This is a genomic window from Curtobacterium sp. PhB128, from assembly GCF_004340725.1.
Classification (GTDB): domain Bacteria; phylum Actinomycetota; class Actinomycetes; order Actinomycetales; family Microbacteriaceae; genus Curtobacterium.
The window spans coordinates 57,672-115,342 of sequence record NZ_SLUR01000001.1 but is presented as its reverse complement, the minus strand read 5'-3'; the positions used below and the strand labels follow the sequence as shown (position 1 = coordinate 115,342).

Below are 57,671 nucleotides of genomic sequence, written 5' to 3'. Positions count from 1 at the left end.
TGAGCCCGGCGCGCGCGGGCGGGCCGGGCGTCGACTCGGCGCGCGCGGGCCGGGCGTCGACTCGGATCGACGTTCCCGATGTCGTACGACGTCGAGGGTGTCGTTCCACATCGTCCTCGCCGCCGGGTCTCGGGCAGTTCGCGGGACACGGCTGCGATGCTGGTCCCTTGACCACCGCAGCCCCGCCCCTCGTGTTCGTCGCGCTCGTCGTCGGCGCGCTCCTGCCGTTCCTGCCGCTCGTCGGACGCGTCGCCCGGATCGCCGCGACCATCGCGCACGAGGTCGGGCACTGCATCGTCGTCGTCCCGTTCGGTGGCCGCATCCAGCGCATCGACCTGCACCCGGACGGCTCCGGCGAGGCCTGGGTCCAGCTCGGCCGGGTCCCCGGCGGCATCCGCTGGCTCGTCCGGATCCTCAACCTCTACGCCGGGTACAGCGCGCCGCTCTGGGCCGGGGTGCTCCTGGTGACCGGGGTGCTGCACGGCTCGCGGTGGCTGCCCGTCGCCGTGCTCGGGGTCATCGGGCTCGTGGCCCTGGTGTTCGTGCGGAACTGGTTCGGGCTGCTCGTCGTGCTCGGGTTCGACGTCCTGGCGCTGTGGGTGGCACTGCGTCCGTCCGAGACCACGGTGCTCGTGGTCGCCGCGGTCGGGGCGTTCTTCGTCGTCGACGGACTGCGGTCCGTCGTGCAGGTCGCCCGGTGGCTGCTCACCGGCGCCCGCGTGCAGACGGACTTCCACATCGCCGCAGCCGAGATGCGCGTGCCGGCGGGGGTCTGGTTCGTGCTGTTCGTGCTGGTGAACGGCCTGGCGGTGTGGCTCGCGCGGGTCCCGTTGCTCGAGGTCTGGGACACCGTGGTTGCGGGCGTGCGCGCGCTCTTCTGACGGTGCCAGATCCTGCTCGCACCACGTCCGCGACGATCCACGCGGTGATCGACTGGTGCAATGACGCAGAACGGGTGCGCAGCCCCGCGCTTACTCCCAGGGGCGCTGCGCGAGCTCGGCGGGGTCGAACACCCGGCCGCCGGCGACCACGAGCGACCGCGGCACCCGTCGCACCAGGGCGTCCATCGGGTTCTCGGCGTCGAGCAGCACCACGTCGGCACGCGCCCCCGCCACGAGGTCGTGCGCCTCGTCGGTGACGAACCGGGCACCGTCCCGCGTGGCGAGCTCCACCACGCGGGTGAGGTCCTCGTCCCGCACCACACCGCCGGCCCGCGCGTACTGCCACGCGATGCCGAGCAGGTCGCCGTCGCCGTAGGGGCTCCACAGGTCACGGATGCCGTCGGTGCCGAAGCCGAACCGCACGCCGGCCTCGTCGAACTCGTGCAGGGGAAGCTGCCGCATCCGCACCGGGGCGACGGTGGTCATCGTGACGCCGAGCGACGTCATCCGGGCGAGCAGGTCGCGGCGACGCACGGGATCGACGTCGACGATCGCGAACCCGTGGGCGATGTTGACCCTGCCCGGTGCGATGCCGAGCCGCTCCACCCGGTCGAGCACCAGGTCGAACGCGAACGCACCGAGCTCGGCGGGCTCGTGCAGGTGGATGTCGATGCCGCACCCGGTGTCGGCGGCGATGGCGAACAGGCCGTCGAGCTGCCCGACCGGGTCGCGGTCGATGAGCGACGGGTCGAGCCCACCGATGTGGTCGGCTCCGGCCGTCGCCGCCTGCCGCAGCAGGTCGAGCACACCGGGCCGCCGGAGCACGCCGTCCTGCGGGAAGGCGACGATCGACACCTCGACCGCACCGTCGAGCGCGTCGGCCGCAGCACGCACGGCCTCGATCCCCCGCAGCCCGACGCCGAGGTCGACGTCGACGTGCGTGCGGACCCGGGTGGTGCCGGTGCGCAGCCCCTCGCGCAGCACCCGCGTGGCGACGGGTTCGCTCGGGATCCCGAGGGCGTCACGCCGAGCCCGTTCGTGCGCGATGCGCCCCTGCGTGCCGGGCTCGCCGCCGTACGACTCCCACTCGTGCCCCCACCAGCTCTTGTCGACGTGGGCGTGCGTGTTGACGAGCCCCGGCAGCGCGAGCTGGCCGCGCCCGTCGACGACCCGAGCACCAGCACCGGCACCGCCACTGGCACTGGCACCGCCCGCGACGCCGTCGCCCGCTCCGGTCGCGGTGACCGAGACGATGCGGCCGTCCGCCACCCGGATGTCCGACCGCGCACCACCCCACGGACGGACATCGCGGATGATCAGGGTCGCTTCGTCGGTCGCCATGCCCCCATCGTGGCAGCCGCCAGGGCCCCGCCGCGACCCCACCGCACCCCGGTTCCGCGTAACGGAACGCCGCAATCGCCTGTCCACGCAGCGAAGGCTGCGAGGCTACCGCCAGACGACTCCCGGAGGTGTCCCATGGCGAACGACGATCACGGTTTCTCGACCGAACAGGTGCACGGCGGCTTCGTGCCCGACGCAGGGCACGGCGCACGGATCCCGGCCATCCACATGTCCTCCGGCTTCCTCTTCGACGACTTCGACCAGGCGCGCGACCGCTTCGCCGGCACCGAGGACGGCTACACCTACACCCGCCTCGGCAACCCGACGAACGCCGACGTCGAGCGCCGCGTCGCCCTACTCGAGCGAGGCGTCGAGGCGATCCTCGTCGGCAGTGGCCAGGCGGCCGCCACCATCGCGTTCCTCGGGCTCCTGCAGGCCGGCGACCACGTCGTCGCCGCCCGCAGCATCTACGAGGGCACCAAGGGGCTGCTCGTGCAGAACCTCGGCCGCCTCGGCATCGAGGTCGACTTCGTCGCCGACCAGCGCGACCTCGACGAGTGGGCACGGCTCGTCCGCCCGAACACGAAGGCGTTCTTCGCCGAGACGATCCCGAACCCGAAGAACGACGTCCTCGACATCACCGGCGTCGCCGACACCGCGCACCGTGCCGGGGTCCCCTTGATCGTGGACAACACCCTGGCGACGCCGTACCTGGTCCGCCCGGTCGAGCACGGTGCCGACATCGTCATCCACTCGGCATCGAAGTTCCTGTCCGGCCACGGCGCGGGCCTCGGCGGCGTCGTCGTCGACGGCGGCACCTTCGACTGGTCCGCCTCCCCCGAGCGCTGGCAGCACCTCACCAGCCCGGAGCGGTCACTCGGCGGCGACAGCTACGTCGAGCGTTACGGCAACCGGGCGTTCGTCGTCTTCGCGCGTGACGTCGTCGCCTCGCGCATCGGCCCCACCCCGTCGCCGTTCAACGCGTTCCTGATCCGCCAGGGCATCGAGACGCTGAGCCTGCGCGTGGAACGCCACAGCGCGAACGCGCTGGCGGTGGCGCAGTGGTTGGAAGCACAGCCGGAGGTGACGAGCGTCGACCACGCGGGTCTGGCCTCCAGTCCGTTCCACGACCTCGCCCAGCGCTACCTGCCGCGCGGTGCCGGCTCCGTCTTCGCGTTCACGCTGGCGGGCGGCGAAGCCGCCGCGCACACCTTCATCGACAGCGTCCAGCTGTTCAGCCGCATGACCCACCTGGGCGACGTCCGCTCGCTGATCCTGCACCCCGCGACGACGACGCACGCCGGCAAGACCGCCGCGGAGCGCGCCGACCAGGGCATCGACGACGGCCTGATCCGACTGTCGGTCGGCATCGAGGACGTCGCGGACCTGCTCCGCGACCTGGAACGCGGGTTCGCCGCGTTGCGTTCTGCAGACGGCAGTGCTGACCGGGAGGCCCGTGGCGCGTCCGACGCGGAGCGCGCGTCCCTGGAACACTCGGTCCCGGGCACGCACGTGATCTCGGAGGAGCTCTAGACGATGGCACGACCGCAACACTTCGGGTACTTCTTCTCGCGCGGGTTCGGCCCGCAGGCGTGGGGGCGCTCGGACTGGGACTGGGGCCACGACTGGACCAAGCCCGACCTGTACCAGCAGTCCGTCCGCACGCTCGAGCAGGCCGGCATGGACCTGGTCATCGCCGAGGACGCCATCTCGCTCGGCAACCCGTCGACGCTCGACCTGCGCATCCGCCAGGCGTACGGCGGCCCGAAGCACGACCCGCTGCTGCTCGCGCCGTACCTGTTCGCGGCGACCTCGCACATCGGCATCGCGCCGACCGTGAACGCCGGCTTCACGCCGCCGTACCTGGCTGCACGACAGTTCGCCACGCTGGCGCACCTGTCCTCCGAGCGGGTCGGCATCAACGTCGTGACCGACGTCGGCAGTGCCCGGCACGCCGGTCTGCCGCCGCTGCCGCACGACCAGGCGTACGACCGGGCCGAGGAGTGGATCACGCTGCTCCGCCGGCTCTGGGGGTCGTGGGGGTCCGGGTTCATCGGGAACCGATCGGACTGGAGTTTCGCCGACGGGGACGCGCTCGACGCCTTCCACCACGAGGGCGCGTACTTCACCGCCGACGGCCCGCTCAACGCGCTGCCCCTCGACTCGGACCCGGTGGTCGTCTCCCCCGGTGGCTCCGGTCGGGGCCTCGCGTTCGCCGGCACCCACTCGGACGTGCAACTCGCGCTCGCGCCGCTGTCGGCCGCCGCGGTGGCGGACTACCGCGGTCGCGTGATCGCCGCAGCGCAGGCCGCCGGACGCACGGCCGCCGACCTGCGCATCCTGTTCGTCCTCAAGCCCGAGATCGTCTCGTCGTCCGACGAGGCCGACCGGATCGTCGAGGCGTCCCGGCACCCGTCCGACGACGACCTGCGGACCGCGGCGATCGCGTGGTCGAGCGACTCCGAGACGGACCTGCTCGCGCTCGACCTCGACGCGCCCGTGCCGGACGGGACCTTCGGCGACCACGTCTCCGCCGGCACGATCCGTGGGCTGCTCGGCGACACCCCGGACGCCCCGCTGCGCGCGCTCCTGGAACGCAAGGCCCGCAAGGGGCGGGTGTCCTCGCGCGAGGGCTTCGTCGGCACCGCCGACGAGTTCGCCGACTTCATCGAGGAGCTCGGGTCGGACGCCGACAACGACGGCATCATCTTCTCGGGCGACCTGCACCCGGCGCAGGTCCACCGGATGTTCGGCGACCTGGTGCCGGTGCTCCGGCGCCGTGGGCTCCTGCGGCGGGAGTACGGCGCCGGGGGCATCCGGGCGAACCTGTTCGACTTCTAGTGGTGGACCGGCTCGACTAGTGGTGGACCGGCTCGACCACGCCTGATTCCTCGACGTCACGGACGTCGTCGGCCGTGCGGAGGATCTCCTCGCGGTCCGACGCGGAGTTGATCGCCCAGTAGTAGATCACCAGTGAGAACACCGCGACCACGACGATGTCGATCCACAGCGGGAACACCGGGTGCGTCAGCGGACCGAAGTCGCTGAGGAACACGATGAGGCCCATGCCGATCAGGTACGGCAGCAGCCACTGCGCCGCCTTCCAGTCCCAGCGCGGCCGAACGCTCGAGGCACCGCGGAACACGTTGTTCAGGATGATCACCACGGCACCGATGAGGATCGCGACGCCGAGCTTCCAGTCGGTGTCCCACCCGGTCCACAGGATGATGAGGTTCGCGACGATGAACGCGATCGGCGACAGCACCGCGGCGGCGGGCATCCGGTAGGGACGCTCGATCTCCGGGATCCGCTTCCGGAACGCACCGAGCGCCAACGGGGCACCGGCGTACATCAGGACCGACGCGCTCGTGATGAGGCTCACCAGCCCCTGCCACGAGGGGAACGGTGCGAAGCACGCGCAACCGACGACGAACGCCGTGACGAGCCCGACCCACGGCACGCCCTGCTTCGTCGTCCACTCGAACGCCTTCGGGAAGTACCCGTTGCGACTGAGTCCGTAGGAGATGCGGCTCGTCGCCGTCACGTAGATCAGCCCGGTCCCCGCGGGCGAGATGATCGCGTCGATGAAGATGACCACCGCCAGCCAGGTGATGCCCGCGGCCATCGCGATGTCGGCGAACGGCCCCGTGTACTTCGTGAAGTCGGCGGTGGCCCAGGACCCCTGGATCGCATCCGACCGGAGCACCCCGAGGAACACGACCTGCAGCAGCAGGTAGATCACCAGCCCGATGAGCACCGAGCCGATGACGGCACGTGGGATGTCCCGCCGCGGGTTCTTCGCTTCACCCGCGAGCTGGTCGGCCTGCTCGAAGCCCAGGAAGGCGAAGATGATGCCGGACGTGGACACCGCCGCCAGGACCCCCTTGGCGCCCTCGGGCATGAAGCCGTCGGCCGCCGTGAAGTTCGAGCCGTGGAACCCGCTGAACGCCAGCACGATGATGACCAGCAGCGGGATGGCGACCTTCCACCACGTCGCCGCCGAGTTCGTGTTCGCGAGGATCCGGACGCTGAGCAGGTTGATCACGGTGACCACCGCCATGAGGACGACCGCGATCGCGATGCCCGCGCCGGTGAGCAGCTGCTGCGTCTCCCCGTCCACCGTCGTGGTGTGCAGCCACGGGTGCGCGAACTGCCAGTGCTGCGCGTACTTGATCATCGCCTCGACCTCGATCGGAGCGACGGTCACGGACTGCAACCAGGAGAACCAGCCGAACGACGCGCCGGCGATGCCGCCGAACGCGATGTGCGGGAACCTGGCCGTCCCGCCCGCGATCGGGAACATGCCGCCGAGTTCGGCGTGCACGAGGGCGAGGACGAGGATCGCCACACCGCCGATGAGCCACGAGATGATCGCGGCCGGGCCGGCGGTCTTCAGGGCCTCCTGCGACCCGAAGAGCCAACCGGAGCCGATGATCGACCCCGTCGAGGCCCAGATGAGCCCGATGAAGCCCACGTTCCGCTTGAGGCCGGAGTCCGGCAACGCCGGCGTCGTCGTTGTAGCCACTGCTGCTCCCGTCGAGTGAGCGGGCCCCACGAACGGGGGTCGCGCTCATCGACTCTGGCACCGGGACAGCGGCTTGGTCGGATTCTTTAACATGCCGGAAACAATTGTGCTGTATAAGCACTCAGGCTGCTACTTCTTGGACTTCTTCTTCTTGCCGTCGGGCTTCTTGTCCGACTTCTTCTTTTCGGACTTCTTCTTGCCGTCGTCCTGCTTCTTGGACGGCTTCTCGTCGTCCTTCTTCTGCTTCTTGCCGTCGTCCTGCTTCTTGGACGGCTTCTTGTCCGACTTCTTCGGCTTCGCTTCCCCCGAGGGCAACGGCAGGACCGAGGCCAGCTCCGGCGACTCGACCCCGTCGATCGGCTCGACGCCCACGGCGGAACCCGTGTCCAGCGCGACGTCGACCGCGTGTTCCTCGAGCACGGGCGCGAGCGCGTCCGTCACCCGCTCCACGGTGAGCACCGCGTCGTCCTCGGCGAGCCGCAACAGCGCCTGCGCGGTCCGCACCCGGGTCGTGGTCTTGCGTGCCAGGACGTCGGCGCGCGCACCCTCGAGGAAGGTGCGGAGCGTCCGCTCGACGACCGACCGTCCACGCGGTGCAGCGCGGTCCAGGCGGTCCAGCTCACCGGCGACCCCGGCCACGTCATCGGCGACGTGCTCGTGCCGCACCGACTCGATCAGCGCCGCGATCGCTGCTGCACCCCGTTCGACAGCAGCCGAACGCTGGTCGAGCACGACGAGCATCTCGACGACCGAGCCGTAGGTGACGGTCTCGAGGCGGACGGGCTCGGCACCCCGGCCGCGGACGACGAGGCGGGCGTCGGGCGTGGGCAGCCAGGCGGCGAGGGCAGCGACCGTCGCGACGGACCCCACGATCCGCTCGTAGTCGGCGAGCACCACTCGCTCCTGCTCGCGCAGACGGACTCGGATCGCGATCTCCTGCACCACGTGGGGGCCTTCCGTTCGGGGTCGGCGCGGGCGTTTCCCTGCGCCTCCTCCGGAGCGTAGTCCCCTGACGTGGCGAGACAGCGAACGCCCCGGCATCGTCCAGGGACGGTGACGGGGCGTTCGTGCAACACGTGGTGACAGCGGCTCGACGACCGGCGATTGGTGGAGATGGGGGGAATCGAACCCCCGTCCATCGCTGCAATTCGACGTCTTCTACGGGCGTATCCGGATAGTTCGTTCTGCTCGGCCCCGTCCTTTGCTACCGGCTTCTAGGACGACGGGCCCAGTCTCAGTGCAAGTCCCGCACGGCCCTGAGGCGCAACCGTGCAGCAAGTCCTCTGGATGACGCCGGGATCAGGTTAGGGGACGGTCACCTGGCCGACGGACTTCATGTGCTGGGCTGCTTACGCAGCGAGAGCGAAGTCAGTGCGCTTGGAATTGGCACTTGTTGTTTTCCACGGATCGTTCACGAGATAACCGTGGGTCCTCGGCCCGCTTCCCGTCGGCACACAGGCAATGTCGAAACCGATCATCCCCATGCGGGCCGGACGTGCGAGCCGCTGTCACGCTGTTGAGTTGTGTTGCGACTGCTCCGATCGGAGCAGTCCCTCAGTCTAGCTGACCGAGGTACGAGGCCGCTACTCGCCGACGCGGTTCTTCGTGCGCATGGCCCGCTCGGCCTCACGCTTGTCGGTCTTCTCCCGCATGGCCTGACGCTTGTCGAACTCGCGCTTGCCCTTGGCGACCGCGATCTCGATCTTGGCCCGACCGTCGTGGAAGTAGATCTGCAGCGGCACGAGGGTGTAGCCGCCCTGGGCCGTCTTGTGCGAGATCTTCACGATCTGCTGCTTGTGGAGGAGCAGCTTGCGCTTGCGCCGAGGTGCGTGGTTGTTCCAGGTGCCCTCGGTGTACTCGGGGATGTGCACGGCATCGATCCAGGCCTCGCCCCGGTCGATGTAGGCGTACCCGTCGACCAACGAGGCGCGTCCCATGCGCAGGGACTTCACCTCGGTGCCGGACAGGACCATGCCGGCCTCGTACGTGTCCTCGATGAGGTAGTCGTGTCGGGCGCGACGGTTCGTCGCGACGATCTTCTCACCGCGTTCCTTCGCCATGACGACTCCTCTCGTTCCGGGCACTGCGCTGCGCAGCCCTACAGACTACCCAACAGCAGGAGCCTCACGCACCTTCCCGGCGCGGCGGATCAGACCTTGAGGTAGCGGCGGATGGCGATGGACGCCGACACCGCGGCGAGCAACACCCCGATGACGATCACCGACGGCACCACGATGGCCGCGTCACCCATGCCGATGAACGCCGTGCCGGTGAAGCGCTCGGCCAGGAAGTTCCGGACGAAGAACCACACCACCGCGGTGATGGCACCACCCGCCAGGACGGCTCCGATGGCGGCGGCGATCACCCCCTCGAGCACGAACGGCGTCTGGATGAACCGGTTCGACGCACCGACCAGCCGCATGATGCCGAGCTCTCGCCTGCGACTGAAGGCGGACAACCGGATCGTGGTCGCGATGAGGAGCACGGCGGCGACGAGCATGAGCGCCGCGATGCCGATCGCCGTGTACGACGACGCGTTGAGCAGGTTGAAGATCGGTTGCAGGTAGCCGCGTTGGTCGACGACGCTCTGCACACCGGCGACCTTCGACAGGCTCTCGACGAGGACGTCGGCCTGCGACGGGTTCTTGAGGTTCACCCAGAAGGTCTCGTTGAGGTACTCGGGCTTGACGAACTCGGTCGCCGCGGAGTCCTTGAACTGCTCCTTGAAGCGGGTGAACGCCTGGTCCTGGTCCTCGTAGTACGTCTTCTCGATGTACGGCTTGAGGGTGGACGACTCGAGCTGGGCCTGGACCTGCTTCCGCTGGTCCTCGGTGGCCTTGGCACCCGTGCAGTTGCCGGTGGTGTCGGTGTCGGTGCACAGGTAGACGGCGACCTGCGCCCGGTCGTACCAGTACCCCTTCATCTGGTTGATCTGCATCTGGAGCAGGATCGCGGTCCCGACGAAGGTGAGCGAGATGAAGGTCACGAGGACGACGGAGACGACCATCGACGCGTTGCGCCGCAGGCCCGAGCCGACCTCGGACATGACGAGCCCGAGCCTCATCGGATGAGCCCCGGGATGGTCTGGATGCCGGTCGTGTTCGACACGGTGCCGCGCTGGATCGGGACCGCCTGGGTCTGGTAGCCGCCGGACTGCTCGTCCCGGAGGACCGTGCCGTTCGACAGCTCGATGACCCGACGCTGCATCTGGTTCACGATGCTGGCGTCGTGGGTCGCCATGAGCACGGTGGTGCCTCCCTGGTTGATGCGTTCGAGGAGCGCCATGATGCCGGCGGACGTGGTGGGGTCCAGGTTGCCGGTGGGCTCGTCGGCCAGCAGGATCGCCGGCTTGTTGACGACGGCGCGGGCGATCGCCACGCGCTGCTGCTCACCACCGGAGAGCTCGTGCGGCATGCGGGTCGCCTTGCCCGCGAGTCCGACGAGCTTCAGCACGTCGGTGACGGCCTCGCTGATGAAGCCCTTGCTCTTGCCGATCACCTGCAGCGAGAACGCGACGTTGTCGAAGACGTTCTTGTTGGGCAGGAGTCGGAAGTCCTGGAACACGACGCCGAGGTTGCGCCGGAAGTACGGGACCTTCCGCGACGCCAGGGACCCGAGGCGCTGCCCGAGCACGTGGATCTGGCCGCGGGAGGGCTTCTCCTCCTTGAGCACGAGGCGCAGGAAGCTGGACTTGCCGGAACCCGAGGCGCCCACGAGGAACACGAACTCGCCCTTGAGGATCTCGAGGGTGAGGTTGTCGAGCGCCGGACTCGGGTTGCCCGAGTAGACCTTGGTGACCTGGTCGAATTTGATCATGACCGGATCAGGGTAGGTCGCCCCGCTTGGAAAGCAAGCGAGGCGCGCGGCTCACGAACCCCTACGCGTCGACGGATTGCTTGCGCCAGCGGATGCCGGCGTTGATGAAGCCGTCCAGGTCGCCGTCGAACACGGCTGAGGGGTTGTTCACCTCGTGCTCGCTCCGCAGGTCCTTGACCATCTGGTACGGCGCCAGCACGTAGGACCTGATCTGGTCGCCCCAGCTCGCCGTGATGTTGCCGGCGAGCTCCTTCTTCTTCGCGTTCTCCTCTTCCTTCTTCAGGAGGAGCAGGCGCGACTGCAGCACGCGCATGGCGGCCGCACGGTTCTGGATCTGCGACTTCTCGTTCTGCATCGAGACGACGGTGCCGGTCGGGATGTGCGTCAGGCGCACCGCGGAGTCGGTCGTGTTGACGGACTGCCCGCCGGGGCCCGACGAGCGGAAGACGTCGACGCGGATGTCGTTCTCGGGGATGTCGATGACCATCGTCTCCGGCATGAGCGGGATGACCTCGACCGCGGCGAACGAGGTCTGCCGCTTGCCCGCTGCGCCGAACGGCGACATGCGGACGAGTCGGTGGGTGCCGGCCTCGATCGACAGGGTGCCGAATGCGTGGGGGGCGTCGACCTCGAACGTGGCGGACTTGATGCCCGCTTCTTCGGCGTAGGACGTCTCCATCACGGTGGTCTTGAAGCCGTGCTGTTCGGCGTACCGCAGGTACATGCGCATGAGCATCTCGGCGAAGTCCGCGGCGTCGACGCCACCGGCCCCGGCGCGGATGGTGATCACGGCAGGGCGGTCGTCGTACTCGCCGTCGAGGAGCGTCTGCACCTCGAGGTCGCCCATGGTCTTCTGGATCGCCTTGAGCTCGGCGATGGCTTCGTCGGCCGAGTCCTGGTCGTCGCCCTCGTTCGCCATCTCGACCAGCACCTCGAGGTCGTCGATGCGTCGCTCGGTGTCGGTGATCTTCTTGAGCTCGGACTGCCGGTGCGAGAGCGCGCTCGTCACCTGCTGCGCGTGCTCGACGTCGTCCCAGAGGTCCTGGGCGCCCGCCTGCTCGCTGAGGTCGGCGATCTCACGCTGCAGGCGGTCGACGTCGACCACCGAGCGGATGTTGCCGAAGGTCTCTCGGAGGGCGGAGAGCTGCTCGGTGAAGTCCAGTTCGACCATGGTCACCGATCCTACCGGCGCGAGCCTGCCGCGGCAGACCGGGAGGCCCGGTGTGGGGTCCGTCGCGTCGGCTCGGCGATTCGACTTGCGCCCGGACCCTGATCCACCGATAGATTGCAGGACATGTTGCGCATCCAGAACATCAGTACATCAGTCCGCTACCTGCCGGCTCTCTTCGTGGGCGCGGCGGTGGTCGCCGCGGTCATGATGCCCTCGTCGGCTTCAGCGTCCGCGCTGGAATCGAGCGGCGGCACCGCAGGGGGATCCGCCGAGATCTCCGGCCCCGGGGACACGCAGGTCGTCATCGACGACACCGACCCCGCGCAGATCCTCACCACGAAGAAGGTGGGCGGCGGCACCTGGATCTACGGGACCGGCGGTGGCAACTCGTACTCCTACTACGACCACAAGACGAAGAAGCACTCGTCGACGGCCTGCTCCGGGTACGGCACGAGCTGCCGGGGATCGGGCTGGGTCGCGAAGGAGAAGCGCTCCGTTGCGAAGGTCCTCAAGACTGCGTGGGGCAACACGGCCTTCTGGAACACGAAGTAGCCGTACCGGGGCGTCCTCGACCATGCTCCGGGTACTCGGTGCCTTCGCGGCGGCCGCGATCGCGCTGCTCCTCGGCTTCGCCGTGCAAGGCGCCCACGACACGCAGTCGATGGCGACCGTCCGGTCGGCGCTGACCATCTCCCACGCGGGTGAGGACGCCCCGACCACGAAGCTCCTCCGCGCAGAGGCGACGAGCCTCGGAGCGAACTTCTACCAGGTCCGCATCGACCCGACGGGACGGACTCCGACGCGGACGCTCGCTCCCGTCATCGGGGACCGGAGCACCCACGAGCGTGTCTTCCCATCCGGGTCCTACGCTGCGTTCGACACGAGCCTGACGACGGAACTCACCCAGGCGCCGAGCAGCCCACTCGGGACGTACTTCTCGACGCTGCCGCCCCGAGCGCTCGAAGCGGTGTCCGACCGTCTCGCGATCGCGGGAGTCGACACGCACGTCGAGGCGATGAGCTGGGGCGGGCTGGCTCTGTACTTGCTGGCGTACACCCCGCTCGTGATGGCGGCTGCGGTCGTCGGAGGCGCCTCGTGGCTGGCGGGCCGTGTCCGCGGGTTGGCCCAGGTGCGAGCACAGGCCGTCCTCCGGGTGCACGGCGTGCTCGGACCGTTCGTCCGGGACATCACCGCTTCCGTGCTCGTCGCTTCGGCGGCGTTCGTCATCTCGGCCGGTCCAGCGATCCTGCTGGTTCATGCGTACAACGGCGGACACCAGCTCTGGTCGTACCTCGCGATCAGCGCGGTCCTGCTCGGAGGGTTCCTCACGGCGTTCATCGTCGGGGCATCCGGTCCCGGACTCCTTCCGCGCGGGGTGCGATTCCGCCCGGCGTTCTCGAGCTGGCGTCCGTGGCTGCGTGGACGTGTCACGATGGCGGCGGCACAGGTCGCCACGCTGACCCTGGTGGTCTTCCTCATCGCCCAGGGCTCGGCTGCGTGGACCTCTCTCGCCGTCGTGCGTGCGAGCGGCCCTGACTGGCGGGGCTGCTCCGCGTGCACGGTCACCATCTTCAACGGGTTCGACGGCCAATCGGCTCTCGATGACGCCGTCAGGCCGTTCAGTTCATCGGTGCGAGCGTCGGAGCGGAAGGGGGAGGTGGTCCTGAGTTGGGTGCGGGGTGCCGTCCGGGGGGATCGGTTCAGTCCGGGCGACTCAGAATCGAACGTGATCCTCGCGAATCCGACCTTCGTCGCGCGCTCCGGAGGCGGTCTGCCGGATCCATTGCACGGGAAGGACGGGCCTGGAGAATGGGGGCTCCTGGTGCCGAGTGACCACGCGGACCGTGCCGAGTCGATCGCGGACGAGTGGCTCGAAGCGTTCCGGGAGCCGCTCGGCACCGTCCCGAACCAGTCCGCGCCGAAGCGACCACACATCGCCACGTACCCCGCCGGGCGAGTGTTCAACTACGGGCAGACCGGCTTCCGGAACGAGGTCTACTCGGAGTCGCCGGTCATCGTCGTCGCCTCGGGGTCGGCTGGCCTTCTCGATGACGAGTCGTACTTCGCGGCTGGTTCGTCGGGCGACCTGCTCTTCACAGGCGGCCCACGAGAGACGCAGCAAGCGCTCGACACGGCGGGCGTCGAACGATCGGTGTACTCGCTGGACAGCCTCGGGACGCAGATCGCGAGAGGAACAGCGGCCGCGCAGTCGAAGCTCGTGGTGTCGCTCGTCGCGGCCGCTGCAGGTCTCGTCGCGCTGCTCGGCATGCTGACGATCGGAGCGCGCATCGATGTGGCCCGGAGACGCGACCAGCTGCTCGTCCTCCGAGCGCACGGCGAAGCTCCTGCCCGTGTCCACCTGGTGACGGCACCCCGGTCACTCGCCTTCCTCGCGAGCACGGGTGTCGCTGCCCTCGCCGCGGGGACCAGTGGGCTTCTCGGAGCCGACATCCCGACGGGAACGCTCGTCACCGTCGGGATCGCCGTTTCGGTCGTCGTCCTCGTGACGAACGCATTCATCACCACTCGGCTCACCACCACGAAGGGACTCACGACCGATGAACGATGAAGATGCTGCCGTGCACGTGACCGGTCTCCACCACACCGTCGGGAACCGCGCCGTGGTCTGCGGGCTGGACCTGACCGCGAGGGCAGGCGCCGTCCACGCCGTCACGGGTTCCTCAGGTGTCGGCAAGTCGACCCTGCTCCGGTTGCTCGGAGGACTCGAGCGACCGACGAGCGGCGCGATCCGGGTGTTCGACCAGCAGGTGGACACGTTGCGTGGACCGGCACTGCGCCGGTACCTCCGTGACTGCGTCGGTTTCGTGTTCCAGGACGCCGGTCTCGTTGCGCAGTGGACGGTGCGGAAGAACATCTCCGCCGTGCAGGCAGCAGCACCTCGCGCCCCCGTCTCCACACCCTTGAGCATCGAAGCCGCCGCCGATCGTGTCGATCTGCCCAGCCGGCTGCTCGATGCGCGCGCCGGGGAACTCAGTGGCGGCGAGCGTCAGCGTGTGTCGATCGCCCGCGTCCTCGTTCGGAAACCTCCGCTGGTGCTCCTCGACGAACCCACCTCCGCCCTCGACGCTGATCGGACGCGGATGGTCGTCGAGCTCATCCGCGACCTCGCAGACGACGGCGCCGTCGTCCTCGTCGCTTCGCACGACACGGTGATCACCGACGCGTCCGATGCCCGGACCGTGCTGCGGGAAGCGTCATCGACGACCTGACCGGTCGGCGTCGCATCCCCGCCGGAGGGCGCGCTACCGCCCCAGCAACGGCTCCCGCGACGCCATGCCCGCAGCCCCGGCCCGCGCGACCGCGTCCGGCAGCGCCGCCAGGAAGGCGTCGACGTCCGCATCGGTCGAGGTGTGTCCGAGCGTGATCCGGAGCGCGCCGCGGGCGTCCTGCTCCGACAGGCCCATCGCGAGCAGCACGTGCGACGCCTCGGGCACGCCGGCCTGGCACGCGGATCCGGTCGAGACGGCGACCCCGGCCGCGTCGAGCAGGAACAGCAGCGAGTCGCCCTCGCAGCCCGGGAACGTGAAGTGCGCGTTGCCGGGCAGCCGGTCGTCGGGGTCCCCCATCAGCACGGCGGACGGCACGGCCGCGCGGACACCGGCGACGAGCCGGTCGCGCAGGGCGACGAGCGACGGGTGCGGCATCGGTTCGGCGGCGACCATCGTGGCCGCGACGCCGAACGAGGCCGCAGCGGGGGCGTCCTGGGTGCCGCTCCGCACCTGGCGCTGCTGCCCGCCGCCGTGGATGAGGGGCTCGACGGTGGCCTTCCGCCCGAGCACCAGCGCACCGATGCCGACCGGTCCGCCGACCTTGTGCGCGGAGACGCTCAGGGCGTCGAGGCCGGACGCGGCGAACGACACCGGCACCTGGCCGTAGGCGGCGACGGCGTCGCTGTGCACGGGCACGCCGGCGGCGTGCGCGAGCTCCACGATCCGTGCCACGGGCTGGATGGTGCCCACCTCGTTGTTCGCCCACAGGAACGTGACCAGGGCGACGTCGTCGGCGGAGGCGAGTCGTGCCTCCAGTCCGACGAGGTCGACGCGGCCCTGCGCGTCCAACGGGACCACGTCGACGACGGCTCCCTCGTGCGTCTCCAGCCAGGTCAGGGTGTCGACGGTGGCGTGGTGCTCGCCCCCCGGGACGACGATCCGGGGGCGGGCACGGTCGCGTTGACGAGCCCAGAACAGGCCCTTCACGGCGAGGTTGATGCTCTCGGTGCCGCCGGAGGTGAACACGACCTCGACGGTGTCGGCGTCGAGCGACCGGGCGACCGCGGCGCGACCGTCCTCGAGCAGCATCTTGGCGCGCTGTCCGGCGCTGTGGATCGAGGACGGGTTGCCGACGGTTCCGAGCGCGTCGGTGAACGCGGCGAGCGCCTCCGGCAGGATCGGCGTCGTCGCGGCGTGGTCGAGGTAGACCGGCATCTGCACCCCCTGGAACGAGCGGTGTCCAGGATACGCGTCGGTCCTCGTACCCTTGTCGGGTGCACGAGACAGCGATCGACCACACCCCGGGGTTCGACCTCGGGGCCGACGTCCCGCGGTTCTCCCTGCGGTCCGCCACCGCCACGGCCGTCGTCGTGGTCGTCGAGCGAGCGGACGGGCAGCCGGTCCGGTACCCGCTCGAGCGGCTGCCGGCGACCGACCTGTGGACGGCCGAGACCCCCGGCGCCGCCCCGGGTGACCGCTACCACCTGCTCGTCGACGGGCCCGTCGGACCGCGGAACGAGTTCGACCCGACACGCCCCCTGCTCGACCCGTACGCCCGCGGCATCGCACCGACAGGGCCCGGGACGCCCCGCTGGACGAGCGTCGTCGTGGACGACGCCTTCGACTGGGGCGGCGTCGTCAAGCCCACGGTCCCGCTCGACCGCGCCGTGGTCTACGAGGCGAACGTCCGCACCCTGACCGCCGCGAACCCGCACCTGCCGGAGCACCTGCGCGGCACGTACGCCGGGGTGGCGCACGAGAGCACCATCGCGCACCTGCACCGGATCGGTGTCACGACGCTCGAGCTCCTGCCGGTGCACGCGTTCGACACCGAGAACTGGTTGCGGGACGCCGGCCGCGAGAACGCCTGGGGCTACAACACCCTCGGGTTCTTCGCGCCGCACGCCGCGCACGCCTCGGCTCCCGCACGGGCGGAGGGCGCGTCCGCGGTGCTGCGCGAGTTCAAGGGCATGGTCCGGCTGCTGCACGAAGCGGGCATCCAGGTGGTGCTCGACGTCGTCTACAACCACACGGCGGAAGAGGGCCTCGGCGGGCCCACCACCAGCCTGCGCGGCATCGACGGTGCGGAGCGGTACCGGTGGACCCAGGCCGCGCCGCCGTTCCGGGACACCTACTACGACACCACCGGCTGCGGGAACACCCTGGACACCTCGGTGGAGTCCACGGCGGACCTCATCGTCGACAGCCTGGTCTACTGGGCCCGCGAGGTGCAGGTCGACGGCTTCCGCTTCGACCTGATGGCCGCGCTCGCCCGCGACGCCCACCACGTCTTCGATCCGCAGCACCCCCTGCTCGAGCGGATCCGGAACCACCCCGACCTGCAGGACACCCTGGTCATCGCCGAACCGTGGGACGTCGGACCCGACGGTTGGAAGACCGGCTCGTTCGGCACGGCCGGCGACCGCACCAGTGAGTGGAACGACGGCTTCCGCAACACGGTCCGCCAGTTCTGGCTGACGGACATCGCCGAGGAACGCCGCAACGGCATGCCCCGCACCGGCATCGGCGCCCTCGCCGGCGCCCTGACCGGCTCGCGCCACGTCTTCGGCGTCGACCGCGGTCCGCTCGCGAGCGTCAACTTCGTCACCGCCCACGACGGCTTCACGCTGCTCGACCTGGTGTCGTACGACGGCAAGCACAACGAGGCGAACGGCGAGGAGAACCGCGACGGTTCGAACGACAACCGCTCGTTCAACCACGGCATCGAGGGCGACACCGCCGACCGCGGCGTCCGGGCAGCGCGGGGCCGGTCGATGCGGAACCTCGCGGCGACGCTGCTGCTCTCCGCCGGCGTGCCGATGCTCACCGCGGGTGACGAGCGGAGCCGCACGCAGCACGGCAACAACAACGCGTACGTCGTGTCCGACGACCTCACCCCGGTGGACTGGTCCGACGACGAGGACGCCGAGTCGATGACCGAGGCCGTCGCCGCGCTCGCCCGGTTCCGGCAGGCGCACCCCGCACTCCGGCCGACGCGCTTCGGCGTCGAGGGGCAGGAGACCCCGGGTGCCTCGCGGATGTCCTGGTACGGGCCGGACGGGCATCCGATGACCATCGAGGGCTGGGACCAGCCGGTACACCGCGTCCTGCAGTACTTCGCCGAGTCCACACCCGAGCACGAGCCGTACGACCGCGTGCTGGTCGTGGTGCACGGCAGCGGGCGCACCCGTGACCTGACGCTGCCGGTGCGCGAGGACGTGCTCGGCTACCGCCTCGCGTGGTCGAGCGAGAAGCACCGTGACCACGAGCGGCTCCGCCCCGCCGGTCAGGTGTTCACCGCCTACGGCCCCGGCATCCACCTGTTCGAGCCGGCGTAGCGCGCGATCCGGCCCGCGCCCGGCACGTGACCAGCGGGCGGACGGGAGGCCCGTGGCGGCCCCGCCACGGGCCTCCCGTCCGGTTCCTCCACAGGTCCACGGCGCGCCCGACCGTCCACAGCGGGCGGATTCCGGGGAACGCGGAGGCGCTCGCCGGGTAGCGTCGGCTCCGTGGCCACCGCAGACCGACCCCGCCGACCGAAGATCGGGCGCATCCCGATCACCGAGCTCGCCCCGAGGACGCCGAACGGGTTCCCCGGCAAGGCGTTCGACGGCGAGGTGATCACGTTCGGTGCGACCGTCTTCCGAGAAGGACACGGCATCATCGGCGCCGACCTCGTCCTCGAACGCCCGGACGGGGGCACCAGGACCGTCCCCCTGGCCCTCGGCGCGCCCGGGACCGACCGGTACGAGGCGACCGTCCAGGTCGACCACGTCGGCGTCTGGACCTGGCACGTCGAGTCCTACTCCGACGACTGGGCCACGTGGCTGCACGCCGCACGGCTGAAGATCGCGGCCGGGGTGGACACCGAGGCGACGCTCCTCGACGGCGCCCTGCTGCTCGACCGGCTCGCCGACGAGACCGACTCCCCCGCCGCCACCCGTGCGGCAGCGAAGGTGCGCGACACCGACCTCGACCCGGCCGAGCGCCTGGCCGCCGTCGACGACCCGCGCATCGTGGCCGAGGTCGAGGAAGCCCCGCTCACCTCGCTCCGGACGCACTCCCCGACGCAGCTGCTCGACGTCGAACGCACCCGTGCCGGCGTCGGCGCCTGGTACGAGTTCTTCCCCCGCAGCGAAGGCGCGAAGAAGAACCCGGACGGCTCGTGGAAGAGCGGCGACTTCCGCACCTCGGCTCGCCGTCTGCCCGCCGTCGCCCGGATGGGCTTCGACGTCGTCTACCTGCCACCGATCCACCCGATCGGCACGACCGCGCGCAAGGGGCCGAACAACACGCTCACCCCGGGGCCGCACGACCCCGGCAGCCCCTGGGCGATCGGCTCCCCCGAGGGCGGGCACGACGCGATCCACCCCGACCTCGGGTCCGAGGACGACTTCCGCGACTTCGTCGAGACCGCCAAGAACACCGGCATGGAAGTGGCGCTCGACTTCGCGTTGCAGTGTTCCCCCGACCACCCCTGGGTCACCGAGCACCCGAACTGGTTCACGCAGCGCGCCGACGGCTCGATCGCCACGGCCGAGAACCCGCCGAAGCGCTACCAGGACATCTACCCGATCCAGTTCGATTCCGACCCCGAGGGCCTGGTCGCCGAGGTCCTGCGCGTCCTGCGGCACTGGATCGACTTCGGCATCCGGATCTTCCGGGTCGACAACCCGCACACCAAGCCGCTCTGGTTCTGGGAGCGCGTCATCCGCGAAGTCCGCGACGAGCACCCGGACACCGTGTTCCTGGCCGAGGCGTTCACCCGGCCGGCGATGATGCGTGCACTGGCAGAGGTCGGGTTCCAGCAGTCGTACTCGTACTTCACGTGGCGGAACACGAAGGAAGAGATCGAGTCCTACTTCGAGGAGCTGTCGCACGAGACGAGCGACTACCTGCGCCCGAACCTGTTCGTGAACACGCCGGACATCCTCACGGAGTACCTGCAGTTCGGCGGTCGCGCCGGCTACAAGGTACGTGCCGCGCTCGCTGCGACGGGCGCCCCGACGTGGGGCATGTACTCCGGGTACGAGCTGTTCGAGGACGTCGCCCGACCGGGCTCGGAAGAGAACATCGACAACGAGAAGTACGAGTACAAGCCGCGTGACTTCGCCCTGGCCGAGGCCGAGGGCGCGTCGCTCGCCCCGTACGTGACGATGCTCAACCGGCTCCGTGCCGCGCACCCCGCCCTCCGCCAGCTGCGGAACCTGCACGTGCACGCCGCCGACGACCCGGCGACCGTCGTGTACTCGAAGCACCTGTCCGGCGAGTTCATCCGCTCCGGACACGCCGACACCGTGATCGTCGTCGCGAACGTCGACCCGCACTCGGCGCGTGAGACCACCGTGCACCTGGACCTCGCTGCGCTCGGCCTGCCGGCCGACAGCCGGTTCGACGTCCGTGACGTCGTGACCGGGCAGCGCTGGGTCTGGGGCGCGTCGAACTACGTCCGCCTGGACGCCTTCCAGGAACCCGTGCACCTGCTCGTCGTGGAAGGACTGCACCGATGACGAACGACCCGACCGCACCCCAGCCGACCCCGCCGTCGCGCCGCGGCCCCGCCGTACCGCCGGTCCCGCCCCCGCCGCCGCCCGTGCCCGCGCGGACACCGTCCGACGCGAAGCCGGAGCCGCGCTACGAGCCGCGGGTCTCCGCCCCCGACGAGGACCTGCCCGGCGCTCCCGCTGCACCGCGCGAGGCGCCCGACCGCGGGGTCGCCGAGTCCGCCACGCTGGCGGGGCACCCCGCCGACGCGACGCACCCGCGGGTACCGTCCGTCGACGCCGTCGCGTCCTCGGGCGCTCCGACCGGAGGCCCGTCCACCGTTGCGCCGTCGACCGCCCTCCCGACGCCGCCAGCTCCGGAGCCCGCCACCGCCGACAGCACGGGCCCGCGCCCGGCTCCGGTCGAGCAGTGGCTGCGCCAACAGGTCGCCGAGGGCCGCTGGTCGCAGCCTCACGACGTCCTCGGCCCGCACGCCGTCGACGGCGGCACGAGCGTCCGCGTGGTGCGCCACCTGGCGCAGGCGGTCCGGCTCGTCCGGCTCGACGGCGACGACGTCGAGCTGACCCACGAGGGCGACGGTCTCTGGGCCGGTGCCACCACCGAGGAGCTCGGGCGCTACCGGGTCGAGGCCGACTACGACTTCGACGAGTCCTCGGAAGAGGACGACGCCACCTGGACGACCGACGACGCGTACCGGTTCGCCCCGACGCTCGGCGAGCTCGACCTGCACCTGTTCGGTGAGGGCCGCGACGAGCAGCTCTGGCACCACCTCGGCGCGCACGTCCGCACGATCGACGGCGTCGACGGCGTCGCGTTCTCCGTGTGGGCACCCCGAGCGACCGCCGTGCGCGTGATCGGCGACTTCGAGGGCTGGGAAGGCCGCACCACCGCGATGCGCCGCCTGAGCGACCTCGGCGTCTGGGAGCTGTTCTGGCCCGGAGCCGTCGCCGGACAGCGGTACAAGTTCCAGATCCTCACCGACTCCGGCTGGGTCGAGCGCGCGGACCCGTTCGCCCGCGAGGCCGAGATCGCCCCGGCCACCGCCTCGGTCATCACCGAGTCGAGCTACACGTGGTCCGAGGGCGACCGCGCCTGGATGGAACGCCGCGCGGAGACGACCACGCACGATGCGCCCATGAGCGTCTACGAGGTCCACCTCGGCTCGTGGCGCCCGGGCTTGTCGTACCGCGAGGTCGCCGATCAGCTCATCGGCCACATGGAGTACACGGGCTTCACGCACGTGGAGTTCCTGCCGCTCGCCGAGCACCCGTTCGGCGGTTCGTGGGGCTACCAGGTCACCGGGTACTACGCTCCGACCGCACGCTACGGCTCCCCCGACGACCTGCGGTACCTGGTCGACCGCCTGCACTCCGCCGGCATCGGCGTGATCATGGACTGGGTCCCCGGCCACTTCCCGAAGGACGAGTGGGCACTCGGACGCTTCGACGGCCACGCGTTGTTCGAGCACCCGGACCCCCGCCGCGGGGAGCAGCTCGACTGGGGCACCTACGTGTTCGACTTCGGGCAGCCGCAGGTCCGGAACTTCCTGGTCGCCAACGCCCTGTACTGGCTCGAGGAGTTCCACATCGACGGCCTGCGCGTCGACGCCGTCGCCTCGATCCTGTACCTCGACTACTCCCGCACCGACTGGCTGCCGAACATCCACGGCGGCCGCGAGAACCTCGACGCCGTCGCGTTCCTGCAGGAGACGAACGCCACCGCCTACAAGCGCTACCCGGGCATCGTCATGATCGCCGAGGAGAGCACCTCGTGGCCCGGCGTGACCCAGCCGACGAGCGCCGGTGGTCTCGGGTTCGGCCAGAAGTGGAACATGGGCTGGATGCACGACTCGCTCGAGTACGTGCAGCGCGACCCCGCGTACCGCAGCTACCACCACGACGAGATCACCTTCTCGCTCGTGTACGCCTTCAGTGAGCAGTTCACCCTGCCGATCAGCCACGACGAGGTCGTGCACGGCAAGGGTTCCCTCTACGGCAAGATGCCCGGCGACGAGTGGCAGAAGCTCGCGAACGTCCGGGCCTACCTGGCGTTCATGTGGGCGCACCCCGGCAAGCAGCTGCTCTTCATGGGGCAGGAGTTCGCCCAGCCCGCAGAGTGGTCCGAAGCGAAGGGGCTCGACTGGTGGCTCCTCGACCAGCCCGGGCACCGCGGCGTGCAGGACCTCGTCGCCGCCCTGAACCGGGTCTACAAGGACACGCCCGCGCTCTGGACGCACGACAGCACGGCCGACGGCTTCGAGTGGATCGAGGGCGGCGACGCACCCCACTCGACGCTCGGGTTCCTGCGCAAGGACGGCGAAGACCGGCTGGCGGTGTTCGTGAACTTCTCGGGCGTGCCCGTCGAACGCCGGTTCGGCCTGCCGAGCGCCGGCGAGTGGCACGAGGTGCTCAACACCGACGCCGCGGAGTACGGCGGCTCCGGTGTCGGCAACCTCGGAGTCGTCACCGCCGAGGACACCCCGTGGGCCGGCCGACCCGCATCGGCGCACCTCGTGGTGCCGCCGCTCGGGGCCGTCTGGCTCAAGCTCGAGCGCTAGCTGTGGCCCGCGTCCTGGACGCGGCCGCAGACGGACGGGAGGCCCGGTGCCAGCTGGCACCGGGCCTCCCGTTCGTCGGTTGCGGACCGCTAGTACAGGGCGCTCGCCAGGCGACGGCGGGCCGCGACCACGCGCGGGTCGTCGGTCCCGATGAGCTCGAAGTACTCGACCAGGCGGACGCGCAGCGCCTCACGGTCCTCGCCGAACACCGTCGGCACCAGGTCGAGCAGGCGCCCGAAGGCGTCCTCGACGTGGCCACCGGAGATGTCGAGATCGGCGACCGCGAGCTGCGCCTGGACGTCCTGCGGACCCGCACCGGCGGCGGCACGGATGTCGTCGGCGGTGTGGCCGTTCAGTCGGTCCAGGAGCGACACCTGCGCGAGCCCCGCGACGGCCATCTGGTCGTGCGGGTCCTGCAGGATCGCGGTCTTGTACTCGGTGATCGCCGTGGCGTAGTCGCCCTGCTCGATCGCGTCGTACGCGGCCTGGTGGTGCGGCGGCAGCGCTTCCGGCTCCGGCTCGCCCTGCTCGGCGGTGTCCTCGGGCGCGGCAGCACCGTCCACGGTGACGCGACCGGAGACGCCGTTCTGCTCGGCTGCTTGGAGCACCTGCTCGTAGACGTCGCGGACCTGCGCCTCGGGCAGCGCGCCGACGAAGAGCCCGAGCGGGCGTCCGCCGATCAGCGCGGCCACGGTCGGGATCGACTGCGCCTGGAACGCCTGCACGAGCTGCGGGTTCGTGTCGGCGTCCACCTTGGCGAGCAGCACGCGCCCGCCGTACTCGGCGGTCAACTGCTCGAGGATCGGCGAGAGCTGCTTGCACGGCCCGCACCACTCGGCCCAGATGTCGACGATGACCGGCACCACGGACGACAGCTCCAGGACGTCCTGGAACGTGTCGTCGGTGACGTCGAGCACGAGTGACGGGACGGTCAAGTCGGCGCCGGCCTCGGTGCCCGGCGCTGCTGCACCGGTCGGGCTTCCCGCCTGCGCCGGAGCACCGGCGGGCGGCTGGGGCGGCCGCTGTGCGCGGTCGACGAGGGACGACAGGTCCACGGCTCCGCGGAGCCCGGACGGGGTCGGGGGGATGTTGCTCATTGCACCTCACTCGCTGCGGTCAGGCCCTGCGTGAACCCGAGCAGGACCACTTTGTCATCCGAGGCGACCGGCGGCACGTAGAAGAGCAGCTGGACGCCGTACGTGGCGCTGATGCCCTTCTTGCTCGTGTCGACCCCGGACAGTGCCTTGACGGCACCCTCGGTGTTGACCTCGGCGCCGGAGGCGGTCGGGGTCACCTTCTCGATCTCGTTGAGGTCGGCGGAGACGAGCGCGCCGGCGTCGTCGGTCGCGATCGCGACGGCGGAGTCCTCCGGGGCCTCGGACGAGTACTCGATCTTCGCCGTGTCCGGCAGGGACTTCGCCTTCTTGTCCTTGTACGCCTTGCCGATGGTGGTGCGGAGGCCGTCACCCTCGGTGGCGAACAGGTCGGCGTACTCGCTCTTCGAGTCCTTGGACAGGATGTCGCCGTAGGCGGTCGCGACCTGGTCCGGGGCGATCGCGAGGAGCTTCGACTGCGGGGCCAGGAGCGCCGCGCCGATCGACGTCGGCGCGAGGCTCGGGATCTTGGCGTCGGCCTCGAGCGAGACGTCGTAGGCGACCTTGTACGGGTCGCGCGCGGTGTCCTGCACGAGCGTCAGGGCCTGCGGTGCCGACTTGGCGTCGCAGTCCTCGGCGACGATCACGAAGACCGTGCGCGGCCACGTGTCGGTCTGCTGCGGCAACGCGACGCACACCTGACCGGCCGAGATCGCCGGCGGTGCCTTGGCGTCGGAGTCCTTGCCGCGGATGGAGTAGTTCGCCAGGCGCAGGTCGAGCGCGGCACCGGTGAAGCGGGTCTTCGCCAGGTCACGGTCGCGGGCGCCGTCGGACTGCTTCGCCACCGTGGCGATCCGCTCGACGACCCGGGTGATCTGCTGCTTGGTCGCCGCCGTGGGCTCGGTGGTCTCCGCTGCGCCGGTCGCGCTGGCCGTGGGGGTCGGGGTCGCGAGCGAGGGGTCCCCGCCCTGCGGCCAGTAGTCGGAGGAGCAGCCGGCCAGGGCGAGCGTGCCGACGAGCACCACGGGGACCGCGATGAACGCGCGCGATCCGCGGCGGCCCCGGGTCGGGACCTGTGCGCCGGCGGCGGCGGCGCGACGCGAGGCCCGTACGCGCGGCGGTCGGGTGCCACCGCTGCGACGACGCGGCCCACGACCGCGGCGCTGGTGCAGGAACGCCAGGATCAACAGCACGATGCCGCCGAGTGCGAAGACGCCACCGGCGACCAGCAGGGGCCCGACGGACGGCGTCGCGGTGTCCTTCGGCCAGGTGACCGAGACGTCGCTCGGCGCCGCGGCGGTGCCGTCGCTGACGATGAGGACCGAGACGTCCTGCGGCAGGCGGACCGTGAACTGCCCGGAGCCGTCGTACTCCTGGTACCAGAGGTCACTGCCCTTCGGCGACGGGACGGACGCCTCGGAGCCGGTGGTCTTGCCCACCAGCTTCGCGCTCTCGGCGTCGAACCGGAGCGTGGTGTGCTCGGCGTCACCGACCCACGCGTTGACGTCGGCCGTTTTGCCGTACGCAGCGAAGACCTTGCCGGAGCCGGACACGTTGATGCGCTGGTAGCCGGGGTTCGCGTTGAGCGTCGACCCGGGGATCACGGTGACCGGAGCGGAGCTGCTGGTCGAGCTGTCCGCGACGAGCGAGGACGGCGGAGCGAACACGGTCCGCTGTCCGACCGCCAACGCGACGAGCAGCAGGCCGATGACGAAACTGACGATCGCCAGGACGAATCGCACGAACACTCTCCCTACCGCGCCGGGGTGGGGATGTCGGCGCGCGAATCAGCGACTCAGGATAGCGAGCATGGCTGAGCAGCGCATCCATCCGGGCTGTCGTCGGACTCAGACGACCCCGTCGGGCCACCACTACAATCGACCGCGGGCCGGATCGGGCCCTCCGCCGAGCACCCAGGAGCGACACGTGGCGAACGACGAGGCAGAGTTCGGGACCGAGCTGCGCGGGTACCGCCGCGACGACGTCGACCGCTCACTGAACGACCTGCGCCGTGAGCTCATCAAGTCGAACACCGACCGTGCCGACGCCGCGAAGGAGATCCGTCTCCTGCAGTCCCGCGTCTCCGAGCTCCAGGGCGAACTCGACGAGGCCGGCACCCCCACCTACAGCGGCCTGGGCACACGTCTCGAGTCGACCCTGCGCGTGGCGGAGGAGCAGTCCACCCGTCTCATCAGCCAAGCGGACATCGACGCACAGCGCCTGCGGGCGTCGAGCCGGGCCGAGGCCGACCGCACCGTGCGCGAGGCACAGGAAGAAGCCCGCGACACCCTCGAGGACGCGCGCACCCGCTCCACCAACGAACTCACCCGTGCTCGTGCCGAGGCCGCCGACACCGTCGAGCGTGCCCGTGCCGAAGCCGGCCTGCTGACCCAGGACGCCCGCAACGAGGCCGCGGCCATCCGGGGTGCCGCGGTGACCGAGGCCGCCGAGGTCCGCTCCGTCGCCATCCGTGAGACGAACGCCCTGCGCGCCCAGGTCGAGCACGAGGTCGCCGAGCTGCGCGAGATCGCCCTGCGCGAGTCGGCCGACTCCCGCACCGCCGCGGCCGACCTCGACCGCGAGACCGAGCACCGCCGCTCGGTGTTCGAGGCCGACCACGCCCGCCGGGTCGAGGACCTCGACCACGAGGAGTCCACCCGCCGTCAGGCGCTCGAGCGCGAGGTCGCCGAGGGGCGTGCTGCGTGGCACCGGGAGCGCGACGAGCAGCAGCAGGCCCACGCCCTGGCGATCGAGACCGGCCGCGCCGAGCTGCAGGCCGAGGTCGACCGACGTCGCGCCGAGATCGACGGCGAGTTCGCCGACCGCCGCCGTGTCGTGGACGAGGAACTCGCCGCAGCCCGTGCCGAGTGGGACCGGGAGCTCGCCTCGGCGCGCACCGCCCTGGCACAGGAGGCCGAAGCGTCGCGTGCGCAGCTGCGCGTCGACGAGGAACAGACGCGCGTCGAGAACGAGCGCCTCGTGCAGGAGACCGCCGACCGCATCGCACGCGAGCTCGAGGAGCACGACACCCGCATCGAGCGGGAGCGCGCCGAGGCCGACGCCGCCGCCGAACGCGCAGACCGCGAGCACGAGAACGCGCTCGCCGCCCGCCGCGAGCGCGAGCACGCCGAGGTCGACACCGAGATCGCCGACCGCCGCTCCGCCGAACTCGACACCCTCGAGTCCGAGCGCACCGCCCTCCGTCAGGAGATCGACACCGCCCGCGCCGACCTGGCGAAGGAACGTGACGAGGCCCGTGCCGAGGTCGCCCGCGAGCGTGACGAGGCCCGGACGACGCTCGAGTCCGAGCTCGCCTCACGCCGGGACGACGCCGAGCAGGACTACCTGCAGAAGCACCACGAGACCGTCACCGAGACGCAGAAGTACCTCGACGAGGCGAACCTGCAGCTCGCCGAGGCCACGCGCCGTGCCACCGAGGCCCGCGAGCGCGCCGAGCGGCTCCAGCAGGAAGCCGACGACCTCGAGCGCACCAGCACCGCCGACGCGCAGGAGCACGCCCGCACCATCGTCGCCGATGCCCAGGACCGCGTGCACCGCATGGTCTCCGATGCCGAGGAGCGCACGGCTGCCATCACCGCCGAGGCCGAGGACCGACTGTCGGCGATCCGCACCGAGCGCGAGGCCGTGGCGGGCTACCTGGAGAACCTGCGCGGCGTGCTCACGCACGCGACCGGCCTGCTGGGGACCGCACCCGGTACCGCGCCCGGAGCGGCCGACGACGCAGTGGACGCGACCGAACGCTGACGCGAGCCGACCAGGAGGCGCGGGTCGCGCCTCCCGGTCGGCCCACCGCACCGAGGTGGGCACGCACCGTGCGTCAGACCGGCGAGTGCCGTCAGACCGGCCAGTGCGTCGGCAGCGGCGCGCTGCCCGGCACGACGAGGTCGGCGACGGCGTCGAGGACGATCCGGACGTAGCGCTCCCCCACCCACAGGTGCTTCGCGCCCTCGATCGGGACGACCCGGACGTTCGGGGCGACGGCGAACCGGGCGATCGCTTCGTCGGGCTGCAGGAAGTCGTCGTGCTCGGGCACCAGGGCCACCACCGGGACGTCCACGGCTGCCCAGCGCACGAGCTCGTCCTCCGTGGTGCGGTGCAGCGGCGGCGAGAGCAGGACCACGCCCGCCACGGTGCCGGCCTCGACGTGTTCCAGTGCGTGCTTGAGGATCACCTCGGTACCGAAGGACCAGCCCACCAACCACGGCGTCGGCAGACCACGGTCGACCACCTCGGCGACGGCGGCGCGCAGGTCGAAGCCCTCGGAGACACCCTCGCCGAACACGCCCTCGGACGTGCCGCGTGGTGACGTCACCGACCGGAAGTTGAAGCGCAGGACCGCGATGTCCGCCAGGGCCGGCAGACGTGCGGCGGCCTTCTTGAGCACGTGCGAGTCCATGAAGCCGTGCGCGGTCGGCAGCGGGTGCAGTGTCACGACGGTGCCCCGTGCCGGGCGCGACTCCGGTTCGGCGAGTTCCCCGACCAGGGTGAGGTGGTCGTCGGTGACGAGCTCGACGTCGGTGCGCCGAGCGGGCAGCTGCGTGGCGGAGCGGATCTCGCCGTCGTCGGTCATGCGATGCTCCAGCAGTGGTTGTGCCAGTGTCGGCGTGATGCCAGGTCAGCAGCGTCGCCGAGGACCCCGTCGGAACGCCAGACCACCACGTGTGCGGTACCGGGCAGGACCGTACCGCCGCACCCGGGGCAGACGTACTCCTTCTGCGCCGACGCCGCGGAGACGGGCTGGACGACGTACTCCCGCCCGCGACGCACCTCGGTGCGCTTCCACGAGCTCATCAGCCGATCGAGGCCGGTGTCCTCGTCAGGCTCGACGTCGCGACCACGGGGACGCCGCGGCCGGTTGCTGCGCGGCACCCCAACTGCCGATCAGTACCAGTTGTTCGCCTGGCTGTGGCCCCAGGCGCCGCAGGGCGTGCCGTAGACACCGGCGATGTAGTTGAGACCCCACGTGATCTGCGTCGCGGGGTTCGTCTGCCAGTCGGCACCGGCGGTCGCCATCTTGCTGCCCGGGAGCGCCTGCGGGATGCCGTACGCACCGCTGGGGTTGTAGGCGTTCACCCGCCAGCCGGACTCCTTGTTCCACAGCGAGACGAGGCAGTTGTACTGGTCGGTGCCCCAACCCCGGGCCGTGACGAGCTGCAGGGCGATGGCCTGTGCGCTGCCCGCGTCGGGCGTCGCGGCCACGGCGGCCAGCGTGTTCGCGGCGGAGACGCTCTCGGTCTCGGTCGCGGCGGCGTCGGTCGTGTCGTCGGTGGTGGCGTCGTCGGCTTCTTCCTCGACGACGGGCTTGACGACCTTGGGCGCCGGCACGGTCACGCCGTACCCGTCACGGTCGGCAGCGGCGTCGCCGTAGGTGCCGTGCGCGGTGTACTGCTGCGGGGCCTGCGGCGTCTTCACGAGCACCGGGGTGTCGACCGCGGCCTGCGCGACGTCGGCCTGGAGCGGGTTGAAGAGCGACGCCCCGACGAAGAGGAAGACCCCGACGAACGAGAACGCCGGAACCGAGGAACGCTTCCGTGCGAAGGCGTTGACCGCGGCGGCTGCGCCACGGCTCGGCTGCTGCGCCGTCGCGGTGCGCTGGACCGCCGACGCGTTCTGCTGCTTCGCGGCACGCGGGTCCACCCGGGCCGCGGGGGCCTCGTGCGCGAACGCGGCGATGCGTTCGTCGGACACGCGGTTCGCTGCGACGGACTTCGGCGTCGCGACGGGACCGGTCTCCGGCAGGACCTGCGGGTTCGCCTGGAGCACCGAGGTGTCCGCCGTACGGGTTCGGTTCAGTGCCGCGCGGCGCTCACCCGAAGCCTGAAGGCTGAGGTGCTCGCGGGGATCGCGGTCGGAGCTGTGGTCTGCCGTGTGCCTGCCCATGAGTAGGACCAGGGTAACGGAACGATCACGGAAAGCGAAGCACCTGGGTGCAGCGCGTCGTCAGCGGACGGCGAGCATGACCTCGACGACGGCGTCGAGCAGCGCGTCCACCTGGCCCTCGCGGTAGCCGCCGTGCTTCGGGCGGAACACGATCGACCGCACCTCGGTGAGGCTCAGCGGCTTGCCCTCGCGGAAGTAGCCACCGAGGCGGGCCGCGAACGCGTCGACGTCCTTCGGGTGGTAGCCGGTGCCGAGCACGCTCACCCGGTTGAACCGCTGTCCGTCCGGGCGCTCGAGGCGGGCCACGACGTCGGAGGCCTTCGTGCGGGCTTCGGCGTACCAGGCCTTCTGCCCGGCGTCGCCGATCTCCCGCTCGCGCTCCCTGGCCGCGAAGGCGTCCTCGAGGCGCTCCAGCGCTGCGTCGACGTGCGAGGTGGAGTAGCCGCCCTTGCGCATCGAGAACGCGGTGGCGCGGATCTTCGCAGCCTCGATGCCGGGGGCGCTGTCGTCGGCGGAGTACGCACGACGGGCGTCCTCGAGGAAACGCTCGACTTCGTCGACGTCGTATCCGAGGGCGGAGCGGGCTGCGGTCGGGAAGGTGGTGGCCACGGCGTCATTCTGCCAGTCCCGACCCGTGGCACAACCTGGACGCGCTGAGGGCAGCGCTCAGGGTGGCCCGACGAGGTCGATCGAGGTCGGTCAGTGGTTGACGATCAGGTACAGCACGTAGGCGACGGCGGCCGACGGCAGGATGCTGTCGATGCGGTCGAGCAGTCCGCCGTGCCCGGGCAGGAAGGACGAGATGTCCTTGATGCCGAGGTCGCGCTTGATCATCGACTCGGTGAGGTCGCCCAGGGTCGCGGACCCGGAGATCAGCACGCCGAGCACGACGCCGGTCCACCACGGCAGGCCGAGCATGAGCCAGGCGACCAGGATGCCGACGATGATGCTCGCGGCGACCGATCCGGCGAAGCCCTCCCACGTCTTCTTCGGGCTGATCCGCGGCGCCATCGGGTGCTTGCCGAGGTTCAACCCGGTGGCGTAGGCACCGGTGTCGACAGCGACGACGACCAGGATGAAGCCGATCACCCACAGGTTGCCCTCTGACTGCGCGGAGAGCAGGACGACACAGGCGCCGAGCAGCGAGATGTACGCCTGCACGAACAGGCCGTTCGTGACGTCGCGAAACACGTCGCCGGCCGACGGCTTCTGCCGCGAGAGCGCGACCTCGACCAGACGCCAGAGGCTGATCAGGACGATGCCACCGAGCAGCGTGAAGAGTGCCGCGACCTGCCCGAGCAGGAACGCCGCCGGCACGATCGCGATCGCGACGGCGACGCTCGGGATCCGCGGGACGTCCCGGCCGGCGAAGCGCATGGCGCTCGTGAGCTCGTAGACGCCCACGCCGAGCAGGAACGCCGCCACGACCATGAACGACGGCGGCCAGATGAGGAGCGTGCCGAGCATGACCACGGCGAACGCGAGCGCGATGCCGATCGCCGCCGGCAGGTTGCGCCCGGTGCGCGCCGTCAGGGCCTCGTTGCGCGCACCGAAGTCGGCCTTGCGCTGCCGGAGCTGCGCCTCGAAGTCGGTGCGGGCCGCTCGGGCACGCGCATCGAAGTCCTGGCGGAGCCCCTTCTTCACGGGCCCGGTGTGGTCGGGTCCGTGCTCTGCTGTGGGGCGTTCACCGCCCTGGTCCGGGCGGCGCATCAGACCTCGAGGAGTTCGGCTTCCTTCTTCTTCAGCGACTCGTCGATCTGGTCGACGTGCTTCTTCGTCAGGGCCTCGAGGTCCTTGTCACCGCGCGAGATCTCGTCGTCCGAGATCTCACCCTTGAGTGCGTCGAGGTCGTCCTTGGCCTTGCGGCGGATGTTCCGGATGACGACCTTGTGGTCCTCGCCCTTCGTCCGCACGAGCTTGACGAACTCCTTGCGGCGGTCCTTGGTGAGCTCCGGGATCGTCACGCGGACGATGTCGCCGTCGTTCGTCGGGCTGGCGCCGAGGTTGGGGAACGTCGCGATGGCGCGCTCGATCTCCTTGAGCGCCGTCTTGTCGTACGGCGTCACGATGAGCGTGCGGGCCTCGGGCGTCTGCAGCGACGCGAGCTGCGCGAGCGGCGTCGGCGTGCCGTAGTACTCGACCGGGATCTTCTGGAAGAGCGCCGCGTTGATGCGGCCGGTGCGGACGGTCGAGAAGTCGTCCTTGGCGACCTCGACAGCCTTCGCCATCTTCTCGGTGGCTTCGGTCAGGACATCACTGATCACGGTGTTACTCCTTCGGTACTGGCGTCGAGTCTAGTCAGCGGTGCGGGTCAGTTGCTGACCACGGTGCCGATGCGCTCGCCACGGATGGCGGCCTGGACGTTGCCGTCGCCCTCCATGCCGAAGACGTGCATCGGCATGCCGTTGTCCATGCAGAGCGAGAACGCCGTGGCGTCGACGACCTTCAGGCCCTTCAGGAGTGCGTCCTGGTAGGTCACGTGGTGCAGCTTCTCGGCCGTGGCGTCCTTCTTCGGGTCCGCCGTGTACACGCCGTCGACACCGTTCTTGGCGACGAGGACCTCGTCGGCCTTGATCTCGAGTGCTCGCTGCGCGGCCACCGTGTCGGTCGAGAAGTACGGCAGACCGGCGCCGGCGCCGAAGATGACGACGCGGCCCTTCTCGAGGTGCCGCTCGGCGCGCCGCGGGATGTACGGCTCGGCGACCTGGGTCATCGCGATGGCCGACTGCACGCGCGTGGCGGCCCCGGCCTGCTCGAGGAAGTCCTGCAGGGCGAGCGCGTTCATCACGGTGCCGAGCATGCCCATGTAGTCGGCACGGCCGCGGTCCATCCCGCGCTGCGAGAGCTCGGCGCCGCGGAAGAAGTTGCCCCCGCCGACGACGATCGCGATCTCGACCTCGCGCGCGGCGACGGCGATCTCCTTGGCGATGGCCCCGATCACGTCGGGGTTCACGCCGAGCGATCCGGCCCCGAAGGCCTCTCCCGACAGCTTCAGCAGTACGCGGCGTCGTCCGGTCTTCTCGTCGGTCATCTGATCGCACCCTTCGTCGTGGTCTCGTGGAAATGTACTCGCGGATGTGTCGCGTGTGTGTCGCGCCCGGAGGCGCGAAAAACGGGGCCAGGAACCTGGTTGGTTCCTGACCCCGTCACGGGTTCGTTACGCGCCGACCTTGACGCGGGCGAAGCCCTGGATCGTGATGCCGGCGTTCTCGGCGGCCTTCGCGACGGAGATCTTGTTGTCCTTCGCGTAGTCCTGGTCGAGGAGCGACACCTGCTTGATGTAGGCGTTCACCCGACCCTCGACGATCTTCGGGAGCGCAGCCTCGGGCTTGCCCTCCTCGCGCGTGATCGCCTCGACGGTCGCACGCTCCTTGGCGATCTCGTCGGCCGGGACCTCGTCGCGGGTCAGGTACGTCGGGTTCGCGAACGCGACGTGCTGGGCGATCGAGCGGGCCTCGGCAGCGTTGTCACCCTCGTACGCGATGACGACGGCGATCTGCGGCGGCAGGTCCTGGCTGGTCTTGTGCAGGTAGATCTCGAAGGCCGAGCCCTCGACACGGCGGACCGTGCGGACCTCGAGCTTCTCGCCCAGTGCGGCGGCCGACTCGTTGACGACCTCGAGAACGGTCTTGCCGTCGACGGGGGCGGCGTTCGCGGCGGCGACGTCAGCTGCACCGGCGGCCGCGACGGCCCCGAGCACCTTGTCGGCCAGCGTCGTGAACTTCTCGTTCTTCGCGACGAAGTCGGTCTCGCTCGCGAGCTCGACGACCGTGGCGGCGCCGTTCTCGGAGCTCGCGACGACGACGCCCTCGGAGGTGGCACGGTCGTCGCGCTTGGCGACGGCCTTCGCACCCTTGATGCGGAGCAGCTCGACGGCCTTGTCGTAGTCGCCGTCGGCCTCGACGAGCGCGTTCTTCGCGTCCATCATGCCGGCGCCGAGGTCCTCGCGGAGCTTCTTCACGTCAGCAGCGGTGAAGTTTGCCATTGACTGTCCTTTCTGGACGGTACGTGTGTGGAGAGTGGTGACGCAGGCGCCGGACCCGATCGGGTCCGGCGCCTGCGACAGGTCACTCGGCGGGGGTGGTCTCCGCGGCTGCCTCGGCCTCGGCCGTCGGCTCCGCGTTCTTCGCGTCGTCGGCGATCGGCTCGCCGATCTCCTTCGCGGCGACCTGCGCGTCAGCGTTGTTCTCCTCGACGGTCGCACCCTCGGGAGCGGCGTCGGCGGACGGCGTCGCGGCGTCGCCACCGAGGAGCTCCTGCTCCCACTCGGCGAGGGGCTCTGCGGCCTCTTCGTCGTCGCCACCGTTGTGGCGGGTCTTCAGGCCCTCGGCCGCGGCGTCGGCGACGATGCGGGTGAGGAGACCGACGGAGCGGATCGCGTCGTCGTTGCCCGGGATCGGGTACGTGATCTCGTCGGGGTCGCAGTTGGTGTCGAGGATGCCGATGATCGGGATACCGAGCTTCTGCGCCTCGTCGACGGCGAGGTGCTCCTTCTTGGTGTCGACGATCCAGAGCGCGCTCGGGGTCCGCGTGAGGTTGCGGATACCACCGAGGGTCTTGTGGAGCTTGTCCAGCTCGCGCTTCTTGATGAGGAGCTCCTTCTTGGTGAAGCCCTTCGTCGTGTCGTCGAAGTCGATCTCCTCGAGCTCCTTCATGCGCGCGAGGCGCTTGGAGACCGTCTGGAAGTTCGTGAGCAGACCGCCGAGCCAACGCTGGTTGACGTACGGCTGGCCGACGCGGGTCGCCTGCTCGGCGATGGAGCCCTGCGCCTGCTTCTTGGTGCCCACGAAGAGGATCGTGCCACCGTGCGCGACCGTCTCCTTGACGAAGTCGTACGCGCGGTCGATGAAGGCCAGCGACTGCTGCAGGTCGATGATGTGGATGCCCGAGCGCTCGGCGAGGATGAAGCGCTTCACCTTCGGGTTCCACCGACGGGTCTGGTGTCCGAAGTGGACGCCGCTGTCGAGCAGCTGGCGGATGGTGACGACGGCCATGTGCCGTCCTCCTTCTGTGTTCTCGGAGCGCAGCTGTGCTGTGCCCCTGTTGCGGTTGTGTCGAGCACGACCGGAGGTCGTGATCCCTGGTGTCCTGGCACGCGACCGCCCGCTCGTGAGAGCGGGACCGGTGGTCGGGTGCCGGGTCGGAGACGGCGAACCGTTGACGACCCTGTGGACACGCGAAGTCAGCGCGCATCAGCGCACTGCTGGAGAAATGCTAGCAGACAGGAGGCCCGGATCACGCGCGCCGACCGGCTGACGTGATCCGGGCCTCCTGTCCGGTGTTCTGGGTGTCTCAGACGCGACTGATCACGCCTTCGCGTTCACCGTGTCGCCCTCGGCGGAGATGCCCATCTCCTCGAGCGAGCGACCCTTGGTCTCCGGGATCTTCGCGATGACGAAGAAGAACGAGATCAGCGCGAACAGCGCGTAGATGCCGTACGTGACCGTCAGGTTGAAGCCGGACAGCACCGGGAAGGTGATCGTGACGATGAAGTTCGCCACCCAGTTGGCGGCCGAGCCGATGCCGAGCGCCGTGGCGCGGATGCGGTTCGGGAACATCTCGCCGAGCAGCACCCACATGAGCGGACCCCACGTCGCGCCGAACGACACGACGAACAGGTTCGCGAAGATGAGGGCGATGACGCCCCACGCGCCGGGCAGGCTCGGGTTGCCGTCCACGATCGTCGACTGCGAGAACGCGATCGCGACCATCGCCAGCGACACGAACATGCCGGCGGAACCGGTGACGAGCAGCGGCTTCCGACCGATCTTGTCGACCAGGAAGATCGCGATGAAGGTCACGGCGACGTTGACCACCGAGGTGATCGTCGAGATGAGGAACGAGTCGCTCTCCTTGAACCCGACGGCCTGCCAGAGCGTCGTCGAGTAGTAGAAGATCACGTTGATGCCGACGAACTGCTGCAGCACGGCCAGGATGATGCCGACCCAGACGATGGGCTGCAGGCCGAAGCGGTTGCCCCGGATGGAGCCCTTCTTCTCGTTGGCTTCCTTCTTGATGCCGTCCTGGATCTCCTCCAGGCTCGTGTTCACCGTGTCGCGCGGGACGATCTTCGTCATGACCGCACGGGCGTCCTCCGTCCGCCCCTTGGCGAGCAGGTACCGCGGCGACTCCGGCAGCGTGATCGCCAGGATGCCGTAGACCACCGACGGGATCACGCCGACCAGGAACATCCAGCGCCAGGCCGGGAGGCCGAGGACGACCTCGGAGGCGCCACCGGCGGTGACGGCGAAGAACTGGTCGGAGAGCAGCGCGGCGAAGATACCGAGCGTGATCGCGAGCTGCTGGAACGAGGCCAGGCGCCCGCGGATCGCCTTCGGCGAGACCTCGGAGATGTACGCCGGCGCGATCACCGAGGCCGTACCGATGCCGAGGCCGCCGACGAGACGCCACAGGACGAAGTCCCACGTGGCGAACGCGAAGCCCGAGCCGATCGAGCTCACCAGGAACAGCACCGCGGCCCAGAACATCACCCGGGTGCGACCCCAGCGGTCAGCGAGTCGACCAGCGAAGTAGGCGCCGAACGCACAGCCGATGAGCGCGGACGCGACGGCGAAGCCGCTCGCCGCCTCGGACAGGCCGAACTCGCCCTTGATGGCCTCGACGGCGCCGTTGATGACCGACGAGTCGAAGCCGAAGAGGAAACCGCCCACCGCTGCTGCGATGGCGAACGCGGTGACCTTCCCCTTGAACGCACGGTCCTCGCCGTGCCCGGTGGCTGTGTTGGACACGATGCTCCTGGGTTCTGCCGGCCGTGCTGCTGTGGGCACGGTGCCCCGGCGGTCGGCTCGTTCGCCGTCCGTGCGGCGTTGCGTGGTCCGGAGCGGCCCCGACTGTACTCCTCGTGGTGGATGTGGTCATAACCGGGTGCGGGTGTCGGCGCGGGCGGGGCGGTCGGGTCGGGTCGGGGAGGGTGTCGCCTCGACTCGGAACGACACCGTCGATGTCGTGCGACATCGAGGACGTCGTTCGTTGCGGTCGCGTCGTCCCTCCACAGGCCGGGAGGCCCGCCCCACCCTCCACGGACCGCCTCACCTCGGTCGTGTGGCCGGTCCGTGGCGGACAGAGTGACGGCATGCTCCTGTTCCCCGGCTCCGGCACTCGGCTCCCTCCGGTCGCCGCGATGGTGGTGGTGATCGGGATGCTCGGGGCGTTCTGGACGGCCACCGCGTCGTTGCCCGCACCCGTGCCCGCGCCGGAGGACCTGCGCGACCACCGGTATGGCACGGCGGCGACTCGTGCTGCCGAACCGTGGGTCTGGCCGACCGGCACGCGGGTGGTCGAGCGCGGGTGGGAGCCACCGTCCGACGACTACGCCGCCGGTCACCGCGGGCTCGACGTCCCGGCACCGCTCGGCACGACTGCGGCGGCGGTCGACGACGGCACGGTGGCGTTCGCCGGACCCGTTGGCGGCAGGAGCGTCGTGACGGTCGACCACGGCGGCGGGCTCGTCAGCACCCTCGACTCAGTGCAGCCGCTCGTCGCTGCCGGGGACCACGTGCGACAGGGTGATCCGGTCGGCCGGGTGTCCGTGGGGCACTGCCCGGCCTCGGCACCGTGTCTGCACCTCGGCGCGCGGGTCGACGGCCGCTACGTGGACCCGACGTCGTACCTTCCCGCGGCCGAGTGGCCCGTGCTGTTGCCGGAGTCCGCCTGGCCGGGGTGAGCGACCGCGACGGGCGACGTACGACGTGCAACTTCGACGTGCGACGTCACGGTCGCACGGTCGCGCCGTTCCAACGTTCCGATGCCGCGCAGCCGCACGAGTGCGCGGCGCCGGTCCGACGGTCGATCGGCGCCGATCCGGCGATCACGAGGGAGCGGCGGCGGTCCGGCGGTCGCGCCGTCAGGCGCGCGGGTGGGCCGTCCGGTAGACCTCGCGCAGCCGTGCCGAGGACACGTGCGTGTAGATCTGCGTCGTCCCGAGGCTCGCGTGCCCGAGCAGTTCCTGGACCGCCCGCAGGTCCGCTCCCCCGTCGAGCAGGTGCGTCGCCGCGGTGTGCCGGAAGGTGTGCGGTCCGCTCGGCCCTTCGCCGGGAAGGTCCCCGAGCAGCCGAGCCACCACGCGGTACGCACTGCGCACCCCGAGCCGGCCACCCTGGTCGCCGAGGAACAGTGCCGTGCTCGGCGCGTCGGCCCGCGCCGCGAAGGGCGGACGCCCTCGCGACGTCCACGCCTCGAGTGCGTCACGGGCCGGGACGCCGAACGGCACGACCCGCTCCTTCCCGCCCTTCCCGAGCACGCGGACCGTGAGCCGCCCGCGATCGACGTCGGCGACGTCGATGCCGACGAGCTCGCTCACCCGGATGGCCGCGGCGTACAGCAGCTCCACGAGCGCGAGGTCCCGCAGCGCACCGGGATCGTCGGTCGCTGCACGGGCCGCGAGGCCGTCGAGCAACCAACGGACCTGGTCGGCCGACACCACCCGCGGCAGGTGCGAGCCGCCCTTCGGTGCACGGAGCCGCACACCAGCGTCCGTCGCGGTCACCCCGGTCTCGCTCGCCCACCGGGTGAACGCCCGCACCGACGACGACCGGCGGGCGATCGTCGACCGTGCGAGCCCCCGCTGGTCGGCTTCCCACAACCAGTCACGGAGGAGTTCGAGGTCGACCCCGTCGATGCCGACGACGCCGCGTTGCGCGGCGAACCCGACGAACTGCTCGAGGTCGTTCGCGTACGCGCGGAGCGTCTGCTCGCTGAGCCCCCTGGCGTGTCGAGCGTGCCCGAGGAACGAGTCGACCGCTGCCACGAGTCGCTCTTCCTTCTGCTCTGCTCGATCCGCCACGTCGTCAGGGTACGGCTGGCCGACGTCATGCGCGGCCCCACCCGCCGCTGCTGTGCGCGACGAGCCCCTGCAACTGCGCGAGCGCGAGAGCGTCCGCCACCGCAGCTCCGGACAGCCCGGACCGTCGAGCGATCTCGGCCTCTGGCAGGGCACGACGGCCGAGCGCGTCGAGGACCCGGACGACCTCGGGATCGCGCTGGACCGACACGAGGGGTTCGTCCGCCGCCGCGGTCGCAACGGATGCGGCCACGGGACGCATCGCGGCGACCGGGTCCCCCGGGTGCACGACGAGCTGCGCCCGGCCCTGCGCCACGAGCCGGTGGCACCCGACCGACGCCGAGGACGCGAACGCTCCCGGGACGGCGAACACCGGGCGACCGAGCTGCCCGGCGTGGTGTGCGGTGTTGAGCGCACCGGACCGCGCACCGGCCTCCACGACGACAGCGGCATCGGCGAGGGCGGCGATCAACCGGTTCCGGGCAAGGAAACGCCACCGGGTCGGGCGGGTCCCCGGCGCCGACTCCGCCACCAGGGCGCCCTGCCGAGCGACGTTGTGGAGCAGCTGGACGTTGCCGGCGGGGTAGAGCTGGTCGATCCCCCCGGCCAGGACCGCGATCGTCGGGGCCCCTGCGGCGATCGCCACCCGGTGTGCGACCGCGTCGATCCCGTAGGCGCCGCCGCTGACGATCGTGCAGCCGGCGTCCGCGGCGGACGAGGTGATCTCGGCGGCTGCTTCGGCCCCGGCGATGGTGTTCGCCCGCGACCCGACCACGGCCAGGGCGGGTGCCCCGTCGCCGACACCCGCCGTGGCGCTGCGCGTCCAGAGCACGAGTGGTGCGTGGGGGCCGAGGTCGTCGATCGCCGTCGGCCACCCAGCGGACCCGGGCACGAGCAGTCGTGCCCCGACGGCTTCGGCCGAGGCGACGACGTCGGCCACGTCGGACCGGACCAAGCGCGGTCGCCACCGGTCGATGGCCGTGTGCAGGACACCGGCGAACGCATCGGGATCCTCCGCACCGGGTACGCCGGCCTCCACACACCCGTCGAGCAGATCCTCGAACGCACCGTCGGCTGCCAGCAGGACCGAGCCGAGGGCGCGCTCCGACCCGAGGGCCGCCATGAGCTCACCGGCGACGGAGTCCCCCGGCTCCACGATCACGGACCACGCGACCCGAGCGGCGGTCTGGACCGGGTCCGACGCCCCGTCAGTCCCGAGGACCCGACGGATCCCGGCGAGCAGTTCGCTGCCGTGGCCGGGCCCCACGCCGCTCACAGTGCGCTCCGCAGGGCAAGAGCACCCCGGACGTGTGCTCTGCTCGGACGGTCGACCGCTTCGAGGTCGGCGAGGGTCCACGCGAGCCGCATCACCCGGTCCCATCCCCGCATGGTCAGGGTGCCGAGGTCGAGCGCCCGGTCGAGCTCGGTGGTCGAACCGGGTTCGATCCGACCGTCCGCCCGCAGCCAGGCTCCGGTGACCTCGGCGTTCTTCGTCCACCCGGTGTCCCGGAGGCGTTCCGCCATCCGAGCGCGGGCCGCGGCGACGCCGGCGCGGGCCTCGGCCGTCGTCGGCGTGCTCCCGTCGGCACCACGCATCTTCCCGGTCGTCACGCGGGGCACGAGCACCCGGATGTCCATCCGGTCGAGCAGCGGTCCGGACATCCGCCCGAGGTAGCGCCGAACCGCACTCGGCGGACACTCACACGGTTGGCCGTGCGCTCCGCCGGCGTTGCCGCACGGGCAGGGATTGGCAGCGAGCACGACCTGGCACCGCGCCGGGAACTCGGCGGCGCCCGCAGCCCGGTGGATGGTGATCCGACCGGACTCGAGCGGCTGACGGAGCGCGTCGAGCACCGCACGGGGGAACTCCGGTGCTTCGTCGAGGAACAGGATGCCGCCGGTCGCCCGCGACACTGCTCCGGGTCGCAGCACACCGGAGCCGCCGCCGATCAGGGAGATCGCCGACGCGGAGTGGTGCGGGGCCTCCCACGGGGGCTTCGTGCTCCACGACGCCGGCCCGAGTCCGGCGACGGACCGGACGGCGGCGACCTCGAGCGCGGTCGCGTCGTCGAGGTCGGGCAGGAGCCCGGGCAGGCGCTCCGCGAGCATCGTCTTGCCGGCACCGGGTGGACCGAGCAGGAGCGCATGGTGCCCACCGGCCGCCGCGGCGACGACGGCGCGCACCCCGATCGGGTTCCCGACGACATCCGCCAGTTCGGCCACCGGGCGTTGGACCGAGGGCACCGGCACCGGCAGCACCGCGTCGACCTCGACCGGCGGCAGCAGCGCGCCGGCGTCGATCGCAGCCGCACGGAGTGAGTCGACCCCGGTGGTGCGCACGCCGTCGACCACGCGGGCCTCGGGCAGGTTGCCGATCGGCAGCACGACTCGGTCGGCCCCGGCGTCGCGGGCGGCGAGCAACATCGGGATGACTCCGGCGACCGGTCGGACCCGACCGTCCAGACCGAGCTCCCCGATGTAGACGATCCGCTCACTGACGTCGGGTGCGAGTCCGGCGCCGGCGAGCACGGCCATCGCGATCGCCAGGTCGAACCCGGAACCCCGTTTCGGGATCGCCGCGGGCGTGAGGTTCACCGTGATCCGACGAGCCGGCAACGGACACCCGGCGTTCGCAGCGGCGGCACGGACTCGCTCGCGCGCCTCGCCGAGCGAAGTGTCCGGCAGTCCGATGATGCTGAAGGCGGGCAGCTGGCTGGTCAGGTGGGCCTCGACCTCGATCCGGCGCCCGGTCACGCCGAGCAGGGCGACGGCCGCAGCACGGCCGATGCCCGTCACAACACACCCGCCACGTGTTGCACGGCCGTCCGCGGGCCGTCGACGTGGACCGCGACCACGTCGATGCGGATAGCGCGTGCCGACACCTCCGGATGGGCGTCGAACCACTCGGCCACGAGTCGTCGCATCCGCGTGAGCTTCGTCGCCGTGATCGCCTCGAACGGATGCCCCGTCGTCGTACCGGATCGCGTCTTCACCTCGATGAACGCGAGTGTGCAGGAATCCCACGCGACGATGTCGATCTCGCCCCGGGCGCACCGCCAATTCCGCTCGAGGACCCGGAAACCCCGTTCGTGCAACCACGCCACGGCCTGGTCCTCGCCGAACCGCCCCAGGCGGCCGTTCCGGAGTGTTCGTCCAGGGCGATCGTGCAGCTTCTGTTCCATGTCATTGCCTCCACGGCAACGATCGCGGGAACGGCAGCGAGGATGTGCACCGACGAAGACTCTGTGGAATCAGACGACGACGATCGCCCTTGGGGAGGAATGACGAAGGACCCGGGTGATCGCGATCATCCGGGTCCTTCGTCGACAGCGGCTCAGTGTGCGGCTGCGTACGCTTCCTGCACCTGGGTCGAGATACGACCACGGGTCGAGACCTCGTAGCCGTTCTCCTTCGCCCACTCGCGGATCTTGCCGAGCTCTTCGGAGTTGCCACGCTTCGGGGCCGACTTCGGCGCCGTGCTGCCGGTGCGACGACCGGAGACCTTGCGCGCTGCGGCGATGTAGTCGGAGATCGCTTCGCGGAACTTGTCGACGTTGTCGTTCGTCAGGTCGATCTCGTACGACGAGCCGTCGAAACCGAATTCGACCGTGCGACCTTCACCGGTGGTGATGGGGGAATCGTCGAGGTCGTCGACGAGCTGGACGGTGACCTTCTGTGCCATGCGCGGCTCCTGTTCATTGGACGGGAAATCCCGACCAGAATAGCGCGTGGAATTCCGGCACGTCACCGATCACCGGCGATTCACCGAATGCACCGGAATTGACGATCACTCGTCGAGTGCGAGTTCCTTCGGCAGTTCGAGTTCTCGCGATGTCAGTTCTTCGACATTCACGTCCTTGAACGTGAGGACGCGGACGCCCTTGACGAACCGGTCGGAACGGTAGACGTCCCACACCCAGACGTCGTTCATCGTCAGTTCGAAGTAGAAATCGTGTTCGGTGTCCCGGCGCACGAGTTCGACCTCGTTCGCCAGGTAGAAACGCCGCTCGGTCTCGACCACGTAGCGGAACTGCGACACGACGTCGCGGTACTCGCGGTACAGGGCCAGCTCGACCTCGCGGTCGTAGTCGTCGAATTCGTCCTCATCCATTGCGCCCACAGTCTACGGCGGCAGCCGCACCAGTGCGCGACAGCAGCTCGAGGGATGCACCCGAAGACGGAAGTGCGAGCAAGCTCGGCATCCGCTCCCGATCCGAGCCCACCGAGGTTCCACAACACGCCGCGTGCGCTCCGCCGAGGTTCCGCTGCGGCACCGGGCATGCGCCGAGATGCCGAGATTTCGGAACCTCACGAGCCGCCGCCGGGGCAGGGCTCGCGGGCCACAGGCACGGCAGCCGCGGGCGACCGCAGCGCGTCAGCTGACGAGCGCGTCGAAGCCCTCGAGTGACACGCTCGACGCCTGGTGCAGCCACGACTTGCGGTGCAGTGCGTGCGCCCCGACCGCGCGGATGGCGTCGTAGTGCGCGGTCGAGCCGTAGCCCTTGTTCGACGCCCAGGCGTAGTGCGGTGCCTCGTCGTGGGCTGCGATCATCAGGGCATCCCGCGCGACCTTCGCCACGATCGACGCCGCGGCGACCGAGGCGCAGTCCCGGTCGGCCTTGACCTGCACGACGACCTCGAGCGGGTCCGTCGTCGGACGGAGCGAGGTGGGGACGGCACGGGTCAGCCAGTCGAAGGACCCGTCCAGCACGACGACGGCGCCGTCGAGCGACAGGCCACCGGCGACCAGCGACTCGAGCGCCTGCGCCCCCGCTGCCCCGAGCGCCGGGACGATCCCCTGCCGGTCGACGTACTCGGCGGACGCCATGCCGACGGCGGTGCGCGCCCACCGGGTGACGACGGGGACCAGGTCCGTCCGGCGGGTGGCGGACAGCAGCTTCGAGTCGGCCAGACCCTGCGGGACCCGCCCGACGTCGATCGTCACGGCCGCGACGCCCACGCCGACGGGACCGGCGATCGCACCGCGTCCGACCTCGTCCATCCCGATGACCGTGACACGGCCTTCGGCCAGCAGCCGCTTCTCGACGCGGAGGGAGGGGCGGACGGGCGTCACTGGTCGCGCTCCTCCACCCCGGCGAACACCTCGGGGTGGTCGTCGAGCCACGTCCAACGGCTCGTCGGCCAGGAGATGACGAAGGCGCGGCCGGTCACGTCGGACAACGGCACGAACCCCTTCGACGGCGTGTCCCCGTTGTAGCGGGAGTCCTTGGAGTCGTTGCGGTTGTCGCCCATCACCCAGATGGTGCCCTTCGGCACGGTGACGGAGAAGTCGGTCGCTGAGGCAGGGGCGCCGGCCGGCAGCTTGAGGTACGGCTCCTTGATCGGGACGCCGTTCACCGACATCTGCCCGAGGTCGTTGCAGCAGGAGACCTTGTCCCCCGGCAGACCGATCACGCGCTTGATGAGGTGGTCGTCGCTGTCGCCGGTCCCGAGGCCGATCTGCGTGAGGACCCAGTCGATCGCCTTCGCGGGCTGGGTGTCCGGCGTGACGCTCGGCACCTCGGACCCGGCGAGCCATCCACCCGGGTCCTTGAACACCACGACGTCGCCGCGTTTCAGTGCCACGACACCCGGGACGAGTTCGTTGACGATCACGCGGTCGTTGATCTGCAGCGTGTTCTCCATCGACGCCGACGGGATGTAGAACGAGCGGATCAGGAACGTCTTGACCAAGAACGACACGAGCAGCGCCGCGATGAAGATGATGACGAGGTCGCGGAGGAATGTGAGGATCCCGTTGCGCTGCTTCTCAGGCCGGGGCCTGCGCCCGGATTCCTCAGTCGTGTCCGTCATTTCCGCTCTCGTTCACACCGTGCCCGCCCGGGTTCAGCGGGCGCAAAGGGAAAGCCCCCCGTCGATGCACAACCGTACATCGGCGAGGGGCCAGCAGCGGCGTCCGGCTCGCGGGCGCTCACTGTGAAGGCGATCAGGCGTCGCGCTTCTCCTTGATCTTGCGGCGGGCCGCCTTGCCGCGCAGTTCGCGCAGGTAGTAGAGCTTCGCGCGACGGACGTCACCCTTGGTGACGATCTCGATGTGGTCGATGATCGGCGAGTGCACCGGGAACCAGCGCTCGACGCCGACCTGGAAGCTCACCTTGCGGACCTTGAAGGTCTCGCCGATGCCGTGGCCCTGGCGGCCGATGACGACACCCTGGAAGACCTGGATACGCGAGCGCGTGCCTTCGACGATGTTCACGTGCACCTTGATGGTGTCACCGGCGCGGAAGTCCGGGACGTCGGTCCGCAGCGATGCTGCGTCGACGTTGTCGAGGAGCTGGCTCATGGCTGTTCTACTCTCTGCGGACGCACACGGGTCGCCGCGGATCGATGTCTGATGAAGTGGTGGTGCGTGCCCGGTGTCGGCGACTCCCCCGTGGCAGAGTCCAGCCAGGGCACAGCGATCCATACTGCCACACAGAACGCCGGGGGCAAAACAGCGAGGATGGACCCATGATCGAACTGCGCACCCCCACGGAACTCGACGGACTGCGCGTCGCCGGTCGGTTCGTGGCCGACGTCCTCGACGAACTGCTCGCCACGGTCGACGTCGGCGTGAACCTGCTCGAGCTCGACCGCGTCGCCGCGCGGATGATCGCCGACCGGGGCGCCGAGAGCTGCTACGTCGACTACCACCCCTCGTTCGGCAAGTCGCCGTTCGGCAAGAACCTGTGCACCTCGGTGAACGACGCGGCGCTGCACGGTCTGCCGTTCGACCACGTGCTGCAGGACGGCGACCTCGTCAGCCTCGACTTCGCCGCGAGCGTCGACGGCTGGGTGGCGGACTCCGCCGTGTCGGTGCAGGTCGGGACGCCCCGCGACGAGGACCAGACGCTCATCTCGACCGTCGAGCGCGCCCTGGCTGCCGGCATCGCGCAGGCTGCTTCGGGCAACAAGCTCGGCGACGTCTCGCACGCGATCGGGCACGTGGCGAAGGAGGCGGGCTACAGCGTCAACCTGCAGTTCGGCGGGCACGGTGTCGGTCACACGATGCACGGCGACCCGCACGTGCCGAACGACGGGCGACCCGGTCGCGGTCTGAAGCTCCGGCCGGGCCTGGTGGTCGCGATCGAGCCGTGGCTCATGCAGGGCACCGACGAGCTGTACCAGGACGACGACGGCTGGACGCTCCGGAGCGTCGACGGCTCACGTGCTGCGCACGTCGAGCACACGGTGGCGGTCACCGAGGCCGGACCCGAGGTCCTGACCCTGCGTCGCGCCCAGCGCGCCGACCCGACCAGCTGACGGACTGGAGGCGCGGTGCGGTCCCGCCCCGCGCCTCCCGTCCGACACGGGTCGCGACCAGTGCCCCAAAGCGACAGATCTCGGCTGCGGCCGCCGTCATGTGTGCGACAGCGACAGTTGCCCGCGGATGTTCCGCGGCAGACTGTCGCTTTCGCGAAAGCGACAACCGGCAGGCGTCAACCGGCAGCCGGACGCGCGCCCGTCAGGAAGGCCGCAGCCCGTCAGGCCGGCGGCAGCAGGTCCGGCCGGACGCGCCGCGTCCGCTCCACCTGCTGCTCGTGCCGCCACGCAGCGACCTTGCCGTGGTGGCCGCTGAGCAGCACCTCGGGCACGGCGTGGTCACGCCACACGGCGGGCTTCGTGTACGAGGGGTACTCGAGCAGGCCGTCCTCGTGGGACTCCTCGACCAGGGACTCGGGGTTGCCGACGACGCCGGGGACGAGTCGCCCGACGGCCTCGATCATGGCCATCGCCGCGACCTCGCCGCCGTTCAGCACGTAGTCGCCGAGCGAGAGTTCGACGACCGAGCAGCGTGACGCCGCCCACTCGAAGACGCGGGCGTCGATTCCCTCGTACCGCCCGCAGGCGAACACGAGGTGGTCGGACGTCGACGCGAGCGAGCGCGCGATGGACTGCTTGAACGGCGTGCCGGCGGGCGTCGGGACCACGAGGGTCGACGAGCCGTCCGGCCGCAGCAGGGCGTCCAGCGCCTGCGCCCACGGTTCCGGCTTCATGACCATGCCGGCGCCGCCGCCGTACGGGGTGTCGTCGACGGTGCGGTGCCGGTCGGTCGTCCAGGAGCGCAGGTCGTGCACGTGCAGGTCGAGCAGCCCACCGGAGCGGGCCTTGCCGAGCAGGGACACGTCCAGCACGGAGAAGAACTCCGGGAAGATCGTGACGATGTCGATCCGCACGGCAGCTAGTCCGTGACCGTCTCGGGCCGGGAGGTGTCCTCGGGGTCCTCGAACAGGCCCTGCGGCGGCGTGACCGTGACGGTGCCGGAAGCGATGTCGACCGCGGGCACGATCGCCGCGACGAACGGCACGAGGACCTCACCGCGCGACGGGGTGTCGATCGCGAGCAGGTCCTGCGCCGGCATGTGGTCGACCCGGGCGACGGTGCCGACCTCGACGCCGTCGCGCAGCACCTTCAGCCCGACGAGCTGGTGGTCGTACCAGGCGTCGTCCTCGCCGGTCTCGGCGTCGGCGTCCTGCTCGACCCAGAGGATGATCCGGGCGAGCGACTCGGCGCCGGTGCGGTCGTCGATCCCCGCGAAGAACGCGACGGGGTGACCGTTGTACCAGCGGAGCTCGTCCAGCTCGAGGGTCTTGCCCGACCACGGAGAGTCGTCGGGGACCTGGAGCGTGAACGTGGCACCGGGGGTGAACCGACGATCCGGGTCGTCGGTGTAGAGCTCGAGCTTGATGCCGCCCTTGAGCCCGTGTGCCTTCGTGATTCGACCCACCCGGAGCTGGGTCGTCTCCCTAGGAATCGGTGTCGACCACGTCGACCCGCACACGCTTGCCGTCGGCCAGGGCCGAGACGAGGGTGCGGAGTGCCTTGGCGGTCCGCCCGGCACGACCGATCACGCGGCCGAGGTCCTCGGGGTGCACGCGCACCTCGAGGACCTCGCCCCGCGGGGAGGTGGAGCTGGCGACGCGCACGTCGTCAGGGTGATCGACGATCCCCTTGACGAGGTGCGTCAGCGCGGATTCGAGCAAGGACTACGCCTCGGTCGTCTCGTCGGCGGTCTCGGCGTCGTCGGTCTTGGCGGCGGGAGCCGTCTTCTCCGACTTCGGCTTGAGGACGGCCTTCTTCGAGGAGTCGACCTGGAAGGCCTGCTTCGGCTCGGCGACCTTGACCTTGGACGCGGTGTCCTTCTCGCCCTTGAACTTGGCCCAGTCGCCGGTCAGCTTGAGGAGGGCCGCGACCTGCTCGGTCGGCTGTGCGCCGACGCCGAGCCAGTAGAGCGCACGCTCGGACTCGATCTTGATGACCGAGGGCTCCTCGGTCGGGTGGTACTGACCGATCTCCTCGAGGACACGACCATCGCGCTTGGTGCGCGAGTCGGCGACGACGATGCGGTAGTAGGGCGCACGGATCTTACCGAGACGCTTCAGACGGATCTTGACAGCCACAATTGCTCCTGTTTGCTTACGTTGTGGTTGAACTGGAACCGCGGGCGTGGGGGCACACACGGTGAAAGCTCGAGAGAGATCGCTCACAGCTGGATAGAGGGTCGAGCTGCGGCGATTCGACCGTTCATTCTTACAGATTCCGGGCCGCGATGCGAGCCGACGCGCTACGGCGCGAGTCGCCGGACCGCTTCGAGGGCCTCGGACGTCGCGCGGACCGCGTCCACGCTCCGTGCGTCGCGTGCGCCGCCGACGACGGCGAACGGCACACCGGCGGCCTGGAGGCCCGTCACGAGTCCGTCAGGCGCGTCACCCTCGGTGTCGATCGCGCGTTCCTGCCCGGCACAGACCACGACGGTGTCCGCCGGGATCGCACGCTCCTCGCCGTGCTCGTCGCGGATCCAGAGGGCACCGGGCTCGATGCGCAGGTACTCCTGCACGCCGCCGACCATGCGCACCCCCGCGTCACGGAGGCGACCGATGGCGACCCAGCGCGAGGTGATCCCGACGCCCTGCCCGAACTTGCCCGATCGGCGGAGCACGGTGACGTCGGAGCCCGGCCGGATCGTGCGCGACGCAGCGGGCAGCCGCTGGGGGACGTCGCCGACGAGCTCCTCGGAGACGTCGAGGTCCCAGCGCGCCGCGAACTCGGTGGCGCGGACCGACTCGTCCGGCGACTCGGTCAGGAACGCTGCGGTGTCGACGCCGATGCCGCCGCCGCCGATGATCGCGACGGTGCCGGCCGGCACGCCCTCGCGCAGTGCCCGCTCGTACGACAGGACGTGCGGCAGGTGTGCTCCGGGGACGTCGACGTCGCGCGGGACCACCCCGGCGGCGAGCACCACGGCGTCGCTGTCGGCCAGGTCCGCAGTCGTGGCCGGGCGGCCGAGGTGCACCGTGGCTCCTCGTTCGTCGAGCTCGGCGCGGGCGGCCCGCACGGTGGCGGCGTAGTCCTCCTTGCCGGGCACGAGCGCGGCGAGGCCGAACTGGCCGCCGAGCCGGTCGGCGGCTTCCCACACGGTGACGCGGTGGCCGCGTCGGGCCGCGTCGACGGCTGCGGCGAGACCGGCCGGTCCCCCGCCGACGACGTCGACGCGCTTCGGGTCGGTGGTCGGACGCGCCGGGAAGGCAACCTCGCGGGCGGCGCGCGGGTTCACCAGGCAGGACACCGGCGCACCGATGATCGAGCGGTCGAGGCAGGCCTGGTTGCAGCCGATGCAGGTGTTCACCAGCGCGAACCGGCCCGCCAGCGACCGGTTCACGAGCGCGGGGTCGGCGAGGAACGGTCGGGCGAGCGCGACGGCGTCGATGGCTCCGTCGGCGAGGACGGTCTCACCGTCGCGCAGGTCGGTCATCCGGTTCGACGCGATCACCCGGACTTCGGGGTACGACGAGGCGCGCACGACTCCGGCGATGCGCGCGGCGTAGGCGAGCCAGGCACCGTGCGGCACGGCGGCCTGCACGGTCGGGGTGCGGGACTCGTGCCAGCCGATCCCGACCGAGATGCCGTCGAGCCCGAGCGGCAGCAGGTCGTGCACCAGGGCGTCGACGTCGTCCTCGGTCGACGACCCGGGCATCAGGTCGGCGCCGGAGAGCCGGATCGTCACGGCCAGGTCGGGCACCGCCGCACGGACGGCCTCGACGACCGACACCGTGAAGCGCCGTCGACGCTCCGGCGAACCGCCCCACTCGTCGTCACGCAGGTTCGTCAGCGGCGACTGGAACTGGTTGATGAGGTAGCCCTCGGACGCCATGATCTCGACGCCGTCGAACCCGATGTCGCGCGCGGACCGGGCCGCGGCGGCGAAGTCCTCGATGGTGCGCTCGATCTCGGCCGGTGTCAGCTCGGTCGGCACCACGCCGCGGGCGGCCGCCCAGGGCAGGGCCGACGGTGCCACCACGCGCTGGGGGTCCCCGTGCCGGTCGACCATCCCCGCGGCGAGCGCATAGCGGCCGGCGTGGAACAGCTGCGCGAGGATCGTGGAGCCCTCCTCGTGCACGGCGTCGACCGCCGTGCGGAACCGCTCGTCCGCTCCCCCGACACCGAACACGGCGAAGTCGGGGCCACCACGGGCCTCGTCGTTCACCGCGATGCCGCCGGTGATGATGCACGCGGCGCCACCGGCGGCACGTTCGCGGTAGAACGCCGCCATGCCTGCTCCACCGTCGTCGTGCACCTCGAGTCCGGTGTGCATCGACCCCATGACCACCCGGTTGGGCAGGGCCAGGGGGCCGAGTGTCCACGGCGAGGAGACGACGGCGAGCTCGGGCAGGGCGACGGTGCTCATGCCCCTACTCTGCCGCGTCGACAGCCGCGTCGTCAGCAGGGAGCACCGCGTCGCGCAGCGGCGACGTCGTGTCCGCCCAGAACGGCGGGGCGATCACGGTCAGGCCGCCGTCGACCGACAGCACCTGCCCGGTGATGTACCCGGCCTTGTCGGACAGCAGGAAGTCCACGGCGTCGGCCATGTCGTCGGCGGTGCCGGGGCGCTGCAGCGGGAGCTTCTCGAACACCGAGTCGATCGGCGCCTGGCCGGGGACCTTCGTGTAGAAGTACTCGAGCGAGTCGGTGTCGATCAGGCCACCGTTGACCGCGTTCACCGTGATCTGGCGCGGACCGAACTCGACCGCCATGTACTTCATGTACGACTCGCTCATGGCCTTCGCCGCGCCGAGCGCGGCGTAGGTCGGGAACGCGCGGAGCGATCCGTACGAGGTCACGACGACGATGCGCCCACCGCGGTCCATCAGCTCGGCGGCACGCTGCGCCCCGAGCACGAACGAGCGGGCGTTGGTGGCGTAGCTGCGGTCCAGGTGGTGCAGCTTCAGTTCCTTGACCGGCTTGAACGCGCTGGCGGCGGCGTTCGCGACGAAGTAGTCGAGGCGACCGTAGGTGTCCCGCACCAGGTCGAACAGGGCGTCGATCGACTCCGGCTGCTCGATGTCGACCTGCGCGGTGATCCCGTCGCCGCCGGCGGCCTTGACGTCGGCCAGGGATTCCTCGGCCAGGTCGGCGTTGCCCTTGTACGTGACCACGACGGTCACGCCGCGCTGGCCGAGCTTCTGCGCGAGCAGGCGGCCGATGCCGCGCGAAGCGCCCGTGATCAGTGCGATGGGTGCGTTGGTGTTGTCGGTCACTGCGGTCCTCTACGTGCGTGGGGAGGGACGGGAGGCGCGTGGCGGGCCCCGCCACGGGCCTCCCGTCCGGTGGGTGGTTGCTGTCTAGAACCCGGCCTTGCCGGTGACGACGGCGCGGCCGACGACCAGCTTCTGGATCTCGTTGGTGCCCTCTTCGAAGCGCTGCGCGCGCGCGTCGCGGTAGACGCGCTCGATCGCGTTGCGCTTCCAGTAGCCCTGGCCGCCGTGCACCTGCAGGGCCTTGTCGGTGACGCGGGCGAGCATGTCGACCGCGACCATCTTCGAGGCGCTGGACAGCGTGCCCGCGTCGGGGCGGTCCTCCTCGTAGGCGCGGGCCGCCTCGAGCACCAGGGCGCGGGCGGCGGCGATGTCGGCGTAGTTCTCGGCCAGGTAGAACTGGATCGCCTGGCGGCTGGAGAGCTGCTTGCCGAACGTCTCGCGCTTGTTCGCGTACTCGACCGCGAGCTCGTTCGCACGCTCGGCGAGGCCGACGGCGCTCATCGCGACGGACACGCGACTCGGCAGCAGGAAGCCGCCGAGCGCGACCTCGAGCCCCTGCCCCTCGGCGCCGAGCAGCGCACTGGCCGGCACGGGCACGTCGGTGAAGCGCAGGATCGCGTGGTCGGTACCGCGGATGCCCATGGTGTCGGAGTCGTCGATCACCTCGGCACCCGGCAGCCCGCTGTTCGGCATGAGGAACGCGACCGTGCCGTCCTGGCCGCTGGTGCCCTCGAGGCGGGCGGCGATGAGCCAGTAGTCGGCCTGCACGCCGAACGTGATGAGGTGCTTCTCACCGTTCATGACGTAGGTGTCGCCCTCACGGCGGACGGTGGTGCGGATGTCCGCGCCGGTGCCGGCCGTGGCCTCGGTCAGGGTGAACGCGACGAGCTTGTCGCCCGCGACGCTCGGCTTCACGACCTGCTCGATCTGCTCCGGCGTCGCGTAGGGGGCCATCGCGCGCCAGGTGCCGTTGATGACGTGCACGAGCATCCGGATCGACGCGTGCGAACGCGAGACGATCTCCATGATCTCGAGGTAGCGCGAGAACGGGACGGCCCGTCCGCCGAGCTCGGTCGGGGCGGCGAGGCTCAGCCACCCGTTGTCCTTGAGCTCCTGGAACAGCTCCGGGGCGACCCGGCCGGTGCGCTCGATCTCGTCCGCCCACTCCTCGCCGGGGCCGCGGACCCACTCGGTGACCTCGGCCTTGAGCTGCTGGAAGGCGGATTCGGTGGCGGTTTCCATGACCAGCGTCATCGTGTCTCGTTCTCCTTCGTGGTGCTCGCGGCGACGAGCGCGGCTGCCTGCTCACGCAGGACGTTCTTCTGGACCTTGCCGACGGCGTTGCGCGGCAGTTCGTCGATGGACTCGAGCCGCTCTGGCCAGTAGTACTTGCTCACGCCCGCCTTGTCGAGCGCCTGCTGCATCGCCGCGAAGTCGAGCCGCTCCACGCCGGCGGCCGGCACGACGAACGCGCACGCACGCTCACCGAGTCGGGCGTCCGGCATCGCGACGATCGCCACGTCGGTGACCAGGGGGTGCTGGTAGAGCAGGTTCTCGATCTCGACGACCGGGATCTTCTCGCCACCGCGGTTGATGACGTCCTTGATCCGGCCGGTGATCGACAGGAAGCCGTTCACGTCGACCTTCGCCAGGTCGCCGGTCTTGTACCAGCCGTCCTCGGTGAAGACGTCGTCGGTCAGGTCCTGGCGGTCGAGGTACCCGTCGAACATCGTCGGCGAGTGCAGCTCGAAGTTGCCCTCGGTGTCGGCGGGGAGCTCGTGGCCCTCGTCGTCGACGATCCGGATCCGGATGCCCGGCAGCGCACGACCGTCGTGCCCGTACGCTGCCGCCGGGTCGTCGATCGGGCTGGACAGGGCGCCGAGGCAGGTCTCGCTCGTACCGAACGCGCCGAGGATGGCCGTGCCGAGCACCGTCGCGGCCCGCTGGGCGAGGGCCCGCGGCACAGCAGCACCGGTCGGCACGAAGATCCGCAGCGACTCGGGCTGGGCGGCACCGGCTTCGACCAGGTCGACGAGGTCGGTCAGGAACGGGGTCGCGCACTGCACGAACGACGCCTTCGCGACGCCGAATGCCTGCTCGAGCGCAACGGTGCCGTCCCACACCGGTTGGATGACCTGCGGCGCACCGAGCCGGAACGCCAGCAGCATGCCGTACAGGAACCCGGTCTGGTGCGCGAGCGGCGACGGGATGTAGATCCGGTCCGCGCTCGTCAAGCCCGACTGCGCGACGTGCATGGCCGTGGCCAGACCGAGGGTGCGGTGCGGGTGCTGCACGCCCTTCGGCTCCCCCGTCGTGCCGCTGGTGAACAGCAGCTGGCAGACGTCGTCCGGGCCCGGCGCGCGCGAGGTGATCTCGTCGACGTCCACGTGCACGGCGTCGAGGGCGTTGTCGAAGTAGCGCCAGTGCCAGTCGCTCGTGGCCACCCGGTCCAGGGCGTCGGCCGGCAGCGGCGGCTGGTTCGTCGGGGCGTCGACCTGGCCGCGCGCCTCGGACCGGAGCACGATCACGTGCTCGACCGACAGCCGGCGCTGCTGGGCCTTCGCCTCGTCGATGACGTCGAGGAGCTCGAGCGCGGGCCGGCGCTTGCGGAACACGTTCGGCAGGAACACCACACGGGCGCGGGACCGGGCGAGCGTCATCGTCGTCTCGCGCGGACCGAACACCGGCATGATCGGCGTCGCGACCGCCCCGATCTGGATCGCGCCGAGGGTGATGGAGACGAACTCGCGCCAGTTCGGCAGCTGCATGGCGACCGACTCACCCGTACGGACCCCGAGCTCGAGCAGGAGCGCGGAGACCTTGTCGGCCTCGTCCTGCAGTTCCCGCCACGTGGTGTTCACGGGTGCTGCGCCGCCGACCTCGATGACCGCGAGGCCGTCGGGATCGGTCGTCGCGAGCGTGCGGACCTTCTCGCTCAGCACGAGGGGGTCCGCGTCGACACCGGCGAGCGCGAGCGGCTCCGGGGTCGTGGGCGCGACCGGGTGCTGTTCGCCGTCGGTGCGCTCGCCGTCGGCGCGATCGCCGTCGGCCCGCTCACCGTCGGCCCGCTCACCGTCGGTACGCTCGCCATCGGTGCGCTCGCCGAGGTCGGTGCGCTCGTCGGCGATCGCGGCGGCCTCGGCCGCGTCGGCCCGGTCGTCGCGGGCGATCTGCGCGGCGAGGGCGTCGCCGACCTCCATGTCGAGGCCGACGGAGTTCATCGCCTCGAGGAACGTCGGGTACGAGATCCGGTAAGCCCGCGGGTAGGTCAGCCCCGAGGTGCCGCGTGCCTTCGACGCGGCGACGGCGAGTGACATGAGCACGCGGTGGTCGTTGAACGACGACATCTGCGCGCCGTGGAGTCCCTCGGCCCCGACACCGGTGACGCGGAGTTCGTCGGCACCCTGCTCGGCCCGGCCACCCATGCGGTTGAGCTGCAGCATCGCCGCGACGCGATCGGACTCCTTCAAGCGGATGTGGGCGACGTTCCAGAGCCGGGTGGTGCCCTCGGCGAAGGTGGCCATGGTCGACAGGACCGGCAGCAGGTCGGGGATCGGCTGGCAGTCGATGTCGAGCGGTCGCAGCGGGGAACCGTCGTGTTCGATGCGCACGAACCCGGTCTCCTCGTCGATCCGCATCGGGACGCCCATCGCCGTCGCGAGGTCGAGGAACTCGCTCTCCGGGTGGTCGGTCTCGGCGGTGGTGAAGGCCGTCATGCCGCGCAGGAGCAGGTTCGACTCGCGGATGCCGGCCGCGGCGATGCCGAACGCGGCGGAGCCGATGTCCGGCGGGATGACGTAGTCGTGCGGGGTGGCCTGCTGGTTCGCCGGGATCCGGTACTCGAGCCAGTCGTCGGAGACCTCGACCGACAGGCCGAACTCCCGCATCATCCGGACGGTCAGTTCGACGTAGGGCTGCTCGTTGAGCCGGTCGCCGGTGATGTGGATCCGGGTCTCCTGCTCGGCGAACGGGGCCACGAGGAGCAGGCCGGAGACCCACTGCGACAGGGTTCCTGCGATCGTGACGTCGCCGCCGCGGGGGCGCTTCGGCTGGACGGTCACGGGCGGGCAGTCGTTCGTCGCCTCGAGCTCGATGCCCATCTGGGTCAGCGAGGTCAGCAGCGCCTTGATGGGCCGGCGCTGGAAGTACTTCATGCCCACGAGCGTCATCGGCTTGTCGGCGAGCGACGCCAGACCCGTCATGAAGTAGAGCGTGGTGCCGGAGGACCCCATGTTCAGGACGCCGTCGGCGCCACGGGACCCGTGGTCGACGACGTCGGTGGCCTCGTACCGGCCGCCGAGCCCGGTGACGTGGTACTCGTCCCCGCGACGCTTCACGTCGACGCCGAGGGCGCGGAGCGTGCCGACGGTCCACTCGACCTGGCGGGTGGCGCTGATGCCGGAGACGATGCTCGTCCCCTTCGCCAGCGACGCGAGCACCAGCGCGCGGTGCGCGTGGTACTTCGAGACCGGGACGTCGAGTTCACCGACGAGTGGTGCGGACGTGCCGCGCACGACCAACTGCATGCGTACCTCTTCCTGCTCTGTACATATCAACGGTACGCCCGGTGTGGAACTACTGTGAATCGGATCCGCACGACCAGAAGCCGCCGTCGTTGTGCGTGTCCGACAACCTTCCGGGCAGGATGTACAGCATGGACATCCGCTTCACCGAGTCCCCTCCGTCGACCATCGGCGTCGAGTGGGAGCTCCCGCTGGTCGATCTGTCGACCGGCGACCTCGCGCCCCGTGCCCCTGCCGTCATCGCGGCCGTGCACGAACGACTCGGCGATCGCGAGCGGGTGACCGAGGAGCTCCTGACCAACACCGTCGAGGTCGTCTCCAGCGTGCACTCACGGGTCCGCGACGCCACGAGCGAGCTGTCCGGCATCATCGGCGAGGTCATCGACGCCGCCGAACCGCTCGACGCCCAGGTCATGTGCTCCGGCACGCATCCGTTCGCCGTCTGGGACCAGCAGGAGATCACCCCGGACAGCGAGCACTACACGACCCTGATCGACCGGACGCGCTGGTGGGGTCGGCAGATGCTCATCTGGGGCGTTCACGTGCACGTCGGCATCGACGACCGCGACAAGGCCCTGCCGATCCTCGGCGCGATGCTGGCGTACGTCCCGCACCTGCAGGCCTTCACCGCATCGAGCCCCTTCTGGGCCGGCATCGACACCGGGTACGCCTCGAACCGGGCCCTCATGTTCCAGCAGCTCCCCACCGGTGGCCTGCCGCCCGCCCTCGGTGCCTGGGCGAACTTCGAAGAGGTGGTGAGCGACCTCACGCACACCGGCGTCATCGACAGCGTGAAGGACCTGCGCTGGGACATCCGCCCGTCGCCGAAGTGGGGGACGCTCGAGAACCGGGTCTCCGACGGCATCTCGACCCTGCACGAGGTCGGCGCCGTGACCGCGCTCGTGCAGTGCCTGGTCACCGCGATGTCCGACCGGCTCGACGCCGGCGAGACCCTGCCGACGATGCAGCCGTGGTTCATCCGCGAGAACAAGTGGCGCGCCGCCCGCTACGGCATGGAGGCCGAGATCATCACGAACGCCGCCGGCGACGAGCGGCTCGTGACCGACGAGGTGCACGACCTGGTGCAGCGGCTCGACCCGGTGGCCGAGCGGCTCGGCTGCCAGCAGGAACTGCACCACCTCGACACGATGATCGCGAACGGCGCGTCGTACCAGCGGCAGCTCCGGGTCGCGCAGGAGCACGGCGGGGACCTGCGCGAGGTCGTCCGGCACCTGGTGACGGAGTTCCGCGAGTCGCTGTGACCCCGGGTCGTTCCGCGTAGCTGGTCAAATCGGGCGTACCGGGTCGTTTCTTCCGACCAGGTACGCCCGATTCCGCTTTCCATCGCGCCCGTTCTGGGAAGGAACGTCGCGAGCCCGCCCCGCGCCTCCCGTCCGTGCCCACCCACCTGGTCGCTCCGGGCATACCTGATCGATCCGGGCGCACCGGGTCGTTTCTTTCGACTAGGTACGCCCGATTCCGCTTTCCAGCGCGCCCGTTCTGGGGAGGAACGCCACGAGCCCGCCCCGCGCCTCCCGTCCGCGCCCACCGACCTGGTCGCTCCGGGCACACCTGGTCGATCCGGGCGTACCGGGTCGTTTCTTCCGACCAGGTACGCCCGATTCCGCTTTCCATCGCGACCGTTCTGGGAAGGAACGTCGCGACGTGCGCGCAGACGGACGGGAGGCCCGGTGCCAGCTGGCACCGGGCCTCCCGTCCGTCAGGGGGTCGCGACTAGCGACCCAGGAACTTCTGCAGGCTCGCGAGCTCTTCCTCGGTCGGCGCCTTGCC

General features: G+C 70.5%; 52 protein-coding genes and 1 other RNA gene (2 of these 53 cut by a window edge). 14 read left to right on the top strand and 39 right to left on the bottom strand.

Annotated features, from left to right (window positions below):
- On the top strand, positions 1-3 hold the end of the coding sequence (locus EDF23_RS19520) for a Rax2 family protein (protein ID WP_240347339.1). Its footprint begins 111 nt before the window's first position; only the last 3 of its 114 coding nucleotides appear in the window; its start codon lies off the left edge, out of view; its stop codon occupies positions 1-3.
- A gap of 164 nt (positions 4-167) precedes the next feature.
- Positions 168-881, top strand: coding sequence for a M50 family metallopeptidase (locus EDF23_RS00525; RefSeq protein ID WP_165900965.1), 714 nt, complete (start codon positions 168-170; stop codon positions 879-881).
- A 90-nt stretch (positions 882-971) separates the two neighbouring features.
- Here EDF23_RS00525 and EDF23_RS00520 read toward each other — a convergent pair whose 3' ends face one another.
- A complete protein-coding gene (locus EDF23_RS00520; protein ID WP_131919940.1) occupies positions 972-2,222 on the bottom strand; it encodes an amidohydrolase family protein in 1,251 nt (416 codons plus the stop codon).
- Positions 2,223-2,357: 135 nt separating this feature from the next.
- Between EDF23_RS00520 and EDF23_RS00515 the strand changes: the two genes are divergently transcribed.
- Together EDF23_RS00515 and EDF23_RS00510 are read left to right on the top strand one after the other, a co-directional pair.
- A complete protein-coding gene (locus tag EDF23_RS00515; RefSeq protein ID WP_131919938.1) occupies positions 2,358-3,755 on the top strand; it encodes a PLP-dependent transferase in 1,398 nt (465 codons plus the stop codon).
- Positions 3,756-3,758: 3 nt separating this feature from the next.
- Complete coding sequence (locus EDF23_RS00510; RefSeq protein WP_131919936.1) at positions 3,759-5,063, top strand: LLM class flavin-dependent oxidoreductase; 1,305 nt, start codon at positions 3,759-3,761, stop codon at positions 5,061-5,063.
- Between the two features lie 16 nt (positions 5,064-5,079).
- Here the strand turns inward: EDF23_RS00510 and EDF23_RS00505 are convergent, their stop codons facing one another.
- The 7 genes from EDF23_RS00505 to prfB all read right to left on the bottom strand — a co-directional run bounded on the left by EDF23_RS00505 (position 5,080) and on the right by prfB (position 11,734).
- Positions 5,080-6,747, bottom strand: a complete 1,668-nt coding sequence (locus EDF23_RS00505; protein ID WP_207895417.1) for an APC family permease — start codon at positions 6,745-6,747, stop codon at positions 5,080-5,082.
- A 129-nt stretch (positions 6,748-6,876) separates the two neighbouring features.
- Complete coding sequence (locus EDF23_RS00500) at positions 6,877-7,692, bottom strand: hypothetical protein (RefSeq protein WP_131919934.1); 816 nt, start codon at positions 7,690-7,692, stop codon at positions 6,877-6,879.
- Positions 7,693-7,852: 160 nt separating this feature from the next.
- Positions 7,853-8,229: a transfer-messenger RNA gene (ssrA, locus tag EDF23_RS00495) on the bottom strand.
- A 101-nt stretch (positions 8,230-8,330) separates the two neighbouring features.
- A complete protein-coding gene (gene smpB / locus EDF23_RS00490) occupies positions 8,331-8,807 on the bottom strand; it encodes an SsrA-binding protein SmpB (RefSeq protein WP_123294782.1) in 477 nt (158 codons plus the stop codon).
- 89 nt (positions 8,808-8,896) lie between these two features.
- Positions 8,897-9,811 carry a permease-like cell division protein FtsX gene (gene ftsX, locus EDF23_RS00485; RefSeq protein WP_111086440.1) on the bottom strand — a complete coding sequence of 305 codons (915 nt, stop codon included), beginning with the start codon at positions 9,809-9,811 and terminating at the stop codon, positions 8,897-8,899.
- On the bottom strand, positions 9,808-10,563 hold the full coding sequence (gene ftsE / locus EDF23_RS00480; protein WP_111086441.1) for a cell division ATP-binding protein FtsE: 756 nt from the start codon (positions 10,561-10,563) through the stop codon (positions 9,808-9,810). Before ftsE ends, ftsX begins: the two co-directional genes overlap by 4 nt.
- Before the next feature lie 61 nt (positions 10,564-10,624).
- Positions 10,625-11,734, bottom strand: coding sequence for a peptide chain release factor 2 (prfB, locus tag EDF23_RS00475; protein WP_131919932.1), 1,110 nt, complete (start codon positions 11,732-11,734; stop codon positions 10,625-10,627).
- Between the two features lie 123 nt (positions 11,735-11,857).
- Between prfB and EDF23_RS00470 the strand changes: the two genes are divergently transcribed.
- Genes EDF23_RS00470 through EDF23_RS00460 form a run of 3 tightly spaced genes read left to right on the top strand, consistent with a single transcriptional unit; the run spans position 11,858 to position 14,964 of the window.
- Positions 11,858-12,286, top strand: a complete 429-nt coding sequence (locus tag EDF23_RS00470; protein ID WP_131919930.1) for a lactococcin 972 family bacteriocin — start codon at positions 11,858-11,860, stop codon at positions 12,284-12,286.
- Between the two features lie 22 nt (positions 12,287-12,308).
- Complete coding sequence (locus EDF23_RS00465; protein ID WP_131919928.1) at positions 12,309-14,303, top strand: hypothetical protein; 1,995 nt, start codon at positions 12,309-12,311, stop codon at positions 14,301-14,303.
- A complete protein-coding gene (locus EDF23_RS00460) occupies positions 14,293-14,964 on the top strand; it encodes an ABC transporter ATP-binding protein (protein ID WP_131919926.1) in 672 nt (223 codons plus the stop codon). The genes EDF23_RS00465 and EDF23_RS00460 overlap by 11 nt, the downstream gene beginning before the upstream one ends.
- A gap of 33 nt (positions 14,965-14,997) precedes the next feature.
- On the opposite strand, the gene EDF23_RS00455 is transcribed toward EDF23_RS00460, so the two are convergent.
- Positions 14,998-16,179 carry a cysteine desulfurase family protein gene (locus tag EDF23_RS00455; protein ID WP_131919924.1) on the bottom strand — a complete coding sequence of 394 codons (1,182 nt, stop codon included), beginning with the start codon at positions 16,177-16,179 and terminating at the stop codon, positions 14,998-15,000.
- Between the two features lie 59 nt (positions 16,180-16,238).
- Between EDF23_RS00455 and EDF23_RS00450 the strand changes: the two genes are divergently transcribed.
- From EDF23_RS00450 to glgB, 3 genes are all read left to right on the top strand, one after another.
- On the top strand, positions 16,239-18,302 hold the full coding sequence (locus tag EDF23_RS00450; RefSeq protein ID WP_131919922.1) for an alpha-amylase family glycosyl hydrolase: 2,064 nt from the start codon (positions 16,239-16,241) through the stop codon (positions 18,300-18,302).
- 171 nt (positions 18,303-18,473) lie between these two features.
- Positions 18,474-20,474, top strand: coding sequence for an alpha-1,4-glucan--maltose-1-phosphate maltosyltransferase (locus EDF23_RS00445; RefSeq protein WP_173168709.1), 2,001 nt, complete (start codon positions 18,474-18,476; stop codon positions 20,472-20,474).
- Positions 20,471-23,026 carry a 1,4-alpha-glucan branching protein GlgB gene (gene glgB, locus EDF23_RS00440; protein ID WP_207895416.1) on the top strand — a complete coding sequence of 852 codons (2,556 nt, stop codon included), beginning with the start codon at positions 20,471-20,473 and terminating at the stop codon, positions 23,024-23,026. The genes EDF23_RS00445 and glgB overlap by 4 nt, the downstream gene beginning before the upstream one ends.
- A gap of 89 nt (positions 23,027-23,115) precedes the next feature.
- Here the strand turns inward: glgB and EDF23_RS00435 are convergent, their stop codons facing one another.
- Both EDF23_RS00435 and EDF23_RS00430 read right to left on the bottom strand, forming a co-directional pair.
- Positions 23,116-24,123, bottom strand: coding sequence for a tetratricopeptide repeat protein (locus EDF23_RS00435; RefSeq protein ID WP_131919920.1), 1,008 nt, complete (start codon positions 24,121-24,123; stop codon positions 23,116-23,118).
- Positions 24,120-25,862, bottom strand: coding sequence for a hypothetical protein (locus tag EDF23_RS00430; protein WP_131919918.1), 1,743 nt, complete (start codon positions 25,860-25,862; stop codon positions 24,120-24,122). Before EDF23_RS00430 ends, EDF23_RS00435 begins: the two co-directional genes overlap by 4 nt.
- Positions 25,863-26,046: 184 nt before the next feature.
- On the opposite strand from EDF23_RS00430, the gene EDF23_RS00425 reads away from it, so the two are divergent.
- Complete coding sequence (locus tag EDF23_RS00425) at positions 26,047-27,885, top strand: hypothetical protein (protein ID WP_131879802.1); 1,839 nt, start codon at positions 26,047-26,049, stop codon at positions 27,883-27,885.
- Between the two features lie 91 nt (positions 27,886-27,976).
- On the opposite strand, the gene EDF23_RS00420 is transcribed toward EDF23_RS00425, so the two are convergent.
- The 10 genes from EDF23_RS00420 to EDF23_RS00375 all read right to left on the bottom strand — a co-directional run bounded on the left by EDF23_RS00420 (position 27,977) and on the right by EDF23_RS00375 (position 36,770).
- The gene (locus EDF23_RS00420) at positions 27,977-28,711 is read right to left on the bottom strand and encodes an alpha/beta family hydrolase (RefSeq protein ID WP_131919916.1); all 735 of its coding nucleotides are present in this window, start codon (positions 28,709-28,711) and stop codon (positions 27,977-27,979) included.
- Positions 28,708-29,010: a hypothetical protein gene (locus EDF23_RS00415; RefSeq protein WP_243648764.1), complete on the bottom strand. Its 303-nt coding sequence runs from the start codon at positions 29,008-29,010 to the stop codon at positions 28,708-28,710. The genes EDF23_RS00420 and EDF23_RS00415 overlap by 4 nt, the downstream gene beginning before the upstream one ends.
- Before the next feature lie 12 nt (positions 29,011-29,022).
- The gene (locus EDF23_RS19515) at positions 29,023-30,021 is read right to left on the bottom strand and encodes a lytic transglycosylase domain-containing protein (protein WP_243648763.1); all 999 of its coding nucleotides are present in this window, start codon (positions 30,019-30,021) and stop codon (positions 29,023-29,025) included.
- 60 nt (positions 30,022-30,081) lie between these two features.
- Positions 30,082-30,630, bottom strand: a complete 549-nt coding sequence (locus EDF23_RS00405) for a DivIVA domain-containing protein (RefSeq protein ID WP_111086090.1) — start codon at positions 30,628-30,630, stop codon at positions 30,082-30,084.
- A gap of 90 nt (positions 30,631-30,720) precedes the next feature.
- Entirely contained in the window at positions 30,721-31,665 is a 945-nt protein-coding gene (locus tag EDF23_RS00400; RefSeq protein ID WP_131919913.1) for a phosphatidate cytidylyltransferase, read from the bottom strand.
- Positions 31,666-31,730: 65 nt separating this feature from the next.
- Positions 31,731-32,285 carry a ribosome recycling factor gene (gene frr / locus EDF23_RS00395; RefSeq protein WP_111086089.1) on the bottom strand — a complete coding sequence of 185 codons (555 nt, stop codon included), beginning with the start codon at positions 32,283-32,285 and terminating at the stop codon, positions 31,731-31,733.
- A 47-nt stretch (positions 32,286-32,332) separates the two neighbouring features.
- On the bottom strand, positions 32,333-33,052 hold the full coding sequence (gene pyrH, locus EDF23_RS00390; RefSeq protein ID WP_111086088.1) for a UMP kinase: 720 nt from the start codon (positions 33,050-33,052) through the stop codon (positions 32,333-32,335).
- Between the two features lie 126 nt (positions 33,053-33,178).
- Positions 33,179-34,006 (bottom strand): translation elongation factor Ts, encoded by an 828-nt coding sequence (gene tsf / locus EDF23_RS00385; RefSeq protein ID WP_111086087.1) that lies wholly within the window; start codon positions 34,004-34,006, stop codon positions 33,179-33,181.
- A gap of 82 nt (positions 34,007-34,088) precedes the next feature.
- Positions 34,089-35,015, bottom strand: a complete 927-nt coding sequence (rpsB, locus tag EDF23_RS00380; protein ID WP_111086086.1) for a 30S ribosomal protein S2 — start codon at positions 35,013-35,015, stop codon at positions 34,089-34,091.
- 312 nt (positions 35,016-35,327) lie between these two features.
- Positions 35,328-36,770, bottom strand: coding sequence for a sugar porter family MFS transporter (locus EDF23_RS00375; protein WP_243648762.1), 1,443 nt, complete (start codon positions 36,768-36,770; stop codon positions 35,328-35,330).
- 344 nt (positions 36,771-37,114) lie between these two features.
- Between EDF23_RS00375 and EDF23_RS00370 the strand changes: the two genes are divergently transcribed.
- Positions 37,115-37,705, top strand: a complete 591-nt coding sequence (locus EDF23_RS00370; protein WP_165900964.1) for a M23 family metallopeptidase — start codon at positions 37,115-37,117, stop codon at positions 37,703-37,705.
- Positions 37,706-37,885: 180 nt separating this feature from the next.
- On the opposite strand, the gene EDF23_RS00365 is transcribed toward EDF23_RS00370, so the two are convergent.
- The 9 genes from EDF23_RS00365 to rplS form a co-directional block, all read right to left on the bottom strand.
- The gene (locus EDF23_RS00365; RefSeq protein WP_131919908.1) at positions 37,886-38,824 is read right to left on the bottom strand and encodes a tyrosine recombinase XerC; all 939 of its coding nucleotides are present in this window, start codon (positions 38,822-38,824) and stop codon (positions 37,886-37,888) included.
- A gap of 25 nt (positions 38,825-38,849) precedes the next feature.
- Positions 38,850-40,097 (bottom strand): DNA-processing protein DprA, encoded by a 1,248-nt coding sequence (gene dprA, locus EDF23_RS00360; RefSeq protein ID WP_165900963.1) that lies wholly within the window; start codon positions 40,095-40,097, stop codon positions 38,850-38,852.
- A complete protein-coding gene (locus tag EDF23_RS00355) occupies positions 40,094-41,617 on the bottom strand; it encodes a YifB family Mg chelatase-like AAA ATPase (RefSeq protein WP_131919904.1) in 1,524 nt (507 codons plus the stop codon). Before EDF23_RS00355 ends, dprA begins: the two co-directional genes overlap by 4 nt.
- The gene (locus tag EDF23_RS00350; RefSeq protein ID WP_123294793.1) at positions 41,614-42,003 is read right to left on the bottom strand and encodes a YraN family protein; all 390 of its coding nucleotides are present in this window, start codon (positions 42,001-42,003) and stop codon (positions 41,614-41,616) included. Before EDF23_RS00350 ends, EDF23_RS00355 begins: the two co-directional genes overlap by 4 nt.
- A gap of 152 nt (positions 42,004-42,155) precedes the next feature.
- Complete coding sequence (locus EDF23_RS00345; RefSeq protein ID WP_111086073.1) at positions 42,156-42,503, bottom strand: Lsr2 family protein; 348 nt, start codon at positions 42,501-42,503, stop codon at positions 42,156-42,158.
- Between the two features lie 105 nt (positions 42,504-42,608).
- A complete protein-coding gene (locus tag EDF23_RS00340) occupies positions 42,609-42,932 on the bottom strand; it encodes a DUF2469 family protein (RefSeq protein WP_111086072.1) in 324 nt (107 codons plus the stop codon).
- Between the two features lie 264 nt (positions 42,933-43,196).
- Positions 43,197-43,895, bottom strand: a complete 699-nt coding sequence (locus tag EDF23_RS00335; RefSeq protein ID WP_131919902.1) for a ribonuclease HII — start codon at positions 43,893-43,895, stop codon at positions 43,197-43,199.
- A complete protein-coding gene (lepB, locus tag EDF23_RS00330; protein ID WP_111086070.1) occupies positions 43,892-44,635 on the bottom strand; it encodes a signal peptidase I in 744 nt (247 codons plus the stop codon). The genes EDF23_RS00335 and lepB overlap by 4 nt, the downstream gene beginning before the upstream one ends.
- 133 nt (positions 44,636-44,768) lie before the next feature.
- Entirely contained in the window at positions 44,769-45,125 is a 357-nt protein-coding gene (gene rplS, locus EDF23_RS00325; RefSeq protein WP_123339832.1) for a 50S ribosomal protein L19, read from the bottom strand.
- A gap of 167 nt (positions 45,126-45,292) precedes the next feature.
- On the opposite strand from rplS, the gene map reads away from it, so the two are divergent.
- Positions 45,293-46,084 carry a type I methionyl aminopeptidase gene (map, locus tag EDF23_RS00320; protein ID WP_131919900.1) on the top strand — a complete coding sequence of 264 codons (792 nt, stop codon included), beginning with the start codon at positions 45,293-45,295 and terminating at the stop codon, positions 46,082-46,084.
- Between the two features lie 221 nt (positions 46,085-46,305).
- Here map and trmD read toward each other — a convergent pair whose 3' ends face one another.
- From trmD to aroA, 8 genes are all read right to left on the bottom strand, one after another.
- Positions 46,306-46,998 carry a tRNA (guanosine(37)-N1)-methyltransferase TrmD gene (gene trmD / locus EDF23_RS00315; RefSeq protein WP_123294798.1) on the bottom strand — a complete coding sequence of 231 codons (693 nt, stop codon included), beginning with the start codon at positions 46,996-46,998 and terminating at the stop codon, positions 46,306-46,308.
- 5 nt (positions 46,999-47,003) lie between these two features.
- Positions 47,004-47,603, bottom strand: coding sequence for a ribosome maturation factor RimM (gene rimM, locus EDF23_RS00310; RefSeq protein ID WP_243648761.1), 600 nt, complete (start codon positions 47,601-47,603; stop codon positions 47,004-47,006).
- Positions 47,569-47,805 carry an RNA-binding protein gene (locus EDF23_RS00305; protein ID WP_111086067.1) on the bottom strand — a complete coding sequence of 79 codons (237 nt, stop codon included), beginning with the start codon at positions 47,803-47,805 and terminating at the stop codon, positions 47,569-47,571. The genes rimM and EDF23_RS00305 overlap by 35 nt, the downstream gene beginning before the upstream one ends.
- A gap of 3 nt (positions 47,806-47,808) precedes the next feature.
- Complete coding sequence (gene rpsP, locus EDF23_RS00300; protein ID WP_111086066.1) at positions 47,809-48,222, bottom strand: 30S ribosomal protein S16; 414 nt, start codon at positions 48,220-48,222, stop codon at positions 47,809-47,811.
- A gap of 164 nt (positions 48,223-48,386) precedes the next feature.
- On the bottom strand, positions 48,387-50,507 hold the full coding sequence (locus EDF23_RS00295) for an FAD-dependent oxidoreductase (RefSeq protein ID WP_131919898.1): 2,121 nt from the start codon (positions 50,505-50,507) through the stop codon (positions 48,387-48,389).
- A gap of 4 nt (positions 50,508-50,511) precedes the next feature.
- Positions 50,512-51,357 (bottom strand): SDR family oxidoreductase, encoded by an 846-nt coding sequence (locus EDF23_RS00290; RefSeq protein ID WP_131919897.1) that lies wholly within the window; start codon positions 51,355-51,357, stop codon positions 50,512-50,514.
- An 84-nt stretch (positions 51,358-51,441) separates the two neighbouring features.
- Positions 51,442-52,599 (bottom strand): acyl-CoA dehydrogenase family protein, encoded by a 1,158-nt coding sequence (locus EDF23_RS00285; RefSeq protein WP_207895415.1) that lies wholly within the window; start codon positions 52,597-52,599, stop codon positions 51,442-51,444.
- An 8-nt stretch (positions 52,600-52,607) separates the two neighbouring features.
- The gene (gene aroA, locus EDF23_RS00280) at positions 52,608-55,883 is read right to left on the bottom strand and encodes a 3-phosphoshikimate 1-carboxyvinyltransferase (RefSeq protein ID WP_131919893.1); all 3,276 of its coding nucleotides are present in this window, start codon (positions 55,881-55,883) and stop codon (positions 52,608-52,610) included.
- A 119-nt stretch (positions 55,884-56,002) separates the two neighbouring features.
- On the opposite strand from aroA, the gene EDF23_RS00275 reads away from it, so the two are divergent.
- Positions 56,003-57,142, top strand: a complete 1,140-nt coding sequence (locus tag EDF23_RS00275) for a glutamate--cysteine ligase (protein ID WP_200849175.1) — start codon at positions 56,003-56,005, stop codon at positions 57,140-57,142.
- Positions 57,143-57,614: 472 nt separating this feature from the next.
- Here the strand turns inward: EDF23_RS00275 and ffh are convergent, their stop codons facing one another.
- A protein-coding gene (ffh, locus tag EDF23_RS00270; protein WP_131919889.1) for a signal recognition particle protein crosses the window boundary here: on the bottom strand, positions 57,615-57,671 show its end. It continues 1,497 nt past the right edge of the window; 57 of the gene's 1,554 nt are visible here — the last part of the coding sequence; its start codon lies off the right edge, out of view — the gene reads right to left on this strand; its stop codon occupies positions 57,615-57,617.

Excerpts from the sequence above, each read along its gene's own strand:
- EDF23_RS00520 (WP_131919940.1), bottom strand. The coding sequence starts at position 2,222 with ATGGCGACCGACGAAGCGACCCTGATCATCCGCGATGTCCGTCCGTGG.
- EDF23_RS00515 (WP_131919938.1), top strand. The coding sequence starts at position 2,358 with ATGGCGAACGACGATCACGGTTTCTCGACCGAACAGGTGCACGGCGGC.
- EDF23_RS00510 (WP_131919936.1), top strand. The coding sequence starts at position 3,759 with ATGGCACGACCGCAACACTTCGGGTACTTCTTCTCGCGCGGGTTCGGC.
- smpB (WP_123294782.1), bottom strand. The coding sequence starts at position 8,807 with ATGGCGAAGGAACGCGGTGAGAAGATCGTCGCGACGAACCGTCGCGCC.
- ftsX (WP_111086440.1), bottom strand. The coding sequence starts at position 9,811 with ATGAGGCTCGGGCTCGTCATGTCCGAGGTCGGCTCGGGCCTGCGGCGC.
- ftsE (WP_111086441.1), bottom strand. The coding sequence starts at position 10,563 with ATGATCAAATTCGACCAGGTCACCAAGGTCTACTCGGGCAACCCGAGT.
- prfB (WP_131919932.1), bottom strand. The coding sequence starts at position 11,734 with ATGGTCGAACTGGACTTCACCGAGCAGCTCTCCGCCCTCCGAGAGACC.
- EDF23_RS00470 (WP_131919930.1), top strand. The coding sequence starts at position 11,858 with ATGTTGCGCATCCAGAACATCAGTACATCAGTCCGCTACCTGCCGGCT.
- EDF23_RS00465 (WP_131919928.1), top strand. The coding sequence starts at position 12,309 with ATGCTCCGGGTACTCGGTGCCTTCGCGGCGGCCGCGATCGCGCTGCTC.
- EDF23_RS00460 (WP_131919926.1), top strand. The coding sequence starts at position 14,293 with ATGAACGATGAAGATGCTGCCGTGCACGTGACCGGTCTCCACCACACC.
- EDF23_RS00455 (WP_131919924.1), bottom strand. The coding sequence starts at position 16,179 with ATGCCGGTCTACCTCGACCACGCCGCGACGACGCCGATCCTGCCGGAG.
- glgB (WP_207895416.1), top strand. The coding sequence starts at position 20,471 with ATGACGAACGACCCGACCGCACCCCAGCCGACCCCGCCGTCGCGCCGC.
- EDF23_RS00435 (WP_131919920.1), bottom strand. The coding sequence starts at position 24,123 with ATGAGCAACATCCCCCCGACCCCGTCCGGGCTCCGCGGAGCCGTGGAC.
- EDF23_RS00420 (WP_131919916.1), bottom strand. The coding sequence starts at position 28,711 with ATGACCGACGACGGCGAGATCCGCTCCGCCACGCAGCTGCCCGCTCGG.
- EDF23_RS19515 (WP_243648763.1), bottom strand. The coding sequence starts at position 30,021 with ATGGGCAGGCACACGGCAGACCACAGCTCCGACCGCGATCCCCGCGAG.
- pyrH (WP_111086088.1), bottom strand. The coding sequence starts at position 33,052 with ATGACCGACGAGAAGACCGGACGACGCCGCGTACTGCTGAAGCTGTCG.
- tsf (WP_111086087.1), bottom strand. The coding sequence starts at position 34,006 with ATGGCAAACTTCACCGCTGCTGACGTGAAGAAGCTCCGCGAGGACCTC.
- rpsB (WP_111086086.1), bottom strand. The coding sequence starts at position 35,015 with ATGGCCGTCGTCACCATCCGCCAGCTGCTCGACAGCGGCGTCCACTTC.
- EDF23_RS00370 (WP_165900964.1), top strand. The coding sequence starts at position 37,115 with ATGCTCCTGTTCCCCGGCTCCGGCACTCGGCTCCCTCCGGTCGCCGCG.
- EDF23_RS00350 (WP_123294793.1), bottom strand. The coding sequence starts at position 42,003 with ATGGAACAGAAGCTGCACGATCGCCCTGGACGAACACTCCGGAACGGC.
- EDF23_RS00345 (WP_111086073.1), bottom strand. The coding sequence starts at position 42,503 with ATGGCACAGAAGGTCACCGTCCAGCTCGTCGACGACCTCGACGATTCC.
- EDF23_RS00340 (WP_111086072.1), bottom strand. The coding sequence starts at position 42,932 with ATGGATGAGGACGAATTCGACGACTACGACCGCGAGGTCGAGCTGGCC.
- lepB (WP_111086070.1), bottom strand. The coding sequence starts at position 44,635 with ATGACGGACACGACTGAGGAATCCGGGCGCAGGCCCCGGCCTGAGAAG.
- rplS (WP_123339832.1), bottom strand. The coding sequence starts at position 45,125 with ATGAGCCAGCTCCTCGACAACGTCGACGCAGCATCGCTGCGGACCGAC.
- map (WP_131919900.1), top strand. The coding sequence starts at position 45,293 with ATGATCGAACTGCGCACCCCCACGGAACTCGACGGACTGCGCGTCGCC.
- EDF23_RS00295 (WP_131919898.1), bottom strand. The coding sequence starts at position 50,507 with ATGAGCACCGTCGCCCTGCCCGAGCTCGCCGTCGTCTCCTCGCCGTGG.
- EDF23_RS00285 (WP_207895415.1), bottom strand. The coding sequence starts at position 52,599 with ATGGAAACCGCCACCGAATCCGCCTTCCAGCAGCTCAAGGCCGAGGTC.
- aroA (WP_131919893.1), bottom strand. The coding sequence starts at position 55,883 with ATGCAGTTGGTCGTGCGCGGCACGTCCGCACCACTCGTCGGTGAACTC.
- EDF23_RS00275 (WP_200849175.1), top strand. The coding sequence starts at position 56,003 with ATGTACAGCATGGACATCCGCTTCACCGAGTCCCCTCCGTCGACCATC.